A 50,348-nucleotide genomic window follows, 5' to 3' on the forward strand; every position below is an offset into this window, starting at 1 on the left:
CGCCGTAAGGGCGGAAGGGGTCCTAAAGTCGAACAAAATCAACAAAATAAACCCACAACCTAAAATCCCCATCACCCCGCCACCACAGAAACAATAATCGGCCCACACACCGCCAACAGCACATTGGAAATCGCATAACACACCGTAAACCCGATCACTGGCGTGTTACTGCCGGACTGCTCGATGATCTTGTTCATCGATGCCGCCTCGGTCTGCGCCCCAGCCAGCGCACCAAACAGGATCATCGGGTGCAGCCTCAGCACGTAGCGCCCGAAATACAGGCTGACCAGAGGCGGCAACAGCGTCACCACGACCCCACTGAGCAACAGCGACACCCCATGTTCCTGCATCGCCGCCAATGCCGCCGGCCCGGCCAACAGCCCGACGACCGCACCAAACGCAGTCAACCCGAACTCGGAAAACGCCCACTGCGCCGCCGGCGGCAACGCGCCAAACTCCGGTTTGCGTGAATTGACCCAGCCAATCACCAGGCTGACTACCAGCACCCCTCCCCCAACCCCAAGCTCGACTGGGATCATGCCGATATGGGTAGACAGCAGTCCCAGCAGCGAGCCAAGCACCATCCCCAGGGTATGCACGGCGATATCACTGCGATAGTCGCTCTTGCGCACCCGTCCGATCCGCGCTGCCAGCGCTTCGACACTGGCCGTACGCCCGGTCAGCGAAATCACATCCCCCCGACGCAATACGGTATTGGGCAACAGCGGCAGCTCATACCCCTGGCGCGTGATGGTATTGAGGAAACAGCCCATGCGCCCACTACCCAACAAGCGTGTCCTGATTTCGTGGATGGTCTTGCCGGCCAGCTCCGCCGAGGTCAACACGATGTCCAGCGTAACCGTAGGGAAGGACAACACCTGCGGATGGTCGATTTCAGTGCCGATCCACTCAGGCAGCGCACTGACAGCCTCCCGCAAGGCATAAATACCGACGATATCGCCCGCCATCAACGTCAACCCGGTGTCGCGTTCAAGTACCTCACCGTTACGCACCACCCGCTCGACGCTCAACCTGGGGTGCAACTGTTCGAGGTCAGCAATCAGGCTGCCATCTGCCGGCCCGCCCGCCTGAACGCTGTAGGCGCGAACCACGATGCGCGTGTAGGCAATGCTGATGCCGTCTTCGTCCTTGTTGATGCCCAACGACTGCTCCAGCTCGCGGGCACTGGCCTTCAGGTCGACACCCAGCAGCTTCGGGGCAACGCTGCCGACAAACACGATCAAGCCGATAGTGCCGAACAGGTAGGTGATGGCATAGGCGATGGCCATGTGGCTGTTGAGCTGGGCCTTGGCCGCTGCATCCAACGGCAGGTGATTGATGGCACTGCTGGCCGTGCCCATGATCGCCGTGTCGGTCATCGCCCCCGCCCCAAGCCCGGCGGTAAAGCCTGCATCGAAGTCGTACACGGCATACATCATCAGGATGCTGCCCAGCGCCGTTAAACACAGCACCACCGACAGGATCACCAGTTTGAGCGTGCCGCGGTTCAGGCTGCCGAAAAACTCCGGCCCGCTCTTGAAGCCCACGGCGTAAATGAACATGGCAAAGAATACCGACTTCAGCACCGAGGGTACTTCCAGGCCGATCTGCCCTATCAGCAAGCCCATCAGCAAGGCCCCGGCCACCGAGCCCAGGTGGAAGCTGCCCAGGCGGATACGGCCCACCAGGACGCCCAGGGCAATCGCCAGGAACACCGCGATTTCAGGCGAGTTACGCAAGGCATTCAAGACGAAGTCGATCATGATCCGGACACTCGCTGGGCAGGTTAACGGCGCAGGCAGGAGGGAGCATAGTCGAGCGCGTCGCAATGTGGCTGTAAAGCCTGTGGCCAAGGGCTGAGTGACAGTGGCAAGTCCGCGAAAAGAACCTACATTGGAACAGTGCGCTCTGTTTGTCAGGCAGGTGTCAGGCTACTCAAGAGGGACTTCTCATGGCTTTTCCTGGAAAACCCATCGCCGGTAGCCACCTGCGGCCAAGAGCTCAGACCCTGGCCCTCGAACCGCGCATCCTGTTCGACGGTGCTGCCGCCACGGCCGCCGCCGACCAGCATCAAAACGCCGATCAGCCCGCCGGCAAAGACACCACCGCGCACACCTCCCCTGTCGAAGCCGCACCCGCCCCTACTCTCACGCCCGCGCCGTCCGCCGCCCGTGCACTGCTGGTGATCGACAGCCGCGTGGAACAACGCGATCAACTCCTGGCCCAGTTGCCCGGCAACGTTACAGCCATTGTGGTCAACAGCAGCGAAGACGGCCTCGCCGCGATTTCCGCTGCCCTTGCCCAACTGGGCAAGGTGGACTCGATCCAGGTGATCTCCCACGGCGCCGCCGGCCAGTTCACCCTGGGCAACCGCACCGTCAGCAGCGACAACGTTGATCAACTGGCAGGCACCCTGCAGCAGTGGCGCGGCAACCTCAGCGAAGGCGCCGATATCCAGCTATATGGCTGCGATGTCGGCGCCGGCAGCGCCGGGAACACCCTGGTCAGCGAACTGGCCCGCTGGACCGGCGCCGATGTCGGCGCCTCCAGCAATGCCACCGGCAGCCAGGACGCCGGCGGCGACTGGCGCCTGGAAACCCATGCCGGCGATATCGACAAGAGCATCGCCCTGAGCGCCGTGGCGCTCTCCGACTTCCATGGCCTGCTGGCCGATGCCGCGCCCTCGGTCACCATCGGCAGCGGCGGCCAGGATGTGCTGCTGGGCGACCAGTTCAGCTTCGATGTGACCTTCACCAACGGCTCCAGCCAGGTCGGCTATGCCCCCTACATCACCCTGTTCCTGCCCAGCACCGGCAAGGACGGGGATGACGGCGTCAATTTCATCTCTGCCAGTTACCTGGGCCGTACGCTGAGCAGCAGCGTGGTGACCTTTGACGCCAACGGCAATGCGCAAAGCCCTATCGCCAAGGACGCCAGCGGCAACTTCATCACCCTCAATGCCGCCACCTACGGCCTGCGCGCCGGCGACAGCATGGTGGTCATCAGCTTGCCCTTCGCCAGCTTCTCGGCCGACCAGCCACCGATTACCGTGCAAGTCACCGCCAGCCTGAGCAACCTGGCCGATACCAGCTTCTCCACCGGCTCGCCAGACCTGACCATCCGTGCCGCCGGCGGCTTCGAACTGGGCAACGACGCCCTGAACAACCCCACCAACGACCCAAGCCTGCTGCAAGCCGGCTCTGCCGGGTTCGTGGTGCACCCCACGGTGATCAGCACCCGCGAAACCATCAACACCCCCGAGGGCGAAACTGCCACCGGCCCGAATTTCGGCCGCACCCTGACACTCACCGCCACCCCCGCACCGGGGCAGACGCTGACCAATGTCGTGGTCACCCAGCCGTTGCCGGACAATATCCAGGTCACTGCCATCACCCCTGGCCCCGGCGGGACGCTGACCTCGATTACCCTGCACGACGGCACGGTGGTCACCGACCCTGCGGCGATTGCCGTACTGATCGCGGCCGATGACGCCTTCATCACCTCGTTTACCGTCGAATACAGCGCTTTGACCGCCGCCACGGACACCGTGGTGAGCTTCTACGTGCCAGACGCTGACGCCGATGGTGACCAGGTGCTCGACCCGACCACTGGCGCGCCTACCACCATCGTCTTCGGCCCACCAACGGCCGCCGGCCGCTGGGTGCCGCTTGACCCACGGGATGTGACTGCACCAGCAACGAATATCGAGTTCTCCGGCACTGGCACCGGTACCAGCTTCATCGCCAAGTCGATCACCCTGCTCAAGCAGGTGACCTTGCAGACCGACATCGGGCAAACCGGCATCACCCCCGGTGACACCCTGAACTACACCCTCAACGTCGCGATTTCCGACTACTTCGCCTTCGGCAAGGACTTCTTCGGTGAGGGCCAATTGGTCATTCGTGATCAACTCAGCGACGGCCAGACCCTCAGCGGCACGCCAACCCTGACCGTCACCCTCAATGGCGTGGCACGCACCATCGCCTTGCAGACCAGCACTACGGTGAATGCTGACGGCACCACTTCGATGGTCTTCGATATTGCCGAATCGCTGCGCGCCGGGCTGTCCAGCATTCGCGGCTGGCTCAACGGCGACCTGGCTTTTGACAACAACCTGGAAGGCGCCGTTACCGCCGTGATCAGTTACGGCGCCCTGGTCGGCCAGCGCTATACGCCACCGGCCGGCGCCCCCCACGGTGAAATCAACGAAGGCGACGACCTGGGCAACGCGGCAACAGTCGAAGGCACGGTGCTGCTCGACCTGTTCAACCTCACCGGGCAGTCCCAGAGCGATGGCTCCTCAACCACCAGCACCATCCCCACCAACAACATCGATATCAGCCTGGTCGAGGTGAACAACGGCGCGCCGCCAAGCAATGGCGAACTGCGCCCGGGCGACCTGGTGACCTTCCAGCTGAGCTACGACCTGGTCACTGGCGACTACGAGCAGTTCAAGCTCACGGCCTACCTGCCCTTGCCGCTGTTCAATGTCAGCGGCATTACCTGGGGCTCCGGCGATGCCGCCGGCCAGTGGCAACTGGGTGGCGGCAATTCCAACCTGGGCGGCGTGCTCAGCGTGACCAGCGCCGCCGGCAACGCCATCGTGTTCGACTTCGGCAGCTTTGCCACGTCGATCACCTCCGGCAGTCGGATCGTCGTGCAGTTCACTGTACGGGTGGGCGACCAGCCGTTCGCCGACCAGCGTTCGCTGGATGTGCTGGCCCAATCCACCCAGCAAACCACCCTCACCGACCGCACCCTGGTGTCCACGGACGTCGCCCCCATCGTGTCGATTGCCGAGCCAAGCCTGGCGATCATTCATGGCGTGGTATCGGGCAGCAACGGCACGGTGACCGGTACTTCAGGCAGTTGGAACCCGCCGGGCAGCAGCGGTGCGCCGTTCAATGGCAGCATCACCCAGTTGAGCGATGTCGATGGCAACGTCAGCGGCATCGACGGCGCCGACCGCCTGCGCCTGGTCTCCGCCCTGGAGAACAGCGGTGGTGGCGGCGCCTTCGATGTCACCACGCAGGTGACGCTGGCGGCCGGCTTGTCCTTCGTCAACGGCTCGCTGGCCAACGCCAACCTGCTGATCTACCGCGGTGACGGCACCCAGTTGGTGGCCGGCATCGACTACAGCGTCAGCGGCAACCAGATCACCTTCCTCGATGCCGGTGGCCAGGCCACCTTGCTCGCCGGGCGTGCGGGCACGACAAGCGACACCAGCGGCGCAAATATCGTGATCATCAGCTACGACGTGCAGGTCAGCGCCAGCATCGAGGCCAGCCGTACGCTGCAAACCACGGCCACCTTGACCAACTATGCCAGCGTCAACGGCGGCACCGACTTCACCCCGGTCGACCTCAGCGACGTCGCCGGGCAACAGGTCGCAGCGCCCGTGGTGGTCAAGAAATACGCCGGCGGCAGCCTGGACGACAGCGACTCAAGTGCCACGCACACCACGGGCAGTGACCTGGTGGTCGGCGAAAGCATGCTCTATGACATCGTCGTCACCCTGCCCGAGGGCGGCACCCTGAGCCTGCGCATCGACGACCTGATACCCGCAGGGTTGCGCCTGAACACCGCGTTCAACGGCAACCAGGGCTACCTGATCATCCTCACCCGCACTGGCAGCGGCGCGCTGGCGGCGGATTTTGTCGGCAACGTGGTGGTCAGTGCGGCCAATGGCATTGGCGGCACCCTGGGCAACGACGGCGTAGGCGCTCGCCTGACCTTTGCCAGCGCCACGGCGGCAGCGGACAACATCGTCGGCAACAACAGCTTCGTCATCCGCCTGCAACTGGTGGCTAGCAACGTCATCGGCAACCAGGCCGGCAAGGTTCTGCAGAACAACGCGCAACTGGTGTACAGCGACCCGGATGGCGACACCGCCAACGGCGCCATCGCCGTGGACCGTACCGTCACCTTGAGCGGCGGCCAGCCAATCGTCACCGTGCGTGAACCCACCCTGCAAGTGACCCAGGCCATCACTTCGACCATTCCACCCAATGGCCTGGATGAAGGGATCAACGTCACCTTCACCATTACCATCAGGAACGGCACCAGCAACAACGACTTCAGCGCGTTCGACATCAGCCTGCTCGACACCCTGCCCACCGAGCTGGATAACGTGACCCTGAGTGGCGTGCTCTACCAGGGCGGCGCGACCAACAACGGCGGGGTTGGCTTCGAAATCGTCAACGGGGTGCTGCGCACTGCCACAGGCGCCAATATCGATATCGCCAAGGGCGGCAGCATCGTGCTGACCCTGACAGGCGTGGTCAACGCCTCGGCCGCCATGCACGCCGACTTCATCAGCCAGGCCAGCGTGCAATGGAGCAGCCTGGACGGCGCCAACCCCGGTGAGCGCACCGGCGTCGACGGCCTGCTCAACAGCGGCGTGCTCAACGACTACCGCACCACCTCGGTACTGGTGTTCGACGTCGCCCAGGCCATAATCCTTTCGCGTGTCGGCGGCCTGCCCGACACCAGCGCGCCCAACCCGACCACGGCGATACAGGAAACGGTGAGCATCGGCGAGGTGATCCGCTATCGCGTGGTGGTGCTGGTGCCCGAAGGCAACAACCCCAACTACCGCATCCAGATCACCCTGGCCAACGGCCTGGAATTCATCAGCCCGGATGCGCTGTCCAACGCCCTGCGCATCGCGTTCATCTCCAATGGCGGGCTGGTCAGCGATGCCAACCTGATCGTTGGCGGCACGCTGGACATCAACGGCAACGAGGACAGCCCCGAAGCCCAGCCGATAACCCCCGATCTGTCGGGCCCGGCACCCACCGGGATCTTCGACCCGTCACGGGTTACCGTGGTGATCAATAGCAATGGCAGCCAGACCGTGACCTTCGACATGGGCAACGTGGTCAATGGCAACGGCAGCGATTCGGACCTTGAAGGCATTTCGCTGGAATTCAACGTGCGCGTGGCCAACCAGACCTCCAACAGCGCCGGCGCATTGCTCAATGTCAGCGCCCTGGAGATCGTCAACGGCAATGGCCGCGCCAGCAGCGAAGTGCTGGTGGAAAAGATCGTCGAGCCAAGCTTCACCGGCATGGACAAGCACATCATTACCTTCGACCCCAACCCTGCCGGCACCAGCGGTACGGCCACGGTCGCGGTCGACTTCACGCAGAACGGCGGCCTACCGGCATTCGATACCCAACTGAGCGACGGCTTCGCCAACGGCAGCAATTACAGCCTGGTCAGCATTACCATCAACGGCCAGAGCTTCACGGCCGCAAACCTGCCTTTGGGCATCAGTTTCAGCACCGCCAGCGGTTTGCAGGTCAACTTCGATCAACTGGATGTCGGCGCTCAGGTCCGCGTCGTCTACCAGGTCACCCTGCCGAACAGCGTGACCATCGCCAGCACCAACGCCACCCTCACCTGGAGCAGCCTGCCCGAGGACTTCACCCAGTTCGGCGGCTCTGCGGTCGGTGTCGATGGCGCGATTGACGGCGAGCGCACCGGCAGCACGGTCGGCCCCAACCAGTACATCCTGCGCGACACGGCCGGGCTTGGGGTGATTGCCGGCACCTTGTGGAATGACACCGCCAGCGCCACCACCAGCACCACCCCGGATGGCCCGGGGCTGGCCGGGCAAACCGTGATCCTGACCTGGGCCGGTGCCGATGGCCGGCTCGACACCAGCGCCGACAACCTGCAATTCAGCACCGTCACCGATGCCAACGGGCAATACCGGTTCGGGGTATTGCCTGGCGGCGTGTTCCGCATCGACACCCCTGCCGGGCTGATCAGCTACCCGCAACCGCTGGGCGACCTGCGTGTGCGTATCGACAGCGACGGCCTCACCCTGGGCCAGATCGAAGTGACCCTGGCCGATGCGGCCAGCGCGCAGGCCGATGCCGGCTATGTCGAGCAGAACGATGCCCCGGTCAACACCCTGCCCGGCAACCAGGCAGGCTCCGAAGATGTGCCATTGGCCATCGGCGGCATCAGCGTTGCCGATGTGGACGCCAACCGCAACCCGGACCCTGCCGGGCGCACGCTGCAGGTCACTCTCAGCGTCCAGCACGGCACTTTGAGCCTGCTCAACGTGCCCGTCGGGCTCGGGATCAATGGGCAGAACACCGCCAGGCTGGAAATCACCGGCACCCTGGCCGACATCAATGCGGCACTGGCGAGCCTGCAATACCTGGGCAATACCGACTTCAACGGCATTGATACCCTCACGGTCGTCAGCAACGACCAGGGCAATTTTGGTGACGGCGACGGCGATGGCACTCCCGGGCAGAACCCTGCAGATGCCAAGCAGGACACCGATTCGCTGCAGATCGTGCTGGAGGCGGTCAACGACACGCCTATCGCCAATGACGACTTCATCACCGCACTTGAGGCCGGTGGTACCAACAACAACATGCCGGGGATCAACCCACGCGCCAACCTGCTGAGCAACGACACTGATGTCGATATCGCCACCAATGGTGATGTGCTGCACATGGTGTCGGTGGCGCCAGGGCTCAACGGTACGGCCGTCAACGTGCCACCCCAGGGGGTAACCTCGATTCAAGGGCTGTATGGCCGTCTGGTGGTGGCTGGCAATGGCCTGTATCAGTACATCATCGACAACAACAACCCGCAGGTGCAGGCGCTGCGCCTGGCCGGGCAGACGCTGGTCGAGCAATTCAGCTACATCATGGCCGACAAGGCCGGTGCCACAGCCAGCGCGACCTTGACCGTGACCATCCAGGGCGCCAATGACACGCCGGTCGGCGTCGACGATGACGGTGTCGCCATCGAGGCCGGCGGCAAGTTCAATGCCACCCCCGGCAGCAATGGCGCTGGCAATGTGCTGGGCAACGACACCGATGTCGACAGCGCCGCCAACGGCGAAGTGTTGCGGGTCAGCGGTGTACGCCCAGTGGCCGAGGGGCAAGTGGGGGCCTTCGTGACCGTGCCAGCCGGGAGCAGCGCCATGGTGCTCGGTTTGTACGGCACCCTGACACTGAATTCCAATGGCGGCTACACCTATGTGCTCGACAACAACAACGCCGCGGTGCAGCGGCTCAGCGCCGGGGACCAACTGGTGGAGTTCTTCAGCTACCGGGTCACCGACCTGGGCGGGCTGGACGACGTTGCACAACTGCGCATGGTCATTCAAGGCGCCAACGACAACCCGGTAGCCAGCGACGACGTGGCTGAAGCCCAGGCCGCCTCGACCAACGGCAGTGCCGTGGAAAGCAACCGATCGGGCAACGTCATCCTGTTCCCCAGCCGCCCCGGCACCATCAACCAGCCCGGTGGCAATGGCATCGACCAGGACGTCGACGCAGCCGACCAGCCCAGCAGCCAACTGCTGGTCACCGGGGTAATCAACAAGCCCGAGGCCAGCTACAACCCACTCACCGATGTGCTCAGCAGCGTTGCCGGTGGTACCACGTCGAACAACGGCACCGTGGTGATCGGGCTCTATGGCACGCTGACCATCGGCGCCGACGGCTCCTTCCTCTACAACGTTGACAGCAACAATACGACCGTTCAGGCGCTGCCGGCAGGTACCACCCTGACCGAGGTGTTCAGCTATGAAGTCACCGACACCAAGGGCTTGACCGACATCGCCCAACTGGTAATCACCGTGCATGGGGTCAATGCCCCTCCCGTGGCGCAAATTGTGGTCGCCATCGCCACCGAAGCCGGTGGTGTAGACAACCTCGCCCCTGGGGTCAACCCGACGGGCGATGTAACGGTCAATGCCTTCGACCCGGATGGCGACCCGATCACTGTGGTCGGCATACGTACCGGTAGCCCCAATGATGGCGGTAGCAGTATCGCGGTCACAGCCGGCGGCACGGTAATTGTTGGCCAGTACGGCACGCTTACGTTGTTCCCCGATGGCACCTACAGCTATGTCGTCGACAACGACAATGCCGACGTCCAGGCCCTGCGGCGCAGTTCCGACCTGTTGCTAGAACGCTTCACCTACACCATTTCCGACGGTGTCGGGGCAACGCCGGAAACCGATGATGGCGAGATTTTCGTGTTGATCCGCGGGCAGAACGACACCCCGGTGGCGGTGAACGACAGCAATCTCGCCATTGAAGCGGGTGGCCTGAACAACACCACCCCCGGCCAGGACCCGAGTGGCAACGTGCTGGACAACGACAGGGACGTCGATGGCGGCGAAGTGCCCGGTGACCTGCCCAACCACGACTATGGCGAAACCCGCGCCGTGGCCTCGGTAAGCACGGGTGCCGGTACTCCTGGCACCCTGGGCAGTGAACTGCGCGGCACCTATGGTTGGTTGACCCTGAATGCCGACGGCAGCTACACCTACCGGCTGGACAACAGCCTGGCGGATGTCCAGGCTCTGCGGGTGGGTAACAGCCTCCAGGACCTGTTCAGCTACAACGTCATCGACGCCGCCGGTGCCCAGGCCTCCGCCAACCTGACCATCGACATCCAGGGCGCCAACGACACCCCGGTCGGGCAAAACGACAGCGCTACCGCCGTCGAGGCAGGTGGCGTGGCCAACACCACGCTAGGCAGCAACCCGACGGGCAACGTGCTGGCCAACGACATCGATGTCGACCGCTTTGGCGAAACCCTCAGCGTCACCGGCTTCAGGCAAGGCAACGTCGCGGCCCTGCCGGGGGGCACACTGCAAGGCCTCTATGGCAGCCTGGTGCTCAATGCCAACGGCAACTACAGCTACGTGCTGGACAACAGCAACCCGGTGGTCCAGGCCCTGCTCACGGCAAACGACACCCTGCTCGAGCGCTTCACCTACAGCTTGCGCGACCTGGCCGGGGCTACCAGTTCCGCGGTGCTGACCATCACCATTCACGGCAGCAACGATGCCCCGGTCGCGGTCGATGACACGGCGCTTGCCGTCGAAGCCGGCGGCACCTTCAATGGCACCCTGGGTCTCAATCCCAGCGCCAATCTGCTGGCCAATGACAAAGATGTCGATGCCAACGACAGCAAGACCCTGACCGGCATCCGTACCGGCAACGAAGCGGCTGGCGGCACGTTTACCACGGTGAGCGGCAATCTGAGCCTCACGGGGCTGTATGGCACCCTTACAGTCGGCGCCAACGGCAGCTACAGCTACGTGGTCGACAACAACCTGGCCATGGTGCAGGCCCTGAAGCCGGGCGAGTCGCTGGTGGAAACCTTTACCTACCGAATGCGTGACCGCGCCGGCGCCAGCGACAACGCGCAGCTGACCGTGACCGTGCGTGGCGCCTGGGATGCGCCGGTGGCGCGCGACGATATTGCCGTCGCCGTGGCGGACAACGGCATGGGCAATGCGGTCAACCCCAGCCGCAATGTGCTGGACAACGACAGTGACGTCGATGCCGGCGACAGCAAGCACGTCACCGGTATCCGCATCGGTGCCGAAAGCGCCGGGCCGGTGGCCAGCAACGTGCCCGCCGATACCGACAACAGCAACGGCACCCTGCTCAATGGCCTGTACGGCACCCTGATCATCGGTGCCGATGGCAGCTACACCTACTTTGTCGATTCCACCAATATTGCGGTGCGCTCGCTGACCCCGTTGCAGTTCCTGGAGGAACACTTCACCTACCAGGTGACCGACAACGGCAACCTCAACGACCTGGCCCAGTTGACCATTCTGATTCGCGGGCGCAATGAACCACCGGTGGCGGTGGGCGACAGCGCAACCGCAGTCGAGGCCGGCGGAGTGAACAATGGCGACGCCGGGGTCAACCCCAGAGGCAATGTCATCGACAACGACAGGGATATTGAAGGCGATACCTTGCACGTATCGACCATCCGCACCGGGGGCCTGGCCGGCACCGGTACGGCGGTGGTGCCCGGCACCGTGTTGCGCGGGCTGTACGGCGACCTGACGCTGAATGCCGATGGCAGCTGGAGCTACGTGCTGGACAATTCCCTGCCCGAGGTCGAGGCCCTGCGCATCAGCGGGCAGACCCTGACCGATGTCTTCACCTACACCTTGGTGGACGTCTGGGGTGCCAGCGCCAACGCCGAACTGGTGATCACCGTGGACGGTCGCAACGACACCCCGGTGGCTCGCGATGACAGCGCGGTTGCCGTCGAAGCTGGCGGCGTGGCCAACGGCACGCCGGGCCAGAATGCCAGCGGCAATGTGCTGCTCAACGACAGCGACGTCGACAGCATCGCCAATGGCGAGACCCGCCAGGTGCTGAGTGTCGGCAACGAAAGCGGCCAGTCCGCCCTCGCCGGCCAGACCCTGGTCGGCCGCTACGGCCAGTTGCTGCTCAACGCCGATGGCAGCTACACCTACCTGATCGACAACGACAACCCTACCGTCCAGGCCCTGCGCACGGCGGGCGAAACCCTTAGCGAAAGCTTCACCTACCTGATGCGCGACACCCAGGGCGCCACGGCGCAGGCGCGCCTGACCGTGGTGATTCAAGGCGCCAACGACAACCCGGTGGCCCGCGACGACAGCGCATCGGTCAACGACCAGACCCAGCCGGCACAGACCACCGGCAATGTGCTGCCCAACGACAGCGATGTCGACGGCAACGAAGTGCTGCAGGTAACGGGCATCCGCAGCGGCGCCGAAAGTGCAAGCGGCACCACCGGTGCCCTGGGCCAACCGTTGAGCGGGCGTTACGGCACACTGATCATCAACGCCGATGGCAGCTACACCTACACCCTCGACCTGAGCAACCCCGAGGTACTCGCCGCTGCCGGCCTGGGCCAGGTGCTGCAGGACTTCTTCACCTACACCCTGAGTGACCGCAATGGAGCCACCGACCAGGCCCAGTTGGTGATCAACCTGAACATCAGCGCGCCGTTCATTCCCGCCCCGGGCGGCGACTTCTTCGAGCGCCCCACAGATACCACCTACATTCCGCCTTCGCTGCCCACCCCGCAGCCCGCCATCTTCATTACCCCGGTGATAGAGCGTGAAGCCCAGCTGCGCGAGCTTTCCAGCTGGGCCACTGACGGCAGCAACCTGTGGCTGGCCCAGCCATTGCCGCAGCGCGCCGAATCGCTCGGTGCCGGCCTTGGGCTGGTACCGGGGCAGTTCGTTGCCCAGGCTGTGCGTAGCAGCCGGCTGAACAGCGAGCAGGACCTCGCCTGGGTGCTTGGCCGCCAAGGCCGTGTCGACCTGAACGCCGATGGCCTGCTGGCCGATCCGTCGTTGTTCGCCGTAGACCCGCAAGACATGGTGCGCAACCCCTCGCACCTGGAAGCCAAGCCGGAACACCGACCTGCCAAGGGCTTTAGCGCACAACTGCGCGCTGCCGCACGTCAGGGACGACCATGAACATGCAGCCCGTACCAGTAAAGCAAAGGGAATTTTATGGGTAATAAAGCGGCCGGTTTTATCAGCACTGCATTGACCTCGGCGGTTCTGCTCAGCGCATGTTCCGCTCTGGAGCCCAAACCCTACAGCGATGAGCAGAGTCGACAACGGATCATCGCCGACCAGGCCACCATGTACGCCCAGCAGGAGCCGCTGAGCGCGCCACTGACCTTCTATGACGCAGCCGCACGGGCGTTGAAATACAACCTCGACTACCGCCTCAAGCTGATGGAAAGCGCCTTGGCCGCCGACCTTCGCGATGTCTCCAGCCACGAGATGCTCCCGCGCCTGGTGGCATCAGCCGGCTATGCCGGGCGCAACAACGACTCTGGCGGCACCTCGATCGGCATCGAGGACCGTCAGGTCAGCTTGCGCCCATCGACCTCGGAAGAACGCTACCGTGAACTGTATGGCCTGGGCTTGAGCTGGAGCCTGCTGGACTTCGGCGTTGCCTATTACCGCACCCAGCAGAAAGCCGACCAGATCCTCATGGCCGAAGAACGCCGGCGCAAGGTGGCGCAGAACGTGCTGCAAGACGTGCGCAACGCCTATTGGCGTGCCCTCGGCGCGCAGCGCCTGATGCCCGAGGTAGACAAGCTGCTGATGCGTACCCACCGCGCCCTGACGTCGGCCCGCGAAGCCGAGACCAAGGGCCTGCTGCCGCGTCAGGAAATCCTCGCCTACCAACGCGCACTGCTCGACTCGATCTACCTGCTGACCGTACGCCGGCAGGACCTGGAGTTCGCCAGTGCCGAGCTGGCCGCGCTGATCTCGCTGCCGCCGGGCACCAAGCTGGTACTGGCCGACGGCCCGGAACCGGTGCTACCGCAACTGGGGCAAAGCGAGGCGCAGCTGGAGCAAATGTCGCTCGAGCACCGCCCGGAGATCATGGAGGAGTGGTACCGCAAGCGCGTCAACGAACAGGACCTGAAGATCGCCAAGGCCCAGCTGTGGCCTAACGTCAGCGTGGACTTCGGCTACAAGTACGACTCCAACAAGTACCTGTACAACAGCGACTGGATGAGCACCGGCCTGCAGGTGTCGATGAACCTGCTGCGCCTGTTGCAACTGCCATCGTTGAACTCGGCCGCCGAATCCCAGGCCAAGACCGACGACATGCGCCGGGTGGCCTTGTCGATGGCGATCCTGACCCAGGTGCGCGTCGGTGTGCTGCGCTACCAACTGGCGCGCCAGGAAGTGGAGTTCACCGAAGACAGCCTGCGCGTCGACCGCAACCTGCTCAACTATGCCCAGGCCGCGCGCTCCAATGCGTTGGGCTCGGAGCTTGAGCTGATTCGTGCCGAAGGCCGCTACCTGTTGTCGCGCTACCAGCGTGAAGCGGCGTTCTCCAGCGCGCAGGCGGCCTGGGGCCGGCTGTACAACTCGGTGGGGCTGGACACCTTGCCTACGCAAATTGAGAAACACGACATCAAGACCCTGTCCCGGGAAATCCAGCGCACCTTGCGCGAACAAGAACAGCAACGCCTGCTCGTCACTGCGCAAGGAACGCCAAATGCCGCGACTCAGCCGTAAGTTGTGTGTGTCCGTATTGCTGTTCAATTGCCTGGTTACCCCTACGTGGGCTGAAGAGGAAGCCAGTGACGCTGGCAATGACAGCGGCGCCTTGCGGGTGCTGCTTGCCTCGGAGCTGGAAACCACCCTTTCCAGCCAAATGGGCGGCACCCTGGGCGAATTGAATGCCTCGCTCGGGCAAAAGGTCGCCAAGGCAGCGGTGCTGGCACGCTTCAATTGCGAGGAAGCGCAGGCCCGGCTCAAGGTGGCGGTGGCGGAACTGGCCATGGCGCGGCAGAACCTTGAGGCCAAGAAGAACCTGCGCAAGCTCGATGCAGTCGGTGACCTGGAAGTAGCCATGGCCACCACCGAGGTGCAGAAGGCCGACGGCGCGCGTGCCATGGGCCAGGCGCAGAATGCCTATTGCCAGGTTTCGGCGCCGTTTGCCGGGCGGGTGGCCAAGGTGCACGTCAAGCCCTACCAGACTGTCAGCGCCGGTACGCCGCTGTTCGACCTGGTCAGCGATGGCGCCCTTAAAGTACGCCTGAACGTGCCTTCGAGCCTGTTGCCCAGCCTCAAGACGGGTGCGCCTTTGCAGGTGAACATTCACGAAACCGGCAAGAGCTACCCGGCACGCATCAGCGCCATCAACTCGCGGGTGGATGCCGTGGCCCAGACCGTCGAGTTGGAGGCCCGCCTCGACCAGCAATACCCGGAGCTGATCGCCGGCATGAGCGGCACCGCGCGGTTCAATCATGACAATGAATGAACCCCTGCCACACCCACAGTTGCTATTGCAGCTCGACGCGCTGCGTGACCGGGCCCTGCAGGCCGAGACGCTGAACGCCCTGGCGTTCAGCATGGCCAATGACCTGTATCCGTTGCTGCACTTCCATCAGGCCCTGGTGTTCGCCCAACGCGAGCGCGGTTTTGAGCTGCTGTGTGTGTCCGGTTTGTCGCGGCCAACGGAAGACTCGCCTTATCTGGTCTGGCTCAATCGGGCGATTCGCTGGGTCGCGACGCAAGTACCGGGCGAGCAGCCGGTGTGGCTGAACATCGGGCAACTGAGCCCGCCCGAGGACATAGCCGAGGGCTGGGCCGAATGGTGGACCGAAGGTATCTGCTGCATTCCCGTGCACAACCGCACGGGCAAACGCCTGGGTTTGCTGGTAATGCTGCTGGAACAGGAGCCGCCTGCCCTGCTGCACCAGCATCTCGCCGGGCTGGTGCAAACCTGGGCTTACTGCTGGGCCGCATTGACCCACAAACGCACCTTGCTGGCCTGGCGCCCCAGCCGGCGGCAGTGGTTGATCGGTGCGGCGGTGATGGCGGCCCTGCTGTTGGTGCCGGTACGCCAGAGTGCCTTGGCACCAGCGGAGATCATCTCCCGCCAGGCGCAGATCATCAGCGCGCCCATCGACGGGGTGATCGAGCATATCCAGGTTCGCCCCAATCAGGCCGTGGAGGCTGGCACCCCGCTGTTCTCCCTGGATGAAACCACCCTGCGCAACCGTGCCGCAGTGCTGGTAAAGGAAGTGGCCGTCGCCGACGCCGAACTGTTGGCCGCCAGCCAACGGGCCTTCGACAACCCGCAAAGCAAGGGCGAACTGACCCTGCTCGACGGCCGTGCCCAACAGCGACGCGCAGAACTGGCGGCGGTACAGGCGCAGCTCAAACGCACTCAGGTGCTGTCGCCGCGCACTGGCGTGGCAGTCTTCAGCGACCCCAATGACTGGCTGGGCAAGCCAGTGGTGACCGGCGAACGCATCATGCAAGTAGCCGACCCACAACAACCGGCGATGTTGCTGCAACTCGCCGTCGCCGATGCCATTGCACTGGAGCCGGGTGCCGAAGTCACCCTGTTCCTCACCGCCTACCCGCTCAAACCGTTGAAGGGCAAGATTCTCGAAACCAGTTACCAGGCTCGCCCCAGTGACGAAGGCGTGGTCGCCTACCGCCTGCTGGCGAGCATCGACGGCGCCCCGGAGCATGCCCGCCTCGGCTTGCACGGCACCGCCAAAGTCTATGGCGAGCGTGTGGCGCTGGGTTATTACCTACTGCGCCGGCCACTGGCCACGGTGCGTGCCTGGAGCGGCTGGTAATGCAGGAAGCCGCCGAACTGCCGCTGCCGCCGCTTCGCGAAGACCTGCGCCTGAGCGAAGCCGCCAGCGCGGCCAACGGCGAGCCTGCCTGGGTGATCCAGGACACCGTGATCAACCGCTTCTACCGCATCGGCTGGCTGGAGTTCGAGTGCCTGTTGCGCTGGGGGCAGACACCTCAGCAGATCTGCGAGCAGGTTGGCGCGGACACTGCGCTCAAACCTGAGGTCGAACAGGTCCTTGAACTTCGCCGCTTCCTCGAACATCACCAGTTGCTGCGCAGTGGCCCCGAAGGGCTGGCTCGCCTCCAGGCCAGGGAGTCGGGCAAAACCTGGCTGAGCTGGAACTGGTGGTTGCACCATTACCTGTTCTTCCGGATCCCGTTGCTGCGCCCGCAGCGCTTTCTGGTCGGGCTCAGCCAATTGCTCGCGCCACTGTTTACCCGCACTGCCGCGCTGTTGGTCGTGGCCCTGAGCGTGCTGGGCATCGTGCTGGTGCTGCACCAGTGGGACACCTTCGTCAGCTCGGTGGTCGAGTCGTTTTCCACCGAAGGGCTGTTCAGCTTTGCCCTGGCACTGATCGTCGCCAAGACCCTGCACGAGCTGGGTCACGCCCTGGTGGCCACGCGGCTGGGGCTGCGCGTCGGCCATATGGGCATCGCCTTCGTGGTGCTCTGGCCGATGCTCTACACCGACACCGGCGAGAGCTGGAAGCTGCGCAGCGCGCGGCAGCGCCTGGCCATCGCCTCGGCCGGGATCATCACCGAGTTGTCCCTGGCCGGGCTGGCCACCCTGGGCTGGGCGCTCTGCGAGCCGGGGGCGATGCGCAATGCCCTGCTCTACCTGGCCACTACCAGCTGGGCCCTGTCCCTGGCGCTGAATGCCAGCCCGTTCATGCGTTTCGATGGCTATTTCATCCTGTCTGACCTGCTCGACTTCCCCAACCTGCACGAACGCTCATCGGCCTTGGCGCGGGTCAGCCTGCGCCGGGGTTTGTTGGGAATGCAGGAGCCCTGGCCGGAGGCCTTCAGCCCCGGACACAGGCGTTTGCTGATCGGCTTTGCGATGGTCACCTGGCTGTATCGACTGGTGCTGTTTTTGGGGATCGCCTATGCGGTGTACGTGTTCTTCTTCAAGCTGCTCGGCATTGTGCTGTTCATTGTCGAGCTGTCGTGGTTCATCGCCATGCCGATAATCCGCGAGCTGAAATACTGGTTCACCCATCGCCAGAACATCGCCTCCGGGCGTCGGCGCCTCTTGCTGGGTGTCCTGGCGCTGGGCGTGTTGCTGCTGGCCGTACCTTGGCGCACGGAAATCGACGCCTATGGCGTCGCCCGCACTGAGCACCAGTGGCGGGTATACGCGCCCTACCCTGCGCGCTTGAAGTCGATCAGCCCCGAGGGCCAGGTCGGCGCCAACGCCACCCTGGTGGTGCTTGACGCCCCGGACATCAGTTCGCGTGTCAGCAGCAGCGAGGCCAATGTGCGCAGCTATGAAGCGCGTCTGTCCGGGCTGATCGCCGACCCTGGCGGTGCGGCTGAACAGACCGCCACGCGCCAGCGCATGCGCGTGCAGGTCGAAGAAGCCCAGGCAGCGCGTTCGGAAATCGCCCGGTTGACCTTGCAGGCGCCCTTCGCCGGGCTCTGGCAGGACGTCAACCCGGGCTGGCAAGCCGGCCAATGGGTCGGCACTCGTGAACCACTGGGGATTCTCGTCGACCCTTCCAGCTGGCAGATCGACGCCTATGTCGCGCAGGACCAGGTGCAGCACCTGGCCACTGGCGATGCCGTGCGTTTCTACCCGGACGGCCAGCCAGTGCCGCTCGACGGCAAGGTAGTGGCCATCGGCAGCACGCGTACCGCGCAATTGTCCCACCGCATGCTCGCCTCGCATTTTGGCGGGCCTTTGGCCACCGGCACCCAGGACAACGCCCTGACCCCGACTGCCTCGCTGTTCCATGTACTGGTGCAACTCGAGCAGCCGCTGGCCAGTGGCCGGGAAACCCGTGGGCACCTGAAAATTCGCGGCGAACGCCGCAGCCTGCTGGCAGATGGCGCTACGCATCTGCTGGCAGTGGTGATGCGTGAAAGCGGGTTCTGACGCCCTACCCTTTAAAACAATGGAGATGACCTCTGCATGAAACCCACACGTTTGACCGTCACACTGGGTGTCGCGGTGCTGGTGCTGGCAGGCTGCTCTTCAACCTCGCAACCCGGGCGCAGCACCAGCCTGGGCGAAGACGTGAAAGGCTCGGGCTTTCTCGGTGAAAGCACCTATGCGCTGATGAAGGAAGGCAAGGACGGCGAGGCGCTGCGCTTGTACCGCAACCCCAAGTACGCAACACCGGCCAGTTTCGCCCGCTATGAAAAGGTGCTGCTCGACCCGGTCAAACTCTACGCCGGGCCCAAATCGAAACTGCATGAGGCCCCGCAGGAGCAAGCCACGGCCATTGCCCAGGGCTTCTACAATCAGCTGCACGACAAACTTGCCAAGGACTACCAGATGGTCGACGTGGCGGGGCCAGACACCTTGCACATTTCCGTGGCCATCGTCGATGCCGAGCAAGCGGACTCCTCGCTCAAGGCCGCCTCCTACATTCCCATCCCTCTCGGGCTGCCAGGCGCCAAGGCGGCGGCCATGCAAACGGCCTCGCAGACCATGGGCAAGCCACCCTTCACTGGCCAGGTGGCCATCGAGGGCAAAATGGCCGACGCGCAGACCGGTGAAATCATCGCTGCCGAGATCGACCGTCGTGTCGGCTCACGGCGCCCGATCATCGGCCTGTTCGAAAGCAACACCTACGACAACTGGAGTGACGTCACCGAGGCGGAACGCTATTGGGCCGAGCAATTGCGCTACCGCATGTGCATGCGCCGTGCCGCGAGCAATTGCGTGGCGGCCAGCGAATAGGCCTCCTGAGTTGCAAAAAACCCGCAAGGAGTACATTTGTACTCCTTGCGGGTTTTTTGTTACTTCAACGCCAGTGCAGGTTCAGCGTGGCCGGTGCCTGGCTGTTCACCGTAACCGCCTGTTTGCTCTGCTCACCCTCGAAACTGGCGAGCACCTGGTAGTGGCCTGCCGGCAATTTCACATACACCAGCGGGCCGACGTCCTGCAGGGTCAGCACGGGGTTGCCGTTGGCGGACTGGACCGTCAGGTCCACACCACTCAGGTACTTGTTGTCCACGCCACTGGACAGGGTGATGTGCAAGTTGTAGCCGGATGTCTGCTGCAAGGTTCTCGACTCATCCTCGCCGATACCGCCTTGCACGTAGGCAATGCCGTTCTGCTCCATGGGCTGCAGGTGCACGGCAGACGGGTCGATGGGGGCGTCGGGGGGGTATTCGGCAGCGCTCAGGGTGCCGGCCAAGAGCATCAACACGAGCAGGGATTGCGCGAATTTCATGATCTGACCTCCACAAGGGAATTTCAGCTCCTATTCTCATTCGGGTCGCCCTGGCGGAACCAACCGCGCATCACCACACGAGCGGGCCCGATAAAGGTGCGACAACGCCCATCACAGCGAATTCAACGAAGAGGTGACCATGCAGACTTTTGGCTACGCCGCGAAAACCGCCGACGCGCGCCTTGCGCCCTTCACCTTCGAGCGCCGCGCCCTGCGGCCCAATGATGTGGCAATGGAGATCCTCTATTGCGGCGTTTGCCACTCCGACCTGCACCAGGCGCGCAATGACTGGGGCTTCAGCCGCTATCCCATCGTCCCGGGCCATGAAATCGTCGGTCGGGTGACGGCCGTAGGCCCCGAGGTCACCCGCTACAAAGTGGGCGATGCGGTGGCCGTGGGCTGCATGGTCGACTCGTGCCAGCAGTGCGACCAGTGCCGCAAGGGTGAAGAGCAGCTGTGCCGCGAGAGCAATACGCAGACCTACAACGGCCTGGACAGAATTACCCGTGAACCGACCCTGGGCGGGTACGCCAAGCATCTCGTCGTGCGCGAGGAGTTCGTCCTGCGCGTGCCTGCCGGCCTGGACCTGGCCAAGGCCGCCCCGCTGCTGTGCGCCGGCATTACCACGTACTCGCCGCTGCGCACCTGGAATGTCGGGCCGGGCAGCCGGGTGGCGGTAGTTGGCCTCGGCGGGCTTGGGCACATGGCGGTGAAACTGGCGGCCGGCATGGGCGCCGATGTCACGGTATTGAGCCGAACCCCGGACAAGCTGGTGGATGCGCTGGAACTGGGTGCGGATGCCCTGCTGGTGTCGAGTGATGCCAAGGCCATGAGTGCGGCCAAGTCCAGCTTTGACCTGATCATCGACACCATTCCGGTGCGCCATGATGTGTCGCCTTACATGATGCTGCTGGACGTGGATGCGACGCTGGTGATCGTCGGCCAGGTTGGCCCGATCGATGAGCAATCGACCTTTCCGATGATCCTCGGTCGACGCCGGCTGGCGGGGTCACCGATTGGGGGGATCGCCCAGACCCAGGAGATGCTCGATTTCTGTGCGAAGAAGAACATCCTGCCGGACTGCGAGATGATTCGCATGGACGAGATCAACGAGGCGTTTGAACGCATGGAGCGCTCTGATGTGCGCTATCGGTTCGTGATTGATATGGCATCGCTGAAGGAGTAGCGGTGATGGTTTGGTGGGCCTCATCGTCCATGTAGCCGCTGCCCAGAGGCTGCGCTGGAGCCCGTGAGGGCTCCCAAAGGCGGCGCGCCCCCTGACGGCAGCGGCTACGTTTGCCAGTGATCGGCCGCAAAGCGGTCGCTAGTCATTCAGGCTTATCGCCGGCAAGGCCGGCTCCCACAAAGATTGCATGCACCGCTTACTCTGTGGGAGCTGGCCTTGCCAGCGATCTGCCGCGCAGCGGCAGCGGCAGCGGCTACACCATCAGCTCACCGCGCGCCATTCGCGGATCTGGTCCAGCGTCGCAGTCACCCCGCCACACACCACCACCAACACTTTCTCGTACTGCTTGAGCGCTGAGCTTGGCGCATAGGCCAGCGCCAACGCGGCGCCACAGGCGGGTTCGACCAGAATTCGATGGTCACTCAGGAACCGTTCACACGCCTCCAGCGCCTGGCCATCGCTGAGCACATGGCTGATCACCGGACGCGACTGGCTTAGCTCGAACGCCCGTTGGCACACCTGTTTCGCCGCCAACGAGGTGGCGTAGGTCTTCACCGAGTCCAGGGCAACCCGCTGCTTTTGAGCCATGGCCGCCGCCAACGACGCAGCGCCCGCGGTCTCTACGGCAAATACGGGGACATCGTCCCAGCCTTGACGGGCCATGCCTTCACAGACCCCAGCAAACAAACCACCACCACCCACCGACAACACCACGGCGTCCGGTTTGAAGCCGGCTGCGGCCACTTCGTCGATCATCGTCGAGTGCCCTTGCCACAGCAATGGATCATCGAAGGGGTGAATGAACGCATCCTCCCCACCCAGCAGCGACAGCGCCAACTCATTCGCTTCGTGCCAGGTCGCGCCATGCACAATGACCTCGGCATTCTCCTGTGCGATCAGTTGCCGAGCCCGCTCGGTGGTGGTTTGTGGAACGACGATGGTCACCGGGATGCCCAGGCAGCGCCCGGCATAGGCCACGGCGATACCGGCGTTGCCACCGGATGAAGAGACGAAGCGGCGCTTGCCTTGCTTGGCGAAGGTTTCGCAGGCCAAGCCAATACCGCGCAGCTTGAACGAGCCACTCGGCTGCAGGGCGTCCAGTTTCAGCCAGACCTCCTGGCCGCTGGCCAAGCTCAAGGGACGCGATGCGATCAGGGGTGTTTGCAGGTGCAGACTCATGGGGCGGGCTCCGGGTCAGGCCAATTCGACGATCAGTTCAATTTCGACACAGGCACCCAGCGGAATCTGGCTGGCACCGAACGCACTGCGCGCATGCTGGCCGCATTCACCGAACACTTCGCCGAACAGCTCCGAGCAGCCGTTGGCTACCAGGTGCTGTTCGGTGTAGTCCGCCGCGCTGTTGACCAGGCACATCATCTTGACCACCTTGCGCACGCGCTTGAGGTCACCGGTTGCCGCCTGCAAGGTGCCCAGCAGGTCGATGGCCACCGCACGCGCCGCCTGCTTGCCTGTGGCGGTGTCGACATTGCGGCCCAGTTGGCCGACCCAGGGTTTGCCCTGTTGCTTGGCAATATGCCCGGAAATGAACAGCAAGTTGCCGGTCTGAACCCAGGTCTGGTACGCCGCAGCAGGCGCTGCTGGGGCCTGAAGTTCGATCCCCAGTTGCGCGATTTTTTCGTAGAGGGAAGCGGAAGCCGTCATTGTTTCTCACCTTGTATGAATCGTTCGGGTATGAAAGTGCACTACAGGTAGAGCGTTCCGCGCAGGTACAGCGCCGCCTGGCCACTGATGATCACCCGGCCGTTGTCGCGCACTTCACAGCGCAACTGACCTTGTCGGGCCCCGCCCTGGCGAGCGTTGAGCAGGTTCTTGCCCAGGCGCTGCGACCAGTAGCGCGCCAACGAGGTATGCGCAGAACCGGTAACCGGGTCTTCGTTGACCCCCACCCGTGGGCCGAACCAGCGCGAGACGATGTCGTGCTCGACGCCCGGTGCGGATACGCAAATGCCGCGCACGTCGAACTGCGCCAGTGCCGCGATATCCGGCGTCAGCAAGTCGATCACCTGGGCGTCCCTGACGATGACGAAGAAGTCATCGGCGTAGTGCAGTGATTCGATATCGCACCCCAGCGCTGCGGCCAGTGCTGGCGGCACCTCGAGCGGCTGAGGGTTGCCGAGGGGGAAGTCCATGGCGAGCAACGCGCCATTGCGGCTGACTCGCAGCTCACCGCTGCGGGTAAAGAAGCGCAGGGTTTCGGCGGTTTCGCCCAGTTCGTTGAACAACACCCAGGCCGCCGCGAGCGTGGCATGCCCACACAGGTCGACTTCAACCGCCGGGGTGAACCAGCGCAGCCGGTAGCCCTCGCCTTCGCGAACGAAATAGGCGGTTTCCGACAGGTTGTTCTCTTCGGCGATGCGTTGCAGGGTGACGTCGTCCAGCCAGCTTTCGAGCGGGCAAACCGCTGCTGGGTTGCCGCCGAGCACGCGGTCGGTGAAGGCATCGACCTGATAGATAGGTAACTGCATGAAGGCTCCTCAGCCGTTGCGAATCGCTTCGAGGTAGTTGTAGATCGTGTAGCGGGTCACCCCCAGCGCGGCGGCGGCCTTCTCGACGGAACCCTTGACGATGAACAGGCCGCCGTCCTGCATCTGGCGCACCGCCTCGATTTTTTGTGCCTTGCCGAAGCGTTTGCCGCTGTGGCGGGCGTCCTGCAGGGCGTTGTCGATGATCTGCGCCATGAGTTGCTCCAAATCCGGCTGTTCGGCAGGCTCCGGCGCCGGCACCTGGGCAGTGGCCAGCAGTTGCTCAAGGCATGCCTGGGCAGCGGTGATGCCGCTCAGGTCGGTGTTGATGCACAAGCTGGCATAGGGCTCGCCCTGGGCGTCGCGAAAGACTGCCGTGGCGCTGCGCAGAGTTTTGCCATCGCGGCTGCGGGTCGGGTAGTTCTCGACAACCACCGGCTCACTGCTGCCTTTTTCGCGGGCGGCGTGCAGCACGGCATTGAAACCCAGGTCTTCCTGCGGGCCGGCGAGCACCGGGCTGCCCACCGAGCGGCCGCTGATATGGCCGTTGACGATGGCGATCACCGAGTGCTCCGGGCACGTCAGGTCATGCAGGATGATCTCGGTATTGCGGCCCAGCACACTGCCGAGCATCTGCACCGTGGCGCGCAGCACTCCCAGGACAAGCTGGCGTTCGGGTTGTTGAGGCATCTTGGACTCCAGTGGAATAGGCTCTGACAATATCAACGTACAGTTGAATATTCAACATTTGTGTTGAAATCTCCTGCCTGAACAAAGGCCAGAAATACCTTGACCCACCCCAGCCTCGGCGGTACTTTTCGCCCGCACTTTTGCATGCCTGCACAGGAGTCCTGCATTGGACAGTAGCCCTAGTCGATTGCGACAGGTTCATCCGGCGAGCTAGTCCAGCAGAACCCTTCTGCCACTGCCTCGCCGAACATGGCGGTCAGTGGTCTGGCGTCTCCCGCCCGGGAGCCTGCCCTCCTCTTTTCCTTCGTTTACCTGCGCAATCCATTCCCTGACGTTGAATCGCTGATGTTTATCGGCGTGATTGCCGGCGGCTTGCCGGAAACCGAGGTGTTACATGGATTGGAAAGTATTTCTGCTGCGCGCGGCGGTCGCGCTGCTGTTGGGGGCGCTGATTGGCGCTGAACGTCAACTGCGTCAACGCCTGACCGGGCTGCGTACCAATGCGCTGGTCAGTACCGGTGCCTGCCTGTTTGTGCTGATGACCCAAAGCGTGCCGGGCATGGCCGCCGATGCCTCGCGCATTGCCGCGTATGTGGTGTCGGGCATCGGCTTTCTCGGTGGCGGCGTGATCATGCGCGACGGCCTGAATGTACGCGGGCTGAACACTGCAGCCACCTTGTGGTGCACGGCGGCGATTGGCGTGCTATGCGCCATGGGGTTGTTGCTGGAGGCGAGCCTTGGCAGTTTGGTGGTGCTGTGCGCGAACATCTTGCTGCGTGATATTTCCCAGCGTTTGAACCAGCAGGAGGTGGTGCCGGCCAGCGAGGCCGAGCAACGCTATGAGGCAGGTGTTCGGGATGGGCGAGGAGTGAGCGGTGAACCTGATCGCCGGCAAGGCCGGCTCCCACAGAGGCCGCTGTGAAGCTGATCCTGTAGGAGCCGGCCTTGCCGGCGAATGCACAGCTGACACAGCAAAAATATGCCCAATGCCCAGCAAAATCCGCAGCAGTGACGGCCCCGGCCTGCCCTACCACGGAGTAAGGTAGGCAGAAAACAATCAGCCCGAGGTGAATTGTGGCGTCCTATACCCTGCGTCAGTTGAAGTACTTCGTCACCACTGTCGAATGCGGCAGCGTTGCCGAGGCTTCACGCAAGCTGTACATCGCCCAGCCATCCATTTCCACGGCAATCAAGGGGCTGGAAGACAGCTTCGGGGTACAGCTGTTCATTCGCCACCACGCCCAGGGCGTGTCACTGACCCCAGGTGGCGCGCGCTTCTACCGCAAGGCCCAGGAACTGCTGCGTATGGCCCGCGAGTTCGAGCAGAACGCCCTGGCGGACAATGATGTGGTGTGCGGGCAAATCGATATCGGCTGCTTTGAAACCGTCGCCCCGCTGTACCTGCCACGCCTGATCGCCGGGTTCCGCGAGCGTTTCCCCGGCGTTGAGATCCGCCTGCAGGATGGCGAGCAGCAGGAGCTGGTGCAGGGCCTGACCGGTGGGCGCTTCGACCTGGCGATCTTCTATCAGCATGACCTGGACGCCACCATCGCCACCGAACCGCTGATGGCACCGCAACGCCCGTATGCCTTGCTGCCCGCCGGGCATCGCTTTGCCGAGCAGGCGCAGGTGTCGCTGCGCGACCTGGCGCTGGAACCGATGATCTTGCTGGATGTGCAGCCAAGCCGGACCTACTTCGTGAGTATCTTCGAGGAACTGGGGCTGAGCCCGAACATTGTCTTCAGTTCGCCGTCGATCGAGATGGTGCGCGGCATGGTCGGGCAAGGCTTTGGCTTTGCGGTGCTGGTCACCCGGCCGCAGTCGACCATTACCTATGATGGCCAGCAGCTGGTGTGCGTGGAACTGGCAGAGGATGTGACAGGCTCGGCACTGGTGGCCGGCTGGTTGAAGCGTGCGCAGTTGACCAAGCCTGCGCAGCTGTTTATGGAGTATTGCAAGGAGCAGTTTGCTGCCTGGTTGGCTTGAGGGCCTCATCGCCGGCAAAGCCGGCGATGCTTTCAACGAGCAGCCCAGGCGTTGAAGCGCTGTTCCAGCTCCTCCCCATGGTCCACCCAGAATTCCGCATCCACCGCCCGCGCGCCGGCCAGGTTGGCTTCAGCCGTCGGCAACTGACGCTGCACATCTTCTGGCAACAATTTCAACGCTTCCTTGTGCACCGGCCCGTACGGAATGTTCTCCGAGAACACTTTCTGCGTCTGCGGTTGGCTGGCAAAGGCAATGAAGTCTTCGGCCAGCTTCTTGTTCGGCGTGCCCTTCACCACCGCCCAGTATTCCGGGTCGTAGAGGCTCTGCGGCCAGACAATGCTGAGCTTCATGCCTTCCTTCTGCGCCGAGGCAATCCGCCCGTTGTACGCCGCGCTCATTACCACATCGCCGGCCACCAGCCACTGCGCCGGCTGGGCACCCGCCTCCCACCACTGGATGTTCGGCTTGATCTGGTCGAGCTTGGCGAACGCCCGCGTCACACCCTGCGGCGTGCCCAGCACGGTGTACAGGTCGGCAGGCGCCACGCCATCGGCGAGCAAGGCGATCTCCAGCGTGTATTTCGCACCTTTGCGCAGCCCGCGCTTGCCCGGGTACTCGGCCACGTTCCAGAAATCCGCCCAGGACGTCGGCGCCTTGGCCACCTTGGCCTGGTCATAGGCCATGACCATCGACCAGACATAGGTCGCCACCCCGCACTCGCTCAGGGTGCCCGGGACAAACTGCGCCGGGTCGCCAAAGCGCGCCGGGTCCAGGCGCTCGAACAGGCCTTCGTCGCAGCCGCGCAGCAACTCGGGGCTTTCGACTTCGACCACGTCCCAGCTGGTATGCCCGACATCGACCATCGCCTTGATCTTCGACAACTCACCGTTGTATTCGCCAGCGACCACAGTCCCTGCACCACTGGCGTTGAAAGGTTGGAAGTAGGCCTTGTCCTGGGCCTGCTTGGTGGCACCGCCAAAGGAGATGACGGTGAGGTTCTGCGGCGCGGCCAGCACACCGGTGCTGAGCAGGGCCAGGGCGAACGGAACACAGCAACGCAAGGATCTGGACATGAAGCGGTTCCTCGAAAAGGCCGACACGCCCGCGCGCGCCGGCCATTATTAGGGCTTAAAGGCGACCGTATTCGCGGGCGGTGCGATCTACTGCAAGGCGGGTCTTGTCGACCAGTTCATCAATGTCGGCGTGGCTGGCGACCAGTGCCGGCGCCATGATCATTCGGCCCAGGGTGGAACGGATGATCAGGCCCTCTTCAAAACCGAAGGTGCGGCAGCGCCAGGCCATGTCGTTCTCGTTGGCAAAGCGCTTGCGCGTGGCCTTGTCTTCGGCAAACTGCAACGCCGCGACCAGGCCGGTGCCCTGTATCTCGCCAATCAGCGGGTGGTTGCCGAACACCTCCTGCAAGCAGCGGTGCAGGTACGGCCCGGTCTGCTGCTTGACCTGGGTGACGATGCCTTCGTCGCGCAGCCCCTTGAGGTTGGCAATGGCCACCGCCGCCGCGACCGGGTGCCCGGAGTAGGTCAGGCCGTGGGCAAAGACTCCGCCCTGCTCCACCAGCACTTCGGCCATCTTCTTCGACAGGATCAGCCCGCCCATGGGGATGTAGCCGCTGGTCAGGCCCTTGGCGATGGACAGGGTGTCCGGCTCGAAACCGAAGTGCTGGTGGGCGAACCACTCGCCGGTGCGCCCGAATCCGCCAATGACTTCATCGGCACACAGCAGCACGTCGTACTGGCGGCAGATGCGCTGGATTTCCGGCCAGTAGCTTTCTGGCGGGAAGATCATCCCGCCGGCGCCCTGGAACGGTTCGGCGACAAAGGCGGCGACGTTGTCGGCGCCCAGTTCGAGAATCTTCTCTTCCAGTTGGCGCGCCGCACGCAGGCCGAACTCGGCCGGGGTCAGGTCGCCTTCGTGGGCAAACCAGTACGGCTCGTCGATGTGCGCGACATCCGGGATCACCCCGCCCATCTCATGCATGAACTTCATCCCGCCCAGCGCCGTGGCGCCCAGGGTGGAGCCGTGGTAGCCGTTCCAGCGGCCGATCATGATCTTCTTCTGCGGCTTGCCGAGGATCTGCCAGTAGCGACGCACGGTACGGATCAGCACCTCGTTGGCTTCGGAGCCGGAGTTGGTGTAGATCGCGTGGCTGTAGTGCTTGGGCAGCAGGCTGAAGAGCAACTCGGACAGCTCGACCACCGCCGGGTGGGTGGTGTGGAAGAACATGTTGTAGTACGGCAATTCCTCCAACTGACGGCTGGCAGCTGCCGCCAGGTCCTTGCGGCCGTAACCGAGGTTGGTGCACCACAGGCCGGACATCCCGTCCAGGTAGCGCTTGCCGTCGTTGTCCCACAGGGCCAGGCCTTCGCCACGAACCATCACGCGCGGGCCTTCCTCGTTCAGGGCTTTCTGGTCGAGGAATGCATGGATATGGTGCGCGGCGTCCAGCTTCTGGTAGTCCGCGGTGCTGCGCTTGGCGTCGATCTTGGCGTTCATTGTTGTTCTCCTTGTTGGATGACGGTTTCCAGCGGCTCGGGCCGGAACAGCGGTTTGCCCATCACGCACTTGATCCAGACCACGGCGATGAGCGAGACAATGGCCAGCACCGCACCGGCGCTGGCGAAGATCGGAACGGTCATCTCCGGGCTGGGCGAGACGTTCCAGATGGCAAAGAGCATGCCGGCGATGCCGAATACCTGCGGCAGCGGGTAGAACGGCGTACGAAACGGTCGCTTCACCTGCGGGTAGCGCCGGCGCAAGGCGATCACGTTGATGTGGGTGATGATGTAGGCCAGCAGCCAGGCCAGGGCGGCGGCCAGCAGCAGGCGGTTGATCGCGTCAGGGTTGTCGTGCATCAGCAGCAGCGGCAGGCCGGTGACGGCGGAAACGAACAACACCGCCACCCACGGGGCTTTGCTGCGCTTGCCCTGCAACTTGAGCACGCCGAAAGCCTGGCCATTCAGCGCCATGCCCTGGAGCATCCGCGGGATGGCGGCAAGCGAGCTGTTGAGGGTGCTGCAAGTCGCGGTGATCGCGGCGGTAACCAGGAACACCTGGCCGGCCTCGCCGAACACGGTAGTGGCGAACAGGTAGTGCGGCAGGCCGTTGCTGGCCAGCTCCGCTTGCGGCACGGTGAGCAAGGCGCCCAGGCAGTACAGGGCGATGATCACGAAGATGACTGTCAGGCCGAGCATCATCGAAGCCGGGATATTGCGTTCCGGGCGGCGGGTTTCTTCCACCAGCGGGCAGACGAACTCGGCGCCGACAAAGCCCCACACCGCCATCGCCGTCAGGGCAATCACCCCCAGGCCCAGTGGGTTCCAGCTGGTGCTGCTGGTAACCAGCTCGGCAATGCTGCCACTGCTTTCGGCCGTCACTGCACCGAGCCCCATCACCAGCAACATCACCGTCATCACCAGGGCCAGCACGGTTTGCAGGCGGGCGAAGATGTCGATGTTGAACAGGTTGAGGATGGTGAACAGGGCCAGTACGCCGAAGGCCACGCTCAGTGGCGGCATCGAGTGCGGGTAGACCTTGTCGATGATGAACTCCATCAGCAGCAGTTCTGCCGACAGGGCGAACATGGCCACCACCACGTAGCCGGAGAAGGTCGCAAGAATGGCCGGAAACTGGCCAATGGCGACTTCGGTGTAGCTGCTCAGGCTGCCGGCCCGCGGGATCATCAGTGCCAGTTCAGAAAACGAACAGGCGTAGCTCAGGGCCAGCAGCCAGGCCAGCGCCAGGGGCACGATAAAACCCATGCCGGCGATGCCGGCGCCTTGCAGCATCAGGACCATCACGCCCTGGGAAACCACCAGGCCAACGGCCACCGCCAACAGGGCGCTGAGGCCCAGGCGCTTGCGCGGTGGCGCGAGTACGGATGTTGCGTGTTGCAGCGGCACGCTCGGATTGCTGTCCATCGGTTGCTCCGTCTTTGTTGTTTTTAGTAAGAACAGATCGATTGGCCTGATCGCCGAGGCCCGGCGTCCCAGGAGCAGTGCCCGGTGAGACACCTACCCTGTGGGAGCCGGCCTTGCCGGCGATGAGGCCCTCAGCCGCGCAACTGAATCCAAATAGTCTTGAGCTGCGTGTACTTGTCGAACGAATGCAGCGACAGGTCGCGACCAAAACCGGACTGCTTGCCACCGCCGAACGGCACCGTCACATCCAGCGCATCAACGGTATTGACCGACACTGTCCCGGCGTTCAGCCGCCGGGCCACGCGGTGCGCGCGGTTCAGGTCGTCGGTCCATACCGACGCCGCCAGCCCGTAGATATGGTCGTTGGCCAGGGCCACCGCCTGGTCCTCGGTATCGAACGCGGTCACCGCCAGCACCGGCCCGAACACTTCTTCGCGGGCAAGAGTCATGTCCGGGGTGACGCCGCTGAAGATGGTCGGCTCGATATAGTTGCTCGAGCCTTCAAAGCTCAGTTGTCGACCACCACAGACCAGCCGCGCACCCTCCCCTCGGGCTTGCTCGATGTAGCCCATGACCCGCTGGGTTTGCTGCGCATCGACCATCGCCCCGGCGCGGCTCGACGGCTGCAGCGGGTTGCCCGGCTGCCACTGGCGCGCCTTCTCGATCAGCCGATCGATGAATTCATCATGGATTTCACGCTGCACCAGCAGGCGCGAATTGGCCGAGCACACTTCGCCCTGGTTGAAGAAGATCCCGAACGCGGCTTTTTCCGCCGCCAGGTCGAGGTCCTGGCAATCGGCGAACACCAGGTTGGCGCTCTTGCCGCCGCACTCCAGCCAGACCTGCTTGAGGTTCGACTGCGCCGCGTACTGCATGAAGTATTTGCCCACTTCGGTGGAGCCGGTGAACACCAGCGCATCGACGTCCATGTGCAGGCCCAGCGCGCGACCGGCCTGCTCGCCCAGGCCCGGCACCACGTTCAGCACCCCAGCCGGAATGCCGGCTTCCAGTGCCAGTTCGGCCAGGCGCAAGGCCGAGAACGGCGACTGTTCTGCGGGTTTGAGCACTACGCTGTTGCCGGCGGCCAAGGCCGGGGCGAGTTTCCAGGCGGCCATGTCCAGCGGGAAGTTCCACGGCACCACCGCGCCGATTACGCCCAAAGGCACCCGGGTGATGGTGGCGAAGGCATTGCTTGGCGTGGGCGCGACCTGGTCGTAGAGCTTGTCGAGGCTCTCGCCGTACCAGGCAAACACATGCGCCGCGCCCGGCACGTCGATGTTCCAGGCATCCATCACCGGCTTGCCCATGCTCAGCGAGTCGAGCAAGGCCAGCTCTTCACGGTTGGCCAGCATCAGCTGCGACAAGCGCAGCAAGGCGGCCTTGCGTTCAGCCGGCGCCATGCGCGCCCAGGGGCCATGCTCGAATGCCCGGCGGGCGCTGGCCACCGCGCGGTTGACGTCGGCCTCGCCACAGGCGGCGACCTGGGCCAGCAAACGGTTGTTGCCCGGGTTGATCACGTCGAGCCGCGCGCCGTTTTGCGCGTGGCACGCTTCACCGTCGATCAACGCGGTATCGATCAGGCGCTGGTTGTGCGCCAAGGTGGTCCAGCCATTGAAATCGATCACCGCAGACTCCTTGTTGTTATCAGTGTGTGGATTCGCTGAGGTAGGCCGCCAGGCGGTCCATCAAACGGTCGCAAGCGGCCATTTGCGCGACGCTGACGAATTCATCCGGTTTGTGCCCCTGGTCCATGCTGCCCGGGCCGCAGACCACTGCCGGGATACCGGCCTGGTCGAACAGCCCGCCCTCGGTGCCGAAGGCGACCGTGCTGAAATCGTCGCTGCCGCACAGCTGTGCGATCAGTTGCGCGGCTGCGCTTTCGGGGGCAGTGACCAGGCCCGGATAGGCTGAAATCGGCTCGAAACGGATCGAGGTGTCCGCCTTGACCGCCTGCATGGCGGGCAGCAGGCTCTGTTCGGCATAGGCTTGCAGTTCGTCGACCACCGCCTGCGGGGCAAAGGCCGGCAAGGCCCGCACTTCAAAGTCGAAACGGCAGTTTTCCGGGACGATGTTCAACGCCGTGCCGCCCTGGATCACCCCCACCTGCACCGTGGAAAATGCCGGGTCAAAACGTGGGTCGTGATGCGCGGGCTCTGCCAGGCGCTGGCCGATTTCGCCTAGCCGGCCGATCAGTCGCGCCGCCTGCTCGATGGCATTCACGCCATAGGGCGCATAGGCCGAATGGCACGGCGCACCGTGCACATGGCAACGCATCGCCAGCTTGCCCTTGTGACCCAGTACCGGCTTGAGCTCGGTCGGCTCGCCGATCAGGCACAGCGCCGGCTGCGCGATGCGCTGCGGGAGTACTTCGAGCAGGCTGCGCACGCCCAGGCAGCCCACTTCTTCGTCATAAGAGAAGGCCAGGTGCACCGGCCGACGCAGCGGGCTGGCCAAGAACACCGGCACCGCCGCCAGCACCGAGGCCAGGTAGCCCTTCATGTCGGCAGCGCCTCGGCCGAACAGCTTGCCGTCGTGTTCGCTGAGGGCGAACGGTTCGACGGTCCAGGCCTGGCCGTCCACCGGCACCACGTCGGTATGCCCCGACAGCACCACACCGCCCGGCACGGCCGGGCCAATGCTGGCCAGCAGGTTGGCCTTGCTGCGCTCGGCGTTGTAGATGAGCTCGCAGCTCACACCCAGGCCTTGCAGGTAGTCGCGCACGAACTCGATCAGGGCCAGGTTCGAATCACGGCTGACCGTGGCGAAGCCGATCAGCTTCGCCAACAAGGCGCGGCTGCGCAGCTCACTCATCGCCCGGCACTCCGTAGCTTGGCGCCAGGGTCGGGTTCAGCGCGCGGGTCAGGTAGTCCTGCATCTGGGGCGCGTAGGCGTCCCAGAGCTTTTGCAGCTCGCCGATGGGGTTGTCATCGGCCCAGTCCACGCGCAGGTCGACAATCGGCCAAACCAGCTCGCCGACCACCGACAATGCCGCCGAATGCACCGCCCCGGCTTCACCGCCCGCCGCCTGCCCCGCTTGCAGCGCGCTCAGCAAGCGCGCCGCCAGGCAGCCTTCGCTGTGTTCGAAGGCCTCGACCATGCGTTCGATCACTGCACGGTCAGACAACAGGTTGCCGGCCGCGACGCATTGATCCCCGGCCACTGCGTTGTGCGTGCCCAACGCATGGTTGCCGCTGAACACTGCCGTGCGCCCCTGGGCATCCACTACCGCCACCTGGCGGTACTGGCTGTAGCCGTTGCGGGTCAGGGCCTTGTCCAGGGCCTGGTGCGGCGCCAGGCCGCTGTCCAGGCCATCGAGCACCTCGGGGCCCAAGGCCGGCAAGGTGATGTTCTGGCTGGCAACCGCACCAACACCGGCGCGCAGCCAGGGGCAACGCGCACCGACGGCGATGCTTGAAGAACTGATGGCGATGCCCAGCTGGCCGGTTTCGGCGCAGCGGCCGACGATGGAAAACGTCATGGCAAACTCCTTATTCGGGGATGACCGCGATCACGTCGATTTCCATCAGCCACTGCGGCTGGCCCAAGGCGCTGACCACCAGCCCGGTGGAAATCGGGAACACGCCCTTGAGCCACTTGCCGACCTCCTGGTACACCGGCTCGCGGTAGCGCGGGTCGATCAGGTAGGTGGTGGTCTTGACGATATGGCTGAGGTCGCTGCCGGCCTCTTCAAGCAGCTGCTTGACGTTGCGCATGGCCTGTTCGGCTTGTGCGCGCGGGTCGCCCAGGCCTACCAACTGGCCGTCGAAGTCGGTGCCGACCTGGCCGCGCACATACACCGTGTTGCCGGCACGCACGGCCTGGCACAGGTCGTTGTCCAGGCTCTGGTTCGGGTAGGTTTCCTTGGTGTTGAACATGCGGATGCGGGTATGAGTAGGCATTAACGGGCTCCCATCAGGCTGACGTTTTGAAGGTGCGTATCGGCGCTTTCGGCCTGGCGTTGCGAGGCGTCGCGATAGTCGAAGTAGGTGCGTTGCTTAACGATGTGGTCGGCAATGTGCTTGGCGTCATGCCACACGCCCCAGATAAAGGCCGAGCCGCGACGGGCCAGCCATGGCAGGCCGACAAAGTAGATCCCCGGCTCGCTGGAAACGCCGCGCTGGTGCTGCGGCTTGCCGTCGGCCTTGAAGGCGTCGACTTTCAGCCAGCTGTAGTCGGTCGAGTAGCCGGTAGCCCAGATGATCGTGGTCACCCCGGCCTTGGCCAGGTCCAGTTCCAGCAGTGGGTTGCTCAGGCACTCGGGGTCTGCCAGCAGCTCGCGGGCTTGCGGCTCTTCGGGCAGGTCGAGGCCGTTGCGGGTGATGTATTCGTCGGAGGCATCGAGCAGCGCCAGGTAGTTTTCGTCACCTCGGGCGATGTTTTCGGCCAGGTTGCTTGCGAAACTGACCACGCCGTTGTTGAAGGCCTTGGTCAGGCCGACCAGCGTCATGCCCTGGTGCGCCAGGCGGCGAAAATCGACGGTATGCCCGCCGCGTGCGCCGCTGACGGCAATGGTGACGTGCTCTTTGCCGGGCTGCACGCCTTCGGCATCCCACAGGCCGAGCACGCCCAGCCACCAGCAGAAGTCGCGATTGCGATAGGCTCGTGGTGGGCGGTCGTGGGCGCCGACCGATAGGTAGACCTGTTTGCCGGCACGTTGCAGTTCATCGGCGATCTGCACGCCGGAAGAGCCGGCACCGACCACCAGCACGGCACCTTCGGCCAGTTGCTGCGGGTTGTAGTACTGCGCGGAGTGGATCTGGGTGATTGCGCCGTCTTGCGGGGCAATTGCGGGGATCAGTGCCCGTTGGAACGGGCCGGTGGCGACCACCACGTTCCTGGCCTCGATCACGCCGTCGGAGGTGTGCACGGTAAAGCCTGGGCGGCCGGCATTGCGTTCAACGCGGCTGACATCGACGCCGGTGCGGATTGGTGCATTGAACTTGCGCGCATAGGCCTCGAAGTAATCGGCGACCTGGTCCTTGTGGGCGAAGGCGTCGGGGTCGAGGCCGTCGAATTCCAGGCCTGGGAAGCGGTCATGCCAGGCCGGGCCGTTGGCCACCAGGGAGTCCCAGCGCCCGGTGCGCCAGGCTTCGGCAATGCGCTTGCGTTCAAGGACCAGGTGCGGCACGCCGAGTCGGCTCAAGTGTTCGCTGGTGGCTACCCCGGCTTGGCCGGCGCCTACAACGAGCGTATCGATTTGAATTGTTTTAACGGTCATAGCGGCAGTTCCACTCTTGAGGCCGTGGGTGGGTGTAGGCCGCATTCTGTGGAAAGCCGGGGAATCGCGAAATTATGATTTTTGTGGTTGCTAAGCAGTAAAAAACTGGTGGGCCTTAGGGGCCCGGCGTAGAGCTTGTGCTACGCGTTGGCTTTGCCCAGACTGAGGTTTCACTGTTTGCAGAGCCTTGATCATGAAGCCTGACTTTCGCCTAGCGCGCCCTCAGGAAGCGGGCCAGCTTCCGTCCATCGAACAATCGGCCGCCCAGGCGTTTCTGGGCATCAAGGGCCTGGCCTGGATTGCCGAGCATGGGGTGCTGAGCGCTGCCGATCACCTGGCGTTCATCGCCGAAGGGCTGGATTGGCTGGTGGTAGATGAGCAGGACATGCCGCTGGGGTTTCTGTGTGCCTGCGTTCAGGGCGATGCGCTGCATATCGAGGAATTGGCGGTTGATCACGCGTATCAGGGCCAGGGGCTGGGCCGTCGGTTGATTGCCCATGTGCGTGATTGGGCGCAGGGCCAGGGATTTACCGCGTTGACGCTGACGACCTTTGTCGAGGTGCCATGGAATGCGCCGTTCTATACACGGCTGGGGTTTGTCGCGTTGGATGATGGGCAGATGAGTGATTTTCTGCGCCGGCAGCTGGTGTATGAGCATTCGCGCGGTTTGCAGGGCCGCTGTGCAATGCGGCAGATGCTGGGTGAGGCATTATTTTTGTAGCCGCGCCTCACGGTAGCGGCTATGTGGGAGCTGGCGTTGCCAGCGATCGGCTGGGTACCAGCCGCCAGCAATGCCGGCCTCATCGCTGGCAAGGCCAGCTCCCACAAGGTTGGTGGATGTATCTGTATTTTGGGAGCTGGGTAATTCGTACTCCCCATTTCTCCAGGCCAATAAAAAAGGCACCTGACCTACCGTCCAGATGCCTTTCCCAAGCACTTACCCCTTAAGGCTTCAGTTCAAACAGCGCAGGCATCGGTGGCCACTCGGATGGCACTTTGCGGAACTGGCTGAAGCCGGCCGCTTCGGCCATTTGCCGTGCACGCTTCTCGCCCATGAAGGCGCCAAGCCCTTCCCCACCGTGCGACAGCGAACAGGTCATGCAATACAGCGTGCTCTGTGGGTACATCACCCGGCCAAACAGGTTCATGTTCTCGTGCAGCTCTTCCGACAGGTTGAGCTCCACCATCAGGAACGTCCCATCCTCAGCCGTGGAGGCACGCAGGTCCTTGAGCATCTGCTGCGGGTCGGTAGCATCGTGGATCACCACGAAGGTGGTCACGAAGTCGAACTTCTTGCCCGCCAGCGCATCCGAATCACTCACCTCGAACTGCACCCGATCGCCTACGCCCGCTGCCTCGGCGTTGGCCCGCGCCCGCTCAATGGACGGCAAGTGGAAGTCGCAGCCATAAACCCGCGCCTCAGGGTACGCCTTGGCCATGGTGATGGCCGCCAGGCCACTGCCGCAGCCGAAATCCAGCACACTGCCACCGGTCTTGAGTTTCTCTTCCACACCCGTCAGCGAAGGAATCCAGTGCTGCACCAGGTAGTGCTTGTACCAAGGCATGGTCATGCGTTCCATGCCCTCCCAGGTCTCCAGCGGGAAGGCCTCTTCAGGGCAGCCGCCGCCGTTGCGGAAGGCCTCGATGACCCGCGGCGCCATGCTCACGAACGGCACGCTCAACTGGATGATGCCGCCAGCGAAATACGGCGAATCCTCATCAGCCAGCACCGGGACGAATTCCGCCGGCATGCGGTAGCGCCGGGTTGGCGCGTCATAGGTCACGTAGTTGCCGGTAACCATGCTGCCGAGCCATTCACGCAGGTAGCGCGCATTGAACCCGGTCTGCTCAGCAAACTCTTCCAGGGTCACCGCCTCGCCGTGGGCCAGCGCCTTGAACAGGCCGAGCTGGTCACCGATGTACAGCATGGCGCCACGCAGCGTGTTGCCGTAATCCTCCATGATGCGCGCAGAAAACTGTTGGACCTTGGTCTTGTCGATTGCGTTTGCCTGGGACATGTATCTCTCCATGATATGCGGTTGATATTCAGTAGCTGCGGCTGCCAACTTTGGCCAGGACGCTGTCAACGATCGTTTCAGACATGCCAAGGTGCGACCTTGGCTCGAATAGCCGGGCCAAGGCCCCCGCCTCCATGACCGCCATGACCCGCGCATCGCATTCGATGGCCTCGCGGATCGACACATGGTCACGCTGCGACGCCTGGGACACCTCGAAGATGATGTTGTAGGCACTGCTCTTGCCCAGCTTGGTGGCCATTTCGAACACCACCGCCTCGGTACAGATGGCGTCGCCAAAGGCGTGGGCGTTGCACTCCATGCGCTCGTCGTTGACGATCAGCCCGCTGATGGTGTCGGTCAGCAACGACAGCGCCATCAAGGCATAGTGGGAAACGTCCGCCACCGCACACCACTCCAGGCGCGTCCCGCGGTAGTCGCGTTCGTGCTCCAGGATCATTGCGTCCAGTGCCAGCATGACCTGCGCCTTGGCCAGGCGCGCAAGCACCACCACCTGCTCGCACCCTTCAGGGTTGCGCTTGTGCGGCATGGTGCTGCTGCCGATCTGCTGATCAGACCAGCCCACTTCCACCTCGCCGATCTCCCAACGGTTCAAGGTACGGATTTCATCCGCCACCCGCGCCAGCGATGCCGTGGTCATGGCCAGCGTGCTGACAAACTCCGCCACGCGATCACGCGAAACGTGCCAACCGGCCAGCGGAACGTCGAGGTCCAACCGACGGGCAAAGCCTTCGAGCATGGCCATGGCGTCAGAACCAAACGCCGCCATCGTGCCCACGCCGCCAAACAGCTGCACCACCAGGATGCGCTTGCGCGCCTCGGCCAAACGCTCGCGGTGGCGCATCAGCTCGTCGATCCAGCCTGCCACCTTCAGGGCGAAGGTGGTGGGCAGTGCCGGGATCGAGTGGGTCCTGGCCACCATCAGCGAGTCACGGTGCGCGTCCGCCAACACGGCAAGCTTGTCCAGCAGGGTATTCAGCGCAAGGTCCATGGCGTCCAGCACATCGCGCATTTCCAGCGACTGCGCGGTGTCCTGGATGTCCTGGGTAGTGGCGCCGAAGTGCACGAACTCACGGGCGCTCGGGCTGCAATTTTTCTGCAGGGCCGACAACAGCGGCATCAGCGAATGCCCCGTCGCCGCCACCCCTTCGACCAGTTGGCACACATCGATGGCCGAGAGCCGGGCGGCCTTGGCGATATCCAGTGCGGCTTGCCGAGGGATGATGTTCACATCTGCCTGGGCCAGGGCGAGCGCAGCTTCCACATCCAGCCAGCGCTGCAAGCGGCAGTGGCTACAGAAGATCTTCCGGCTCACGGGGCCGGCATAGCCGCCACCGTGGGTTTTCGAATCGAGGATGTGACTGTGCTCGTGCTGGCACTGCACATCGCATTCAGCGACGCTGCCTAGCTCCGAACGTGCAGTACTAGAAGAACGGGTGACTGCTTCCAACGTTAGCGAATCCATCATATTCCCTCCATTACACGCGCAGACCGACTGGGGCTTGATTGCAGTGACGTCGCCCCTTGCGGGGTGTTGCCTGAAGCAGCGACCAGGTCGACCATTTCTGCTGCCAGCCCGACATAGGTGACCGGGTCGAGCAGGTCTTCGATGGCCTGGGGTGTCAGGCATTCGCGCAGGCGCTCGTCCTGCAACAAGGCATCGCGAAAGGTGATCCCGCTCAAGCGGGTTTCCTGGGCAATCTGGTGCACCAGCTCATGCGCCGTCTGTTTGCCGTACAGCGAGCCCAGCGCGAGCATGGCTCGCTCTGACATGATCAGCCCACCGAGCAAATCCAGGTTGCTGCGCATGCGCTCCGTGCGGATCTCCAGGCCGGCTTTGAGCAGCTCATCCATCCGGGTCAGCAAGGCCCCGGCGTAGATGAACAGCTCAGGCAACGCCGCCCATTCGATGCGCCAGGTCGAGCCGTCGCGTTCATGCAACTGGAACGCGGCGTCGGTCAGCGCAACCATCTGCGCCCGGACCAGGCGCGACAGCGCACTGATCAGGTCGACCGTCGACGGGTTCTGCTTGTGCGGCATCGTGCTGCTGCCGACTTGCCCGGGGCGGCTGCCCTCGCGCACTTCGTCGATCTCACTGCGTTGCAGGTGATAGACCTCGTTGGCGACACGGCCCAAGGTCAGCGAGGTCTGCACCAGCAGCCACGCGGCTTCCAGTACCCGGTCGCGGGCGCTGTGCCAACTGGTCAACGGTGCACCCAGCCCAAGCCGGGCCAGGGTGCGCTGCTGAATGGCAAAGCCCTGCTCACCGAAGGACGCCATGGTGCCCACGGCGCCGGTGAGGTTGCCGACCATCACCCGCGCCTGGGCCTCGGCAAAGCGCTCCAGGTGGCGATCAAGCTCGTCCACCCACACCGCCACCTTGTAGCCGAACGTGGTGGGCAGCGCCTGCTGGCCATGGGTTCGCGCCACCATCGGCGTGTGTTGGTGCTGCACGGCGAGGCTGAGCAACTGGCTGCGGATTGAATGCAGCCGGCCCAGCACCTGGTCCCAGGCGTCCTTGATCTGCAGGATGAGCCCGGTATCGAGGATGTCCTGGGTGGTTACGCCGTAGTGCACGTACTCACCCCACCCTGCTGAACACGACTTTGCCAGCGCGCGAATCAGCGGCACCAGAATGTGCCCGGTTTCCCGGCTTTCCCGGCCCAGCGCGTCAAGGTCATACAGCTCCACCTTGGCCACCCGGGCAATTTCCTGCGCCGCCTCGACGGGAATAATGCCCATCTCGGCCTGGGTCGCCGCCAGCGCCCGTTCGACATCAAGCCACTTCTGTACCTGTTGGGTATCAGAGAAAATCGCGGCAAATTCCGGGGACGAGTAGACGCCCCCGTGGATACGAGATTCCGTTATATGACTCGGCATTTTTGTTGTACTCGCGTTGTTCCTGGGCCGTTACTTCACGTCTTGCAGCTCTTTCCAGACGGCGTCGTAGTAGGCCCTTTCCACGCGGAAGTGTGCCGACAGCGAGGTGAGGAAGGCGTTCTGGAAGCCGATGTCCGGAATGCGCCGTGCAATCAGCTGCCATTCACGCTTGGCCCGTGGCGGTACCAGGCTGATGTGGATCTTGTAGTACTCGGCCTCATCTTCACTGAGACCCGCCTTGAGCAGCGCGTGATAGAGCTTCTCGTGGTTGCCGGGCACCACCAGCTCGGTGATGTAGAACACCGCCAGGCCCCAGCCGGCATCCGGATTGCGGAAGGCACGGGCACGGTTGTTCAGGTAGGCGATCTCTTCGGGCATGGTCGAGAGCGCCTGGAAATCGGCGGGCAGGTCCATGGCCGCGAGCAGCTTGGCCAGCAGCCGTGGGTGCGAGCGTTGCTCGTCCTCTTCGCCCAGTTCGCCGTAGAGGTAACGGCTGAGCGCGGCCGCTTCATCCACGTCGGTCAGGTTGACCAGCAAGTCTGCCGCGTCGCGATACAGGCGGAAGGTACGCAGCCATTGATGACGCAGGAAAACCTGCAACTGTGCCCGGGAAGCCGCGCCCGAGAACACGAACTGCGACATCGGGTGTTTTTCCCGCGATTGCGAGGCAATCTCCTGCTCCAGGCGCAGTTGGAAGTCCGCCTCGGACAGTGGCGTGGCGATATCTGCCGACGGCAGGAAGCGCTCTTCCACGCGGTATATCGCATTGGCCAGCCAGCGGCGGGTCAAGGCCGTTTCGGTGTCGTCGCTCAACGACAGGATGTACAGCAATTGCTGATAGTTGGCGAAGGCTGCGGCATCGCCCTGAAGGGCTGATTCGGTCAGCGCGCCAAGCATGGTCGCGGCGCGGTCGATCTGGATCGGGGTGGCGTTTGTCGCCAGCGCCTGGGCGACCATGCGCGATTCAGGCGTGTACAGGTTCTTGAGTTGCTGCAGGGAATAATTACGGGGTTGCATCGTCAACACTCCTTTATTGTTCTATTCGCATACGGGTGGCTCAGGCGCGGTGGTCAGACAGCTCCTGCATCTCTTGCCAGAGCCCGTCGAAGTACGCCTTGTTGATAGCGAAGTGGCGTGCCAGCGATTGCATGAACTTGCGCTGGAAGGCTTCGTCCGGTGCGAACTTGGCGATCAACTCCCACATTTCTTCCGTATCGATCTCATCCTGAGTGCCGTGCAGGCGGTGGAACTCGCTGGGCTGTTCTGGAACGCCCATGCGTTGCAGCAATTCATAGATGCGCCGGTGGTTGACGCAACTGACCGACTCCACCGCGTACAGCAAGGCGAGCCCCCAGGCGACATCCGGGTGGCGGACACAACGGATGCGGTTGTTGAGGTAGGCCTTTTCCAGCGGCTGGAGCCTTGGGAAATCGATATTCAGCGGAATATCGAAATGCGTCATGAGGTGGGACAACAAGGCCGGGTGCGAACGGTCCGGCGCTTCGGCCCCTGCTTCGCCGTAGAGATTGCGATAGAACACCGACGCGTCTTCGATGGCTTCGAAGCGGAAGGCCAGTTCGGCCAGGAGGCTGTAGAAGTTGTAGGAACGGGTCCAGTGGTGCTCCAGGAAGAAGCGCACATCCTGCTGCGACGGCGTGCCCTGGAACAGATGCAGCGACATCGGGTGGGTTACCCGGCTGCGGGCTTCGATTTCGGCGTCGACCTTCTTGCGGAACTCCTCGACCGGCAATGCGGCAAAGGCTGGCAAGTCAGGTGCGAACTCATCTTCAACCAGGTACACCTGGCTGGCCATCCAGCGCCGAGTCGGTTCGGTTCTCGGCTCACCGGGCACATGCAATTGCAAAAGCAGGGCCTGGTATTGCGCAAAGGCGGACTTGTCTCCTTCAAGGCCTTTTTCGGCAACGGCGAGCAGTGCTTCGAGTGCGTGGGTTACTTGCGGGTATGTTGCGCCAGGCTTTAATGCCTCGGCCAACAGTGTGGTTGCATCGGTAGCGGCCAGCTGGGAATTGGCGCGGTGTTGCAGGGTTGCAGAATCCATTGAACTACCCCTTGACTATTATTATTGTGCTGCGAAAAAAAGCTTAAAGGTTCCTGTAATGGCAAGGTCAACGGCTGTAGGAAAATTATTTTTTGCGGTGAGAAAACCAAACGCGAGACCCTTCGCACCCTGACCTGCCACGGGCTTGAACAACGGTTGCCGGCGTGGTGAGCGCCGGCAAAACCGTTACCCCTGGGCCGCTACCTGCGCAGGAAAGCCAGCCTCGTTGAGCACCGCCAGCAAGGCGCTCTCGCCCTGGGCGCTGGTGACTCGCACCCGCCGGGTGGGCGGGTCCGTTTCAATGTTGGCCTGGGCATCCAGGCCCAGCAGCGCTTTGGTCACCGACTTGGCGCAACCGCCGCAGGTCATGTTCGGGATGTAAAACTGATGCATGTAAATCTCCTATTGGATGAAGGTGCCCGACTACGTTCGGGCATTGCCACAGGGCAAGGTCAAACACGTTTCGTTTAATGCGCGACTTCAGTACTCAGCGGTGCCTGCAAACGCTTCAGGCGCAGCGCATTGCCGAGCACGAAGACGCTGGACAGGGCCATGGCCGCTGCGGCGAAAATCGGCGACAGCAACGCGCCGTTGAGTGGATACAGCGCGCCGGCCGCCACCGGGATCAGCACGGCGTTGTAGGCGAAGGCCCAGAACAGGTTCTGCTTGATGTTGCGGATCGTCGCCTGGCTCAACGCGATGGCGTTCGGCACACCGCGTAGGTCGCCGGACATCAGCACTACGTCAGCGGCCTCGATGGCCACGTCGGTGCCGGTGCCGATGGCCAGCCCGACATCGGCCTCGGCCAGCGCCGGCGCGTCGTTGATACCGTCACCCACAAAGGCGATACGCGCGCCACCACTGCGCAGTTTTTTCAGTGCCTGCACCTTGCCGTCGGGCAACACCTCGGCCACCACTTCATCGATGCCCAGTTGGCGGGCAATGGCCGCTGCGGTCGCGGCGTTGTCACCGGTGATCATCGCGACCTTGAGGCCAAGGGCATGCAGCGCATCAATCGCCTCGGGGGTTGTTTCCTTGATCGGGTCGGCGACCGCAATCACGGCGGCCAGGCGCCCGTCGATTGCCGCGTACAGCGGGCTCTTGCCTTGCTCGCCAAGTTGCTGGGCAACCGTCTTGAAGCTCGTCACGTCAAGGCCCAGCTGGGTCATGAAGCGGTCTGCGCCGACGGCAACCGTGCGCCCCGCGACCTTGGCTGAAACGCCAAAGCCCGGGGTGGCATCGAAGTGCTCGATAGGGCCGACGGCCAGGTCACACTGCTTGGCCGCTGCCACGATCGCCTCGGCAATCGGGTGCTCGGAGCGGGTCTCAACTGCGGCAACCAGCGCGAGGACTTCGTCGTATTCAAAGCCTGCGGCCGGGACCAGATCGGTCAGCTCGGGGCGGCCCTTGGTCAAAGTGCCGGTCTTGTCCAGCGCAACCACCGTCACATCGCGCAGCGCCTGCAGGGCTTCGCCCTTGCGGAACAGCACGCCGAGTTCGGCGGCGCGGCCGGTACCGACCATGATCGAGGTCGGCGTGGCAAGGCCCATGGCGCACGGGCAGGCAATGATCAACACGGCAACGGCATTGACCAGCGCGAAGGTGAGCGCCGGAGTCGGCCCGAAGAACAGCCACACCAGGAAGGTCAGCGTTGCCGCCGCCATCACGGCCGGCACGAACCACATGGTCACCTTGTCGACCAGCGCCTGGATGGGCAGCTTGGAGCCCTGCGCTTCCTCGACCAGGCGGATGATCCGGGCCAACACGGTATTGCCGCCAACCTGGGTAACCCGGAAGCTGAACGCACCAGTCTTGTTCAAGGTGCCGCCGACCACCGGAGCGCCCACGCCCTTGGACACAGGCACCGGTTCGCCGGTGATCATGCTCTCGTCGACATACGAGGCGCCCTCGACCACTTCGCCGTCCACCGGGATTTTCTCGCCTGGACGCACCAGCACGATGTCGCCGGTTTTCACTTCATCCAGCGCGATCTCGACGATTTCACCGTTGCGCTCGACCCGCGCGGTCCTGGCCTGCAGGCCGACCAGGCGTTTGATCGCCTGCGAGGTGCGGCCCTTGGCCCGGGCTTCCAGCGTGCGCCCCAGCAGGATCAGGGTCACGATGACCACGGCCGCTTCGAAGTACACGTTGGCGGTGCCTTGCGGCAGGATGCCGGCGGCGAATGTCGCGACGATTGAATAGCCGTACGCCGCCGAGGTCCCCACCGCTACCAGCGAGTTCATGTCCGGGGCGCCGCGCAGCAAGGCCGGGATGCCCTTGCTGAAGAAGCGCAGGCCCGGGCCGAACAGCACCAGGGTGGCAAGCACGAACTGCAGGTACCAACTGGTTTGCACACCCAGCACACCCATCACCCAATGGTGCATGGCCGGCACCAGGTGCGAGCCCATTTCCAGGACAAACACCGGCAAGGTGAGAATCGCCGCAATCAGCAGCGAACGGCGCAGCGACTGCGCCTCGTGCTCGCGGCGTTCGCTGTCCTGGTCGGCGGCGCTGGTGGTTGCCGCCGATACGCCGCGTGCCCGGTAACCGGCCTTCTCCACCGCCTGCGCCAGGTCGGCGACGGCTACCGCCCCCACCAGGTGTTTGACGCGGGCGCGTTCGGTGGCCAGGTTGACCGTGGCGTCGAGTACACCCGGCACTTGCTTGAGGGCTTTTTCGACCCGGCCCACGCAGGAGGCGCAGGTCATGTCCTCGATCACCAGCTCGGTGCTGTCTTCACGCACGCTGTAGCCGGCGACTTCGATAGCGCGAATGGCGGCACGAGGATCGGCCGCCCCCTTGAAGGTGATGTCGGCGCGCTCGGTGGCCAGGTTGACCGCCGCAGCCTGCACGCCGGGCACTGCCTTGAGTGCGCGCTCGACGCGGCCGACACACGACGCACAGGTCATGCCGTCGACTGCCAGGCTCAACCGCACCGGTGCCGGGCCGAGGGCGCCGGCGGCGGATGAGCGCGAAGCGCTTGCCATTGAATTTTCCATCGAACTGTCCCTTTTAACGATTCTGTTGAAGCAAGCCTGAAGCTTCCCAGCAGGGAAAGGTCAAGGCGTGTACGCCGCCTGTTTGAGCAACGCCGGTTGCGTGAGCCGCTCAGCCGCGTCGCAGGCGTGATCGGTTTGCGCGCAGTATTCCCAGCCGCCGCCCAACGCCTTGTAGACACTGACCAGGGCCAGGCGCTGGTTGGTGCGGGCCACCGTCAGTGCCCGGCGGCTGGCGAAGTCGGAGCGTTCGGCTTCCAGCACATCCAGATAGAAGCCCTGCCCGCCCTTGAAGCGCACTCGGGAGAGCCGCGCGGCCTCGCGATTGGCCGCCGACTCAAGCAAGCGCAGCCCCAGGGTGTTGCCCGAAGACGCAAAGGCGCTGAAGGCGTCATCGGTTTCCTGCAAGGCGCGCAATACGGTCTGGTCATAGCTGATCAGTGCCGCCTTGCTACGTGCCTCGCTGGCCGCAATGCGCGCACGGACCCGGCCGAAATCGAGGAGGTTCCAGCGAATCGTCGGGCCGATGAATGCCGAAAACCCTTCAGTACCACTGACCGAATCCAGGCTGCCGGTGACAATCCCGATTGAGCCCAGCACCTGGACGTCCGGGTAGAGCCCGGCGGTTTCCACGCCGATCTGCGCCGTCGCGGCTGCCAAGGCCCTTTCAGCCGCCGCAATATCTGCACGACGGGCCAGCAACCCACCAGGATCGCCAATGGCAATGTTGCGCACGCTCAGCGCCTCGGGCATGGCGGGGTTCGTGGGTGGCGTGAACGTCTGCGGCGTCTGCCCCAAAAGGATCGCCAAGGCATTGATGGCAGCTGTGCGGCGGCTTTCCAGCTCCGGCACGGCGACTTCAACGCTGCGCAAGAACGCTTCGGCGCGCAGGCGGTCGAATTCGCTCGCCGCCCCCGCGCCCTTCAGGCGCTCGACCATCTGCAGGCTTTCGCGCTGGCTTTGGCTGATGTCGATGACCACCGCAAGTTCAGCCTCGATACCGCGCAAGGCGAACCAGGCAGCCGCTACCTGTGCGGCAATGCTCGCCTGCACACCGCGCAACAGCGCTTCACGCGAGCCGGCTTGCGCCTGGGCGGCTTCCACCGAGCGGCGCACGCGACCAAACAGGTCGATTTCCCAGGAGGCATCCACCGCCGCCCGGTAGGTTTCAGCATCACGCGACTGGCCGGGCGGGGTCTGCACCTCGCTCAGCCGGCGGTTCTCGTAGCCGAACGCGGGGCCGCCGCGTGGCAGGTAGTCCTGGCGTCTTTCGCGCAGCAGCGCCTTGGCCTCGTCAAGGCGCAGGGCAGCGATGGCGATATCGTGGTTGGCCGCCAGCGCCTGCTGGATCAACCCGGTCAGCGCCGGGTCGTCAAAGGTACGCCACCACTGCACCTCGACCGCGCCCTCGGCAACGCCGCCGGGCAACGTGCCAAAGCTCGCCGGGGTACGCGACGGTGCCAGGGCGGGCGGCGAATAGTCGGGGCCGACCGACGCACAGCCCGCCAGCAAGGTGAACGCGGCCATGCTCAAGAGCGTGGTGTGATAAGGACGTTTCATACCGTGCCCTCCTCCAGGCTGCGCTGCGAATCGGTCTTGCGTCGCTCAAAACGCACCTCCAGCTTGCGCATCAACACATAGAACACCGGCGTCAGGAACAGGCCGAACAGCGTCACCCCGAGCATCCCGGCGAACACCGCGATGCCCATGGCCTGACGCATTTCCGCCCCGGCGCCACTGGCCAGCACCATGGGAATCACCCCGGCGATAAAGGCAATCGAGGTCATCAGGATCGGGCGCAGGCGCAACCGGCAGGCTTCGATCACCGCCTCAAGGGTACTGGCGCCCTGCGCTTCCTGACTTCGGGCGAACTCGACGATAAGGATCGCGTTCTTCGCCGCCAGCCCGACCAGCACGATCAGCCCGATCTGCACGAACACGTTGTTGTCGCCGCCCACCAGCCACACGCCGATGATCGCGCTGAGCAGGCACATCGGCACGATCAGCATGACCGCCAACGGCAGCAGCCAACTGTTGTACTGCGCGGCCAGGATCAGATAGGCCAGCAGCACACACAGCGGGAAGATGAACAGCGCCGAGTTGCCGGCAAGCTTTTGCTGGTAGGTCAGGTCGGTCCATTCAAAGCTCATGCCTTCGGGCAGCACTTCCTTGGCCAGGCGTTCCATGGCGGCCACCGCCTGCCCGGAACTCACCCCCGGCATGGCGCTGCCGGAGATATCGGCCGACGGGTAGCCGTTGTAGTGGATCACCCGGTCCGGGCCGGAGCTTGGCGTCACCGTGACAAACGCGGACAACGGCAGCATGTCCCCGGCCGCGTTGCGCACTTGCAGGCGGCCAATGGCTTCGGCTTGCATGCGGTGATCAGCATCGGCCTGGGCCGTGACTTTGTAGGTGCGCCCGAAACGGTTGAAGTCATTGATGTAGAGCGAGCCCAGATACACCTGCAGCGACTCGAACACATCCGCCAGGCGCACCCCCTGGCTCTTGGCCTGGGTGCGGTCGATAAGCACGTCAAGTTGCGGCGCGTTGACGTCGAAGCTGGTCAGCATGCCGCCCACCTGGCCGGACTCGCCGGCCTTCATCATCAGTACCTGGGTGTGCTGGACCAAAGCGTCCAGCCCCAGGCCACCACGGTCTTCAACCTGCATCTTGAAGCCACCGGTAGCCCCCAGGCCGGGCACCGGCGGTGGCGGGAACACCCCGAGGAAACCATCGGGAATGCTCGCAAACTTGGCTTGCAGGCGCCCGGCGATGGCAGTGGCGGCGAGATCCGCAGTGGTCCGCGCCTCGAACGGATCAAGCATGACGAACATCACCGCCGCATTGGGCACGTTGACGAAGCCGTTGATCGACAGCCCCGGGAACGCCACGACACTTTCCACACCGGGTTCGGCCAGGGCGATTTCCGACATTTGCTTGACCACCGCTTCAGTGCGACCCAGCGCTGCCGAGTTGGGCAATTGGGCAATGCCGACCAGGTAGTACTTGTCTTGCATTGGCACAAAGCCTGGCGGCACGGCCTTGAAGCCGACATAGGTCATCGCCAGCAGGCCTGCATAAACCAGCAGCGCCACCCCGCCGCCGCGCACCACCTTGCGCACCGTGTTGCCATAGGCATCCGGTGCCCGCTGGAAGGGCCGGGACAGCGCTTTAAATGCCCGCTCGATACGCCCGCGCAGGCTGTTCGGGTCACGTTCAACCGCCGCCTCGCGTGGTCGCAGCAACATGGCCGCGAGTGCTGGGCTCAAGGTCAGCGAGTTGATCGCCGACAGAATCGTCGAGATGGCAATCGTCAGCGCGAATTGCCGGTAGAACTCCCCTTGCAAGCCACTGAGGAATGCCGTCGGGATAAACACCGCCGCCAGTACCGAGGTAATCGCGATGATCGGGCTGGTCACCTCGTCCATCGCCCGCCGCGCCGCCTGGATTGGCGGCAGGCCATCCTCGATGTGCCGCTCGACGTTCTCGACCACCACGATGGCGTCGTCCACCACGATGCCGATCGACAGCACCAGGCCGAACAACGACAAGGTATTGAGCGAGAAGCCCATCAAGTGCATGACCGCAAAGGTCCCGACCAGCGACACCGGCACGGCCAGCAGCGGAATCAGCGATGCCCGCCAGCTGCGCAGGAACACCACCACCACGATCACCACGAGGAAGATCGCCTCCAGCAGCGTGGTGGTCACCGACTCAAGCGAGGCCCGCACGAACACCGTCGGGTCGTAGGCAATGCGTGACGTGAGGCCTTCGGGGAACTTGCCTTCAAGGCCCTGCATGGTTTCGCGTACTGCCTGGGCGACGTCGAGTGCGTTGGCGCCCGGGCTCTGGATGATCTGCAACGCTACTGCCGGTTCACCATCGAGCAGGCTGCGCAAGGCATAGGCATCCGCGCCCATCTCGATGCGCGCGACATCGCGCAGGCGCGTCACCTGGCCATCGTCGCCGGTACGAATGATGATGTCGCCGAACTGCTCTTCATCGGTCAGCCGTCCCAGCGTGTTCACCGTCACCTGGAAGGCGGCGCTGGAGTTGGGCGCCTGGCCCACGGCCCCGGCCGCTACCTGGACGTTCTGTTCACGCACGGCGGCGATCACTTCGCCTGCCGTCAGCCCACGGGCGGCGATCAGGTCCGGGTCGAGCCACAGGCGCATGCTGTATTCGCCGGCCCCCCACACCAGGACATCGTTGATGCCCGGGATGCGCGACAACTCATCGCGCACCTGCAGGTACGCATAGTTGGAGATATAGAGCGGGTCATAGCGTTTGTCCGGTGACAGCAGATGCACCACCATCAGGATGTCAGGCGAGGTTTTCTGCGTGACCACGCCCTGGCGCTGCACCTCCTCGGGCAAACGCGAGAGCACCCGCGAAATGCGGTTCTGCACCTGGATCTGCGCCATGTCGGCGTTGGTGCCCTGGGCGAAGGTAACCGTGAGGATCATGCGGCCATCGGTGGCCGACTGCGAGGACATGTACAGCATCCCCTCGACCCCGGTGACCACCTGTTCGATAGGGGGTTATGCCGAGATAAAG

31 protein-coding genes and 2 pseudogenes are annotated in these 50,348 nt (G+C 63.8%); 10 read left to right on the forward strand and 23 right to left on the reverse strand.

Annotated features, from left to right (window positions below; all coding sequences use genetic code 11):
- Positions 1-71: 71 nt before the first annotated feature.
- Positions 72-1,763, reverse strand: a complete 1,692-nt coding sequence (gene aspT / locus M5G11_RS18275; protein WP_273912644.1) for an aspartate-alanine antiporter — start codon at positions 1,761-1,763, stop codon at positions 72-74.
- Positions 1,764-1,951: 188 nt separating this feature from the next.
- Here aspT and M5G11_RS18280 point away from each other — a divergent pair, with 188 nt between their 5' ends.
- The 6 genes from M5G11_RS18280 to M5G11_RS18305 are packed head-to-tail and all read left to right on the forward strand — an operon-like array spanning position 1,952 to position 19,826.
- The gene (locus tag M5G11_RS18280; protein WP_273912645.1) at positions 1,952-13,267 is read left to right on the forward strand and encodes a VCBS domain-containing protein; all 11,316 of its coding nucleotides are present in this window, start codon (positions 1,952-1,954) and stop codon (positions 13,265-13,267) included.
- A 36-nt stretch (positions 13,268-13,303) separates the two neighbouring features.
- Positions 13,304-14,839, forward strand: coding sequence for a TolC family protein (locus M5G11_RS18285; RefSeq protein ID WP_273912646.1), 1,536 nt, complete (start codon positions 13,304-13,306; stop codon positions 14,837-14,839).
- Positions 14,820-15,587, forward strand: a complete 768-nt coding sequence (locus M5G11_RS18290) for an efflux RND transporter periplasmic adaptor subunit (protein ID WP_273912647.1) — start codon at positions 14,820-14,822, stop codon at positions 15,585-15,587. Before M5G11_RS18285 ends, M5G11_RS18290 begins: the two co-directional genes overlap by 20 nt.
- Positions 15,574-16,920: an efflux RND transporter periplasmic adaptor subunit gene (locus tag M5G11_RS18295; RefSeq protein WP_273912648.1), complete on the forward strand. Its 1,347-nt coding sequence runs from the start codon at positions 15,574-15,576 to the stop codon at positions 16,918-16,920. Before M5G11_RS18290 ends, M5G11_RS18295 begins: the two co-directional genes overlap by 14 nt.
- On the forward strand, positions 16,920-19,016 hold the full coding sequence (locus M5G11_RS18300) for a site-2 protease family protein (RefSeq protein WP_273912649.1): 2,097 nt from the start codon (positions 16,920-16,922) through the stop codon (positions 19,014-19,016). Before M5G11_RS18295 ends, M5G11_RS18300 begins: the two co-directional genes overlap by 1 nt.
- Positions 19,017-19,052: 36 nt before the next feature.
- Positions 19,053-19,826 carry a DUF3313 domain-containing protein gene (locus M5G11_RS18305; RefSeq protein WP_273912650.1) on the forward strand — a complete coding sequence of 258 codons (774 nt, stop codon included), beginning with the start codon at positions 19,053-19,055 and terminating at the stop codon, positions 19,824-19,826.
- A 64-nt stretch (positions 19,827-19,890) separates the two neighbouring features.
- Here the strand turns inward: M5G11_RS18305 and M5G11_RS18310 are convergent, their stop codons facing one another.
- Positions 19,891-20,322 carry a carboxypeptidase regulatory-like domain-containing protein gene (locus M5G11_RS18310; RefSeq protein ID WP_273912651.1) on the reverse strand — a complete coding sequence of 144 codons (432 nt, stop codon included), beginning with the start codon at positions 20,320-20,322 and terminating at the stop codon, positions 19,891-19,893.
- A gap of 139 nt (positions 20,323-20,461) precedes the next feature.
- Here M5G11_RS18310 and M5G11_RS18315 point away from each other — a divergent pair, with 139 nt between their 5' ends.
- Complete coding sequence (locus M5G11_RS18315) at positions 20,462-21,508, forward strand: NAD(P)-dependent alcohol dehydrogenase (protein WP_273912652.1); 1,047 nt, start codon at positions 20,462-20,464, stop codon at positions 21,506-21,508.
- A 261-nt stretch (positions 21,509-21,769) separates the two neighbouring features.
- On the opposite strand, the gene M5G11_RS18320 is transcribed toward M5G11_RS18315, so the two are convergent.
- Genes M5G11_RS18320 through M5G11_RS18335 form a run of 4 tightly spaced genes read right to left on the reverse strand, consistent with a single transcriptional unit; the run spans position 21,770 to position 24,681 of the window.
- Positions 21,770-22,687 (reverse strand): pyridoxal-phosphate dependent enzyme, encoded by a 918-nt coding sequence (locus tag M5G11_RS18320; protein WP_273912653.1) that lies wholly within the window; start codon positions 22,685-22,687, stop codon positions 21,770-21,772.
- A 15-nt stretch (positions 22,688-22,702) separates the two neighbouring features.
- Positions 22,703-23,170 carry a RidA family protein gene (locus M5G11_RS18325; protein WP_273912654.1) on the reverse strand — a complete coding sequence of 156 codons (468 nt, stop codon included), beginning with the start codon at positions 23,168-23,170 and terminating at the stop codon, positions 22,703-22,705.
- A gap of 41 nt (positions 23,171-23,211) precedes the next feature.
- Positions 23,212-23,994 carry a PhzF family phenazine biosynthesis protein gene (locus tag M5G11_RS18330; RefSeq protein WP_273912655.1) on the reverse strand — a complete coding sequence of 261 codons (783 nt, stop codon included), beginning with the start codon at positions 23,992-23,994 and terminating at the stop codon, positions 23,212-23,214.
- A gap of 9 nt (positions 23,995-24,003) precedes the next feature.
- On the reverse strand, positions 24,004-24,681 hold the full coding sequence (locus tag M5G11_RS18335; protein WP_273912656.1) for a helix-turn-helix transcriptional regulator: 678 nt from the start codon (positions 24,679-24,681) through the stop codon (positions 24,004-24,006).
- Between the two features lie 394 nt (positions 24,682-25,075).
- Here M5G11_RS18335 and M5G11_RS18340 point away from each other — a divergent pair.
- Both M5G11_RS18340 and M5G11_RS18345 read left to right on the forward strand, forming a co-directional pair.
- A pseudogene (locus M5G11_RS18340) lies at positions 25,076-25,534 on the forward strand (MgtC/SapB family protein); the annotation flags it as partial.
- A gap of 221 nt (positions 25,535-25,755) precedes the next feature.
- Positions 25,756-26,667, forward strand: coding sequence for a LysR family transcriptional regulator (locus tag M5G11_RS18345; RefSeq protein WP_273912657.1), 912 nt, complete (start codon positions 25,756-25,758; stop codon positions 26,665-26,667).
- 32 nt (positions 26,668-26,699) lie between these two features.
- On the opposite strand, the gene M5G11_RS18350 is transcribed toward M5G11_RS18345, so the two are convergent.
- The 8 genes from M5G11_RS18350 to M5G11_RS18385 all read right to left on the reverse strand — a co-directional run bounded on the left by M5G11_RS18350 (position 26,700) and on the right by M5G11_RS18385 (position 35,820).
- Entirely contained in the window at positions 26,700-27,740 is a 1,041-nt protein-coding gene (locus M5G11_RS18350; protein ID WP_273912658.1) for an ABC transporter substrate-binding protein, read from the reverse strand.
- Positions 27,741-27,795: 55 nt separating this feature from the next.
- Positions 27,796-29,178: an aspartate aminotransferase family protein gene (locus M5G11_RS18355; RefSeq protein WP_273912659.1), complete on the reverse strand. Its 1,383-nt coding sequence runs from the start codon at positions 29,176-29,178 to the stop codon at positions 27,796-27,798.
- A complete protein-coding gene (locus M5G11_RS18360) occupies positions 29,175-30,602 on the reverse strand; it encodes an APC family permease (RefSeq protein WP_273912660.1) in 1,428 nt (475 codons plus the stop codon). The genes M5G11_RS18355 and M5G11_RS18360 overlap by 4 nt, the downstream gene beginning before the upstream one ends.
- A 131-nt stretch (positions 30,603-30,733) precedes the next feature.
- Positions 30,734-32,227 (reverse strand): aldehyde dehydrogenase, encoded by a 1,494-nt coding sequence (locus M5G11_RS18365; protein ID WP_273912661.1) that lies wholly within the window; start codon positions 32,225-32,227, stop codon positions 30,734-30,736.
- A 19-nt stretch (positions 32,228-32,246) separates the two neighbouring features.
- Complete coding sequence (gene argE / locus M5G11_RS18370; RefSeq protein WP_273912662.1) at positions 32,247-33,413, reverse strand: acetylornithine deacetylase; 1,167 nt, start codon at positions 33,411-33,413, stop codon at positions 32,247-32,249.
- Positions 33,406-34,080 carry a DUF1028 domain-containing protein gene (locus M5G11_RS18375; RefSeq protein ID WP_273912663.1) on the reverse strand — a complete coding sequence of 225 codons (675 nt, stop codon included), beginning with the start codon at positions 34,078-34,080 and terminating at the stop codon, positions 33,406-33,408. Before M5G11_RS18375 ends, argE begins: the two co-directional genes overlap by 8 nt.
- A gap of 10 nt (positions 34,081-34,090) precedes the next feature.
- Positions 34,091-34,501: a RidA family protein gene (locus tag M5G11_RS18380; protein ID WP_273912664.1), complete on the reverse strand. Its 411-nt coding sequence runs from the start codon at positions 34,499-34,501 to the stop codon at positions 34,091-34,093.
- Complete coding sequence (locus tag M5G11_RS18385) at positions 34,501-35,820, reverse strand: flavin-containing monooxygenase (RefSeq protein WP_273912665.1); 1,320 nt, start codon at positions 35,818-35,820, stop codon at positions 34,501-34,503. The genes M5G11_RS18380 and M5G11_RS18385 overlap by 1 nt, the downstream gene beginning before the upstream one ends.
- A gap of 193 nt (positions 35,821-36,013) precedes the next feature.
- Between M5G11_RS18385 and M5G11_RS18390 the strand changes: the two genes are divergently transcribed.
- Entirely contained in the window at positions 36,014-36,541 is a 528-nt protein-coding gene (locus tag M5G11_RS18390) for a GNAT family N-acetyltransferase (RefSeq protein WP_273912666.1), read from the forward strand.
- 223 nt (positions 36,542-36,764) lie between these two features.
- Here the strand turns inward: M5G11_RS18390 and M5G11_RS18395 are convergent, their stop codons facing one another.
- The 9 genes and pseudogenes from M5G11_RS18395 to M5G11_RS18435 all read right to left on the reverse strand — a co-directional run.
- Positions 36,765-37,838: a class I SAM-dependent methyltransferase gene (locus M5G11_RS18395; RefSeq protein WP_273912667.1), complete on the reverse strand. Its 1,074-nt coding sequence runs from the start codon at positions 37,836-37,838 to the stop codon at positions 36,765-36,767.
- 28 nt (positions 37,839-37,866) lie between these two features.
- Positions 37,867-39,321, reverse strand: coding sequence for a class-II fumarase/aspartase family protein (locus tag M5G11_RS18400; protein ID WP_273912674.1), 1,455 nt, complete (start codon positions 39,319-39,321; stop codon positions 37,867-37,869).
- Positions 39,321-40,736, reverse strand: coding sequence for an adenylosuccinate lyase (gene purB, locus M5G11_RS18405; protein ID WP_273912668.1), 1,416 nt, complete (start codon positions 40,734-40,736; stop codon positions 39,321-39,323). The genes M5G11_RS18400 and purB overlap by 1 nt, the downstream gene beginning before the upstream one ends.
- A 30-nt stretch (positions 40,737-40,766) precedes the next feature.
- Entirely contained in the window at positions 40,767-41,753 is a 987-nt protein-coding gene (locus tag M5G11_RS18410; RefSeq protein WP_273912669.1) for an HOASN domain-containing protein, read from the reverse strand.
- 40 nt (positions 41,754-41,793) lie between these two features.
- Positions 41,794-42,795 (reverse strand): HOASN domain-containing protein, encoded by a 1,002-nt coding sequence (locus M5G11_RS18415; RefSeq protein ID WP_273912670.1) that lies wholly within the window; start codon positions 42,793-42,795, stop codon positions 41,794-41,796.
- A gap of 186 nt (positions 42,796-42,981) precedes the next feature.
- The gene (locus M5G11_RS18420) at positions 42,982-43,188 is read right to left on the reverse strand and encodes a heavy-metal-associated domain-containing protein (RefSeq protein ID WP_273912671.1); all 207 of its coding nucleotides are present in this window, start codon (positions 43,186-43,188) and stop codon (positions 42,982-42,984) included.
- A 74-nt stretch (positions 43,189-43,262) separates the two neighbouring features.
- The gene (locus tag M5G11_RS18425) at positions 43,263-45,782 is read right to left on the reverse strand and encodes a heavy metal translocating P-type ATPase (RefSeq protein ID WP_273912672.1); all 2,520 of its coding nucleotides are present in this window, start codon (positions 45,780-45,782) and stop codon (positions 43,263-43,265) included.
- A gap of 72 nt (positions 45,783-45,854) precedes the next feature.
- Entirely contained in the window at positions 45,855-47,351 is a 1,497-nt protein-coding gene (locus tag M5G11_RS18430; RefSeq protein ID WP_273912673.1) for an efflux transporter outer membrane subunit, read from the reverse strand.
- Positions 47,348-50,329, reverse strand: a pseudogene (locus M5G11_RS18435) (efflux RND transporter permease subunit); the annotation flags it as partial. The pseudogene M5G11_RS18435 and the gene M5G11_RS18430, both read right to left, overlap by 4 nt.
- Positions 50,330-50,348: the final 19 nt, after the last annotated feature.

The sequence above is a fragment of the Pseudomonas fontis genome, from assembly GCF_028656955.1.
GTDB classification, from domain to species: Bacteria; Pseudomonadota; Gammaproteobacteria; order Pseudomonadales; family Pseudomonadaceae; genus Aquipseudomonas; species Aquipseudomonas fontis.

Excerpts from the sequence above, each read along its gene's own strand:
- aspT (WP_273912644.1), bottom strand. The coding sequence starts at position 1,763 with ATGATCGACTTCGTCTTGAATGCCTTGCGTAACTCGCCTGAAATCGCG.
- M5G11_RS18280 (WP_273912645.1), top strand. The coding sequence starts at position 1,952 with ATGGCTTTTCCTGGAAAACCCATCGCCGGTAGCCACCTGCGGCCAAGA.
- M5G11_RS18285 (WP_273912646.1), top strand. The coding sequence starts at position 13,304 with ATGGGTAATAAAGCGGCCGGTTTTATCAGCACTGCATTGACCTCGGCG.
- M5G11_RS18290 (WP_273912647.1), top strand. The coding sequence starts at position 14,820 with ATGCCGCGACTCAGCCGTAAGTTGTGTGTGTCCGTATTGCTGTTCAAT.
- M5G11_RS18295 (WP_273912648.1), top strand. The coding sequence starts at position 15,574 with ATGACAATGAATGAACCCCTGCCACACCCACAGTTGCTATTGCAGCTC.
- M5G11_RS18300 (WP_273912649.1), top strand. The coding sequence starts at position 16,920 with ATGCAGGAAGCCGCCGAACTGCCGCTGCCGCCGCTTCGCGAAGACCTG.
- M5G11_RS18305 (WP_273912650.1), top strand. The coding sequence starts at position 19,053 with ATGAAACCCACACGTTTGACCGTCACACTGGGTGTCGCGGTGCTGGTG.
- M5G11_RS18310 (WP_273912651.1), bottom strand. The coding sequence starts at position 20,322 with ATGAAATTCGCGCAATCCCTGCTCGTGTTGATGCTCTTGGCCGGCACC.
- M5G11_RS18315 (WP_273912652.1), top strand. The coding sequence starts at position 20,462 with ATGCAGACTTTTGGCTACGCCGCGAAAACCGCCGACGCGCGCCTTGCG.
- M5G11_RS18320 (WP_273912653.1), bottom strand. The coding sequence starts at position 22,687 with ATGAGTCTGCACCTGCAAACACCCCTGATCGCATCGCGTCCCTTGAGC.
- M5G11_RS18325 (WP_273912654.1), bottom strand. The coding sequence starts at position 23,170 with ATGACGGCTTCCGCTTCCCTCTACGAAAAAATCGCGCAACTGGGGATC.
- M5G11_RS18330 (WP_273912655.1), bottom strand. The coding sequence starts at position 23,994 with ATGCAGTTACCTATCTATCAGGTCGATGCCTTCACCGACCGCGTGCTC.
- M5G11_RS18335 (WP_273912656.1), bottom strand. The coding sequence starts at position 24,681 with ATGCCTCAACAACCCGAACGCCAGCTTGTCCTGGGAGTGCTGCGCGCC.
- M5G11_RS18350 (WP_273912658.1), bottom strand. The coding sequence starts at position 27,740 with ATGTCCAGATCCTTGCGTTGCTGTGTTCCGTTCGCCCTGGCCCTGCTC.
- M5G11_RS18355 (WP_273912659.1), bottom strand. The coding sequence starts at position 29,178 with ATGAACGCCAAGATCGACGCCAAGCGCAGCACCGCGGACTACCAGAAG.
- M5G11_RS18360 (WP_273912660.1), bottom strand. The coding sequence starts at position 30,602 with ATGGACAGCAATCCGAGCGTGCCGCTGCAACACGCAACATCCGTACTC.
- argE (WP_273912662.1), bottom strand. The coding sequence starts at position 33,413 with ATGAGTGAGCTGCGCAGCCGCGCCTTGTTGGCGAAGCTGATCGGCTTC.
- M5G11_RS18375 (WP_273912663.1), bottom strand. The coding sequence starts at position 34,080 with ATGACGTTTTCCATCGTCGGCCGCTGCGCCGAAACCGGCCAGCTGGGC.
- M5G11_RS18380 (WP_273912664.1), bottom strand. The coding sequence starts at position 34,501 with ATGCCTACTCATACCCGCATCCGCATGTTCAACACCAAGGAAACCTAC.
- M5G11_RS18385 (WP_273912665.1), bottom strand. The coding sequence starts at position 35,820 with ATGACCGTTAAAACAATTCAAATCGATACGCTCGTTGTAGGCGCCGGC.
- M5G11_RS18390 (WP_273912666.1), top strand. The coding sequence starts at position 36,014 with ATGAAGCCTGACTTTCGCCTAGCGCGCCCTCAGGAAGCGGGCCAGCTT.
- M5G11_RS18395 (WP_273912667.1), bottom strand. The coding sequence starts at position 37,838 with ATGTCCCAGGCAAACGCAATCGACAAGACCAAGGTCCAACAGTTTTCT.
- M5G11_RS18400 (WP_273912674.1), bottom strand. The coding sequence starts at position 39,321 with ATGGATTCGCTAACGTTGGAAGCAGTCACCCGTTCTTCTAGTACTGCA.
- purB (WP_273912668.1), bottom strand. The coding sequence starts at position 40,736 with ATGCCGAGTCATATAACGGAATCTCGTATCCACGGGGGCGTCTACTCG.
- M5G11_RS18410 (WP_273912669.1), bottom strand. The coding sequence starts at position 41,753 with ATGCAACCCCGTAATTATTCCCTGCAGCAACTCAAGAACCTGTACACG.
- M5G11_RS18415 (WP_273912670.1), bottom strand. The coding sequence starts at position 42,795 with ATGGATTCTGCAACCCTGCAACACCGCGCCAATTCCCAGCTGGCCGCT.
- M5G11_RS18420 (WP_273912671.1), bottom strand. The coding sequence starts at position 43,188 with ATGCATCAGTTTTACATCCCGAACATGACCTGCGGCGGTTGCGCCAAG.
- M5G11_RS18425 (WP_273912672.1), bottom strand. The coding sequence starts at position 45,782 with ATGGCAAGCGCTTCGCGCTCATCCGCCGCCGGCGCCCTCGGCCCGGCA.
- M5G11_RS18430 (WP_273912673.1), bottom strand. The coding sequence starts at position 47,351 with ATGAAACGTCCTTATCACACCACGCTCTTGAGCATGGCCGCGTTCACC.